The sequence below is a fragment of the archaeon genome (assembly GCA_016432545.1).
Taxonomy (GTDB): Archaea; Thermoproteota; Nitrososphaeria; order Nitrososphaerales; family Gagatemarchaeaceae; genus UBA183.
In genome coordinates, this window is sequence record CP066694.1 from 794,067 (window position 1) to 850,165 (window position 56,099).

The 56,099-nt window shown below is 60.9% G+C and carries 59 protein-coding genes, 6 tRNA genes and 1 pseudogene (2 of these 66 cut by a window edge); 35 read left to right on the plus strand and 31 right to left on the minus strand.

Features of this window, described 5'->3' with window-relative positions; translation table 11 throughout:
- Positions 1-126, plus strand: partial view of a hypothetical protein gene (locus HY247_04350; GenBank protein QQG48011.1) — the end only. Its footprint begins 507 nt before the window's first position; the window shows 126 of its 633 coding nt (coding positions 508-633); the start codon falls outside the window, past its left edge; its stop codon occupies positions 124-126.
- A gap of 320 nt (positions 127-446) precedes the next feature.
- Here HY247_04350 and HY247_04355 read toward each other — a convergent pair whose 3' ends face one another.
- The 3 genes from HY247_04355 to HY247_04365 form a co-directional block, all read right to left on the minus strand.
- A complete protein-coding gene (locus HY247_04355) occupies positions 447-1,274 on the minus strand; it encodes a hypothetical protein (protein QQG48012.1) in 828 nt (275 codons plus the stop codon).
- A 38-nt stretch (positions 1,275-1,312) separates the two neighbouring features.
- A complete protein-coding gene (locus tag HY247_04360) occupies positions 1,313-1,720 on the minus strand; it encodes a hypothetical protein (GenBank protein ID QQG48013.1) in 408 nt (135 codons plus the stop codon).
- Between the two features lie 365 nt (positions 1,721-2,085).
- Positions 2,086-2,177: transfer RNA gene (locus tag HY247_04365), tRNA-Gly, on the minus strand.
- A gap of 157 nt (positions 2,178-2,334) precedes the next feature.
- Between HY247_04365 and HY247_04370 the strand changes: the two genes are divergently transcribed.
- The 4 genes from HY247_04370 (at position 2,335) to HY247_04385 (ending at position 5,238) form a co-directional block, all read left to right on the plus strand.
- On the plus strand, positions 2,335-3,069 hold the full coding sequence (locus HY247_04370) for a 7-cyano-7-deazaguanine synthase (GenBank protein QQG48014.1): 735 nt from the start codon (positions 2,335-2,337) through the stop codon (positions 3,067-3,069).
- A gap of 29 nt (positions 3,070-3,098) precedes the next feature.
- Positions 3,099-3,956 carry a DUF72 domain-containing protein gene (locus HY247_04375; GenBank protein QQG48015.1) on the plus strand — a complete coding sequence of 286 codons (858 nt, stop codon included), beginning with the start codon at positions 3,099-3,101 and terminating at the stop codon, positions 3,954-3,956.
- A complete protein-coding gene (locus HY247_04380; protein QQG48016.1) occupies positions 3,889-4,764 on the plus strand; it encodes an NAD(+)/NADH kinase in 876 nt (291 codons plus the stop codon). Before HY247_04375 ends, HY247_04380 begins: the two co-directional genes overlap by 68 nt.
- Positions 4,765-4,914: 150 nt before the next feature.
- Positions 4,915-5,238, plus strand: a complete 324-nt coding sequence (locus HY247_04385) for a hypothetical protein (protein ID QQG48017.1) — start codon at positions 4,915-4,917, stop codon at positions 5,236-5,238.
- A 61-nt stretch (positions 5,239-5,299) separates the two neighbouring features.
- Here HY247_04385 and HY247_04390 read toward each other — a convergent pair whose 3' ends face one another.
- Positions 5,300-6,406, minus strand: coding sequence for a hypothetical protein (locus HY247_04390; protein QQG48018.1), 1,107 nt, complete (start codon positions 6,404-6,406; stop codon positions 5,300-5,302).
- Positions 6,407-6,541: 135 nt separating this feature from the next.
- Here HY247_04390 and HY247_04395 point away from each other — a divergent pair, with 135 nt between their 5' ends.
- The 5 genes from HY247_04395 (at position 6,542) to HY247_04415 (ending at position 11,383) form a co-directional block, all read left to right on the plus strand.
- On the plus strand, positions 6,542-6,991 hold the full coding sequence (locus tag HY247_04395) for a hypothetical protein (GenBank protein ID QQG48019.1): 450 nt from the start codon (positions 6,542-6,544) through the stop codon (positions 6,989-6,991).
- Positions 6,991-8,826 carry an APC family permease gene (locus HY247_04400; GenBank protein ID QQG48020.1) on the plus strand — a complete coding sequence of 612 codons (1,836 nt, stop codon included), beginning with the start codon at positions 6,991-6,993 and terminating at the stop codon, positions 8,824-8,826. Before HY247_04395 ends, HY247_04400 begins: the two co-directional genes overlap by 1 nt.
- A gap of 291 nt (positions 8,827-9,117) precedes the next feature.
- Positions 9,118-9,597 carry a hypothetical protein gene (locus HY247_04405; GenBank protein QQG48021.1) on the plus strand — a complete coding sequence of 160 codons (480 nt, stop codon included), beginning with the start codon at positions 9,118-9,120 and terminating at the stop codon, positions 9,595-9,597.
- Between the two features lie 543 nt (positions 9,598-10,140).
- Positions 10,141-10,794: a hypothetical protein gene (locus HY247_04410; protein QQG48022.1), complete on the plus strand. Its 654-nt coding sequence runs from the start codon at positions 10,141-10,143 to the stop codon at positions 10,792-10,794.
- 217 nt (positions 10,795-11,011) lie between these two features.
- Complete coding sequence (locus tag HY247_04415; protein ID QQG49557.1) at positions 11,012-11,383, plus strand: DUF1801 domain-containing protein; 372 nt, start codon at positions 11,012-11,014, stop codon at positions 11,381-11,383.
- A gap of 6 nt (positions 11,384-11,389) precedes the next feature.
- Here the strand turns inward: HY247_04415 and HY247_04420 are convergent.
- A tRNA-Ile gene (locus tag HY247_04420) sits at positions 11,390-11,464 on the minus strand.
- A 106-nt stretch (positions 11,465-11,570) separates the two neighbouring features.
- Here HY247_04420 and HY247_04425 point away from each other — a divergent pair.
- Positions 11,571-11,662, plus strand: a tRNA-Ala gene (locus tag HY247_04425).
- Positions 11,663-12,176: 514 nt separating this feature from the next.
- On the opposite strand, the gene HY247_04430 is transcribed toward HY247_04425, so the two are convergent.
- A complete protein-coding gene (locus tag HY247_04430; protein QQG48023.1) occupies positions 12,177-12,686 on the minus strand; it encodes an Lrp/AsnC ligand binding domain-containing protein in 510 nt (169 codons plus the stop codon).
- Positions 12,687-12,858: 172 nt separating this feature from the next.
- On the opposite strand from HY247_04430, the gene HY247_04435 reads away from it, so the two are divergent.
- From HY247_04435 to HY247_04460, 6 genes and pseudogenes are all read left to right on the plus strand, one after another.
- Positions 12,859-13,464: a hypothetical protein gene (locus tag HY247_04435; GenBank protein QQG48024.1), complete on the plus strand. Its 606-nt coding sequence runs from the start codon at positions 12,859-12,861 to the stop codon at positions 13,462-13,464.
- A gap of 257 nt (positions 13,465-13,721) precedes the next feature.
- Positions 13,722-13,952 (plus strand): annotated as a pseudogene (locus HY247_04440) (PDZ domain-containing protein).
- Between the two features lie 208 nt (positions 13,953-14,160).
- Positions 14,161-14,376: a ribbon-helix-helix protein, CopG family gene (locus HY247_04445; protein QQG48025.1), complete on the plus strand. Its 216-nt coding sequence runs from the start codon at positions 14,161-14,163 to the stop codon at positions 14,374-14,376.
- Positions 14,366-14,617 carry a type II toxin-antitoxin system RelE/ParE family toxin gene (locus HY247_04450; GenBank protein ID QQG48026.1) on the plus strand — a complete coding sequence of 84 codons (252 nt, stop codon included), beginning with the start codon at positions 14,366-14,368 and terminating at the stop codon, positions 14,615-14,617. The genes HY247_04445 and HY247_04450 overlap by 11 nt, the downstream gene beginning before the upstream one ends.
- Positions 14,618-14,833: 216 nt before the next feature.
- The gene (locus tag HY247_04455) at positions 14,834-16,240 is read left to right on the plus strand and encodes a hypothetical protein (protein QQG48027.1); all 1,407 of its coding nucleotides are present in this window, start codon (positions 14,834-14,836) and stop codon (positions 16,238-16,240) included.
- Entirely contained in the window at positions 16,237-17,712 is a 1,476-nt protein-coding gene (locus tag HY247_04460) for an adenylosuccinate lyase (GenBank protein ID QQG48028.1), read from the plus strand. The genes HY247_04455 and HY247_04460 overlap by 4 nt, the downstream gene beginning before the upstream one ends.
- Before the next feature lie 7 nt (positions 17,713-17,719).
- On the opposite strand, the gene purM is transcribed toward HY247_04460, so the two are convergent.
- The 10 genes from purM to purS are packed head-to-tail and all read right to left on the minus strand — an operon-like array spanning position 17,720 to position 26,744.
- Positions 17,720-18,760 (minus strand): phosphoribosylformylglycinamidine cyclo-ligase, encoded by a 1,041-nt coding sequence (gene purM, locus HY247_04465; protein ID QQG48029.1) that lies wholly within the window; start codon positions 18,758-18,760, stop codon positions 17,720-17,722.
- 12 nt (positions 18,761-18,772) lie between these two features.
- The gene (locus HY247_04470) at positions 18,773-19,612 is read right to left on the minus strand and encodes a phosphoribosylaminoimidazolesuccinocarboxamide synthase (GenBank protein ID QQG49558.1); all 840 of its coding nucleotides are present in this window, start codon (positions 19,610-19,612) and stop codon (positions 18,773-18,775) included.
- Positions 19,609-20,049, minus strand: coding sequence for a 5-(carboxyamino)imidazole ribonucleotide mutase (purE, locus tag HY247_04475; protein QQG48030.1), 441 nt, complete (start codon positions 20,047-20,049; stop codon positions 19,609-19,611). The genes HY247_04470 and purE overlap by 4 nt, the downstream gene beginning before the upstream one ends.
- On the minus strand, positions 20,046-20,621 hold the full coding sequence (locus HY247_04480; protein QQG48031.1) for a 5-formyltetrahydrofolate cyclo-ligase: 576 nt from the start codon (positions 20,619-20,621) through the stop codon (positions 20,046-20,048). The genes purE and HY247_04480 overlap by 4 nt, the downstream gene beginning before the upstream one ends.
- A complete protein-coding gene (locus tag HY247_04485) occupies positions 20,618-21,499 on the minus strand; it encodes a bifunctional 5,10-methylene-tetrahydrofolate dehydrogenase/5,10-methylene-tetrahydrofolate cyclohydrolase (protein QQG48032.1) in 882 nt (293 codons plus the stop codon). The genes HY247_04480 and HY247_04485 overlap by 4 nt, the downstream gene beginning before the upstream one ends.
- On the minus strand, positions 21,496-22,110 hold the full coding sequence (locus tag HY247_04490; GenBank protein QQG48033.1) for a phosphoribosylglycinamide formyltransferase: 615 nt from the start codon (positions 22,108-22,110) through the stop codon (positions 21,496-21,498). The genes HY247_04485 and HY247_04490 overlap by 4 nt, the downstream gene beginning before the upstream one ends.
- The gene (gene purF / locus HY247_04495) at positions 22,107-23,546 is read right to left on the minus strand and encodes an amidophosphoribosyltransferase (GenBank protein QQG48034.1); all 1,440 of its coding nucleotides are present in this window, start codon (positions 23,544-23,546) and stop codon (positions 22,107-22,109) included. The genes HY247_04490 and purF overlap by 4 nt, the downstream gene beginning before the upstream one ends.
- Positions 23,543-25,732: a phosphoribosylformylglycinamidine synthase subunit PurL gene (gene purL, locus HY247_04500; protein ID QQG48035.1), complete on the minus strand. Its 2,190-nt coding sequence runs from the start codon at positions 25,730-25,732 to the stop codon at positions 23,543-23,545. Before purL ends, purF begins: the two co-directional genes overlap by 4 nt.
- Complete coding sequence (purQ, locus tag HY247_04505; GenBank protein QQG48036.1) at positions 25,729-26,385, minus strand: phosphoribosylformylglycinamidine synthase I; 657 nt, start codon at positions 26,383-26,385, stop codon at positions 25,729-25,731. Before purQ ends, purL begins: the two co-directional genes overlap by 4 nt.
- A 53-nt stretch (positions 26,386-26,438) precedes the next feature.
- The gene (gene purS / locus HY247_04510; protein ID QQG48037.1) at positions 26,439-26,744 is read right to left on the minus strand and encodes a phosphoribosylformylglycinamidine synthase subunit PurS; all 306 of its coding nucleotides are present in this window, start codon (positions 26,742-26,744) and stop codon (positions 26,439-26,441) included.
- Between the two features lie 68 nt (positions 26,745-26,812).
- Here purS and purH point away from each other — a divergent pair, with 68 nt between their 5' ends.
- A complete protein-coding gene (purH, locus tag HY247_04515; GenBank protein QQG48038.1) occupies positions 26,813-28,402 on the plus strand; it encodes a bifunctional phosphoribosylaminoimidazolecarboxamide formyltransferase/IMP cyclohydrolase in 1,590 nt (529 codons plus the stop codon).
- Here the strand turns inward: purH and HY247_04520 are convergent.
- Positions 28,392-29,774, minus strand: coding sequence for a hypothetical protein (locus HY247_04520; GenBank protein ID QQG48039.1), 1,383 nt, complete (start codon positions 29,772-29,774; stop codon positions 28,392-28,394). The two genes, purH and HY247_04520, sit on opposite strands and share 11 nt — an antisense overlap.
- Positions 29,775-29,932: 158 nt before the next feature.
- On the opposite strand from HY247_04520, the gene HY247_04525 reads away from it, so the two are divergent.
- Positions 29,933-30,406: a CBS domain-containing protein gene (locus HY247_04525; GenBank protein ID QQG48040.1), complete on the plus strand. Its 474-nt coding sequence runs from the start codon at positions 29,933-29,935 to the stop codon at positions 30,404-30,406.
- Here HY247_04525 and HY247_04530 read toward each other — a convergent pair whose 3' ends face one another.
- Positions 30,407-30,916, minus strand: coding sequence for an Hsp20/alpha crystallin family protein (locus tag HY247_04530; GenBank protein QQG49559.1), 510 nt, complete (start codon positions 30,914-30,916; stop codon positions 30,407-30,409).
- 178 nt (positions 30,917-31,094) lie between these two features.
- On the opposite strand from HY247_04530, the gene HY247_04535 reads away from it, so the two are divergent.
- Positions 31,095-31,994: a M48 family metalloprotease gene (locus HY247_04535; GenBank protein QQG48041.1), complete on the plus strand. Its 900-nt coding sequence runs from the start codon at positions 31,095-31,097 to the stop codon at positions 31,992-31,994.
- On the opposite strand, the gene HY247_04540 is transcribed toward HY247_04535, so the two are convergent.
- Positions 31,991-32,431, minus strand: coding sequence for a hypothetical protein (locus HY247_04540; protein QQG48042.1), 441 nt, complete (start codon positions 32,429-32,431; stop codon positions 31,991-31,993). The genes HY247_04535 and HY247_04540 overlap by 4 nt on opposite strands.
- Before the next feature lie 42 nt (positions 32,432-32,473).
- Positions 32,474-32,599 (minus strand) — tRNA-Val (locus tag HY247_04545).
- A gap of 122 nt (positions 32,600-32,721) precedes the next feature.
- On the opposite strand from HY247_04545, the gene HY247_04550 reads away from it, so the two are divergent.
- The gene (locus HY247_04550; protein ID QQG48043.1) at positions 32,722-33,999 is read left to right on the plus strand and encodes a hydroxymethylglutaryl-CoA reductase, degradative; all 1,278 of its coding nucleotides are present in this window, start codon (positions 32,722-32,724) and stop codon (positions 33,997-33,999) included.
- A 23-nt stretch (positions 34,000-34,022) separates the two neighbouring features.
- Positions 34,023-34,790 carry a DedA family protein gene (locus HY247_04555; GenBank protein ID QQG48044.1) on the plus strand — a complete coding sequence of 256 codons (768 nt, stop codon included), beginning with the start codon at positions 34,023-34,025 and terminating at the stop codon, positions 34,788-34,790.
- Here HY247_04555 and hutU read toward each other — a convergent pair.
- The gene (hutU, locus tag HY247_04560) at positions 34,787-36,466 is read right to left on the minus strand and encodes a urocanate hydratase (GenBank protein ID QQG49560.1); all 1,680 of its coding nucleotides are present in this window, start codon (positions 36,464-36,466) and stop codon (positions 34,787-34,789) included. The genes HY247_04555 and hutU overlap by 4 nt on opposite strands.
- 47 nt (positions 36,467-36,513) lie before the next feature.
- The gene (locus HY247_04565) at positions 36,514-36,747 is read right to left on the minus strand and encodes a hypothetical protein (GenBank protein QQG48045.1); all 234 of its coding nucleotides are present in this window, start codon (positions 36,745-36,747) and stop codon (positions 36,514-36,516) included.
- Between the two features lie 102 nt (positions 36,748-36,849).
- Between HY247_04565 and HY247_04570 the strand changes: the two genes are divergently transcribed.
- Positions 36,850-38,088, plus strand: a complete 1,239-nt coding sequence (locus HY247_04570; protein ID QQG48046.1) for an imidazolonepropionase — start codon at positions 36,850-36,852, stop codon at positions 38,086-38,088.
- On the opposite strand, the gene HY247_04575 is transcribed toward HY247_04570, so the two are convergent.
- Positions 38,085-39,599, minus strand: a complete 1,515-nt coding sequence (locus HY247_04575) for an aromatic amino acid lyase (protein QQG48047.1) — start codon at positions 39,597-39,599, stop codon at positions 38,085-38,087. The genes HY247_04570 and HY247_04575 overlap by 4 nt on opposite strands.
- A 33-nt stretch (positions 39,600-39,632) precedes the next feature.
- Between HY247_04575 and HY247_04580 the strand changes: the two genes are divergently transcribed.
- Positions 39,633-40,613 (plus strand): agmatinase family protein, encoded by a 981-nt coding sequence (locus HY247_04580; protein ID QQG48048.1) that lies wholly within the window; start codon positions 39,633-39,635, stop codon positions 40,611-40,613.
- Between the two features lie 49 nt (positions 40,614-40,662).
- Positions 40,663-40,761: transfer RNA gene (locus tag HY247_04585), tRNA-Gly, on the plus strand.
- Between the two features lies 1 nt (position 40,762).
- Here the strand turns inward: HY247_04585 and HY247_04590 are convergent.
- Positions 40,763-41,092, minus strand: coding sequence for a tRNA-binding protein (locus HY247_04590; protein ID QQG48049.1), 330 nt, complete (start codon positions 41,090-41,092; stop codon positions 40,763-40,765).
- Positions 41,093-41,159: 67 nt separating this feature from the next.
- On the opposite strand from HY247_04590, the gene HY247_04595 reads away from it, so the two are divergent.
- The 9 genes from HY247_04595 (at position 41,160) to HY247_04635 (ending at position 47,252) form a co-directional block, all read left to right on the plus strand.
- Positions 41,160-41,262, plus strand: a tRNA-OTHER gene (locus tag HY247_04595).
- Between the two features lie 340 nt (positions 41,263-41,602).
- Positions 41,603-42,760, plus strand: coding sequence for a hypothetical protein (locus tag HY247_04600; GenBank protein QQG48050.1), 1,158 nt, complete (start codon positions 41,603-41,605; stop codon positions 42,758-42,760).
- A gap of 60 nt (positions 42,761-42,820) precedes the next feature.
- A complete protein-coding gene (locus HY247_04605) occupies positions 42,821-43,636 on the plus strand; it encodes a hypothetical protein (GenBank protein ID QQG48051.1) in 816 nt (271 codons plus the stop codon).
- Between the two features lie 52 nt (positions 43,637-43,688).
- The gene (gene rplC, locus HY247_04610) at positions 43,689-44,642 is read left to right on the plus strand and encodes a 50S ribosomal protein L3 (protein ID QQG48052.1); all 954 of its coding nucleotides are present in this window, start codon (positions 43,689-43,691) and stop codon (positions 44,640-44,642) included.
- 1 nt (position 44,643) lies between these two features.
- A complete protein-coding gene (locus HY247_04615; GenBank protein ID QQG48053.1) occupies positions 44,644-45,438 on the plus strand; it encodes a 50S ribosomal protein L4 in 795 nt (264 codons plus the stop codon).
- A gap of 20 nt (positions 45,439-45,458) precedes the next feature.
- Positions 45,459-45,701, plus strand: coding sequence for a 50S ribosomal protein L23 (locus HY247_04620; GenBank protein ID QQG49561.1), 243 nt, complete (start codon positions 45,459-45,461; stop codon positions 45,699-45,701).
- A gap of 1 nt (position 45,702) precedes the next feature.
- Complete coding sequence (locus tag HY247_04625) at positions 45,703-46,449, plus strand: 50S ribosomal protein L2 (protein QQG48054.1); 747 nt, start codon at positions 45,703-45,705, stop codon at positions 46,447-46,449.
- Positions 46,450-46,845: a 30S ribosomal protein S19 gene (locus HY247_04630; GenBank protein ID QQG48055.1), complete on the plus strand. Its 396-nt coding sequence runs from the start codon at positions 46,450-46,452 to the stop codon at positions 46,843-46,845.
- Between the two features lie 2 nt (positions 46,846-46,847).
- Positions 46,848-47,252 carry a hypothetical protein gene (locus tag HY247_04635; GenBank protein QQG48056.1) on the plus strand — a complete coding sequence of 135 codons (405 nt, stop codon included), beginning with the start codon at positions 46,848-46,850 and terminating at the stop codon, positions 47,250-47,252.
- Here HY247_04635 and HY247_04640 read toward each other — a convergent pair.
- The 7 genes from HY247_04640 to HY247_04670 form a co-directional block, all read right to left on the minus strand.
- Positions 47,249-48,826, minus strand: a complete 1,578-nt coding sequence (locus HY247_04640; protein ID QQG48057.1) for an aldehyde dehydrogenase family protein — start codon at positions 48,824-48,826, stop codon at positions 47,249-47,251. The two genes, HY247_04635 and HY247_04640, sit on opposite strands and share 4 nt — an antisense overlap.
- Positions 48,827-48,900: 74 nt before the next feature.
- Positions 48,901-49,530: a lipoyl(octanoyl) transferase LipB gene (lipB, locus tag HY247_04645; GenBank protein ID QQG48058.1), complete on the minus strand. Its 630-nt coding sequence runs from the start codon at positions 49,528-49,530 to the stop codon at positions 48,901-48,903.
- The gene (gene lpdA, locus HY247_04650; GenBank protein ID QQG48059.1) at positions 49,527-50,924 is read right to left on the minus strand and encodes a dihydrolipoyl dehydrogenase; all 1,398 of its coding nucleotides are present in this window, start codon (positions 50,922-50,924) and stop codon (positions 49,527-49,529) included. Before lpdA ends, lipB begins: the two co-directional genes overlap by 4 nt.
- 53 nt (positions 50,925-50,977) lie before the next feature.
- Positions 50,978-52,201 carry a 2-oxo acid dehydrogenase subunit E2 gene (locus HY247_04655; GenBank protein QQG48060.1) on the minus strand — a complete coding sequence of 408 codons (1,224 nt, stop codon included), beginning with the start codon at positions 52,199-52,201 and terminating at the stop codon, positions 50,978-50,980.
- A 50-nt stretch (positions 52,202-52,251) separates the two neighbouring features.
- Positions 52,252-54,402 (minus strand): pyruvate dehydrogenase (acetyl-transferring) E1 component subunit alpha, encoded by a 2,151-nt coding sequence (locus HY247_04660; protein ID QQG48061.1) that lies wholly within the window; start codon positions 54,400-54,402, stop codon positions 52,252-52,254.
- An 80-nt stretch (positions 54,403-54,482) separates the two neighbouring features.
- Entirely contained in the window at positions 54,483-55,370 is an 888-nt protein-coding gene (gene lipA / locus HY247_04665) for a lipoyl synthase (protein ID QQG48062.1), read from the minus strand.
- Between the two features lie 3 nt (positions 55,371-55,373).
- Positions 55,374-55,802, minus strand: a complete 429-nt coding sequence (locus HY247_04670) for a helix-turn-helix domain-containing protein (protein ID QQG48063.1) — start codon at positions 55,800-55,802, stop codon at positions 55,374-55,376.
- A 153-nt stretch (positions 55,803-55,955) separates the two neighbouring features.
- Between HY247_04670 and HY247_04675 the strand changes: the two genes are divergently transcribed.
- Positions 55,956-56,099, plus strand: the start of a protein-coding gene (locus HY247_04675; GenBank protein QQG48064.1) for a DEAD/DEAH box helicase. 2,757 nt of this gene lie beyond the right edge of the window; 144 of the gene's 2,901 nt are visible here — the first part of the coding sequence; the start codon lies at positions 55,956-55,958; the stop codon falls past the right edge of the window.

Sequence of the window (56,099 nt, forward strand, 5' to 3'; positions counted from 1 at the left end):
AGATGGAGCCTGGCAGACACTCCGGATGGAGCCCATCCAGGAGTCGAGGGCTACCACAGGATGGCTCGTGCGATCTCCTTGGTGATTGCGGAAGACCTCAAAGAGGCTGCGGGCGCCAAGGACTGAGTGCGGCCGCCGAGACGTGGAGTTTTAGTGTTGCGGGATGTGGATTCGTGGGTCTGGACCTCTTGAGGACTCGAATCCGACCGGCCCATCGCCCGCTTGTTTTCCCAGTTCCGTTTGAATGTCTACTCGTCTCGAATTCGCGCACGACGGGACCCGGACCGACTTTAGGGGCTAGAAATGGCACCGGATGGTTTCGTCGGTTTCGTTCCGGCATGGAGTCGAGCATGTGGCGCCGAAGGCCCCGCGCCTAGTCGCTTCGGGGTTTCGAACCTGAACATGTATCGGTCGGAAAAGATGACAGGGTTAGCCCGATGCTTGGCTTAGCACCTGCCGGACACCTGACAGGCGTATGGCACGGGACTACCGGAACCGGTCCAAAGTGAGGTTCCATCGCCGATGGAAGTGCCAGTGTATTCCCAGCTGGGTGAATCTGTTGATGAGAGCCCGGTGTTCAAGTTCACGCCAAGCATGGCTCTGCCTCCGACTACAGCAGCGGCACTTCCCAGAAATGTGATTATGTCACGGTTACCCTCAATCGAGCTCGCGGCCACGTAGGACCATGTTGTTCCCGAATAGGATTCAAGCGAATTCTGATCGACGTGCCATGAGCTGGAAGTAATGTTCGTCGGTGATTCTACTCCAAATTGAAATCTCTCGACCGTCTTTCCATTAACGGTCGTAGTTCCTACGTAAAAATTAGTGTCACCAGTCGCAGATGAGAGGGGATTGTAGATTGTTGGGGCATTGTTGTCAAATTGGGTATGAGTATTATACACGAAATTCACGAACTTCACTTTGCCAATTGATGAATCATATTTCACCAGTCCCTCGAGGGCAAAGCTGCTTGTTGTCCCAACGTTGGCAATTTCCACGCGCGTCGGATTCTGCATCCAAGGAAATGTCTCGACCAATATTGACACCTGACCAGTCGGATAGAGGTTGTAGCTCTGCTGGTATGTGCAGGGACACTGGCCACTTGATGAAGTCCCTGCCACAGAAGCAATGCTGAGAATCCAGGTCGGGATGACGGATGGATTCGTCCCACTGAAGTCCGTCCCGATGAAGACCTTAGTTGCCGTCGATTGACTCGGAGTAAAGTAACCCGCGGTATAGTCGTTCGCATAGGAAGGGGTTGCGGAGCCCATCAACAGAACTGTCAAGCCTACCAATAGTGCCAGAGATTTATTCAAGAGATTGCGACCGTAATGTCGGTGTCGTAGAGAATGAAAAGGCCCGCACTTGGCGAAACCGATAGTCCGCCGGCGAACAACTTGAAGGTCGTACTCTGCACTCCGCTTGGCACCGTCAGCGATAAGACGGTTGTGAGAGTCTTTCCCGCCCCCAAATTCACCGAAGCCTGAGAATAGGTCTCAGCACCTGTTATATCGAAGGATCCGATTGATTCTTGACCCTGAACGGTATCGAAGGAGACCGTTACAGAGGTCAGGGTGGAGTCGAAGCTAGTCAACTTCAGGGTTATTGGAATCTTCAGTGTTTGCCCAACGCTGGCGTGCAGCACACCTCTTGTCGAGGAACTGATATTTAGCAATCCGGTGACTCCGTTTTCCTTTGCTAGGGATGGGTTTGAGAGCAATGCAGAAGCAGGAAAAGCCTGGATATAGTGAGTCGAGATTGAAGTCTGAGCAAAGTCGACCTGTCCGACAATTGATGGAGTCGCATGCGCCGATTGATATTCGATACTTACGCCTCCCAGAAACAGGAAAAACACACTGAACAGGAGATAATGCCGCTTCTTGGGCGAGCCTCTGCGGACAAGCTTCAATCAGACCAGCCATCGAACAGACCGTTATCAAGCAATTAAGGTTTTCTTGGAATGTCACGTCTTCGACCTATTCCCTTTGTGCACTACCCTGCGAGTTCGAATGATCTCGCCAACTTCTGTCCCACTTCTGAGTGTTCCGGGAAATATGAATGCATCCATTTCTGGCGCTGATAATGTGGTGCGGCCGCCGGGATTCGGACCCGGGCAAGAGGCCTACCCGGCCTGTGCCATTGGGAAGCCACTATCCTAACCACTAGATCACGGCCGCGCTTCTCGCATCGGATTCAAACTGCCCGTATAAATCAGATTAAGCCCCGATCGGCCTGAGAGGCTTCAATTCGGGAAGAATCTGAGATGCATCCAAACAGTATAAACAATGGCGGTTGAGTTTCGCGAGAGTTGAGTGAAGAACTCGTGGAGCCGATTTGCCCAGCCTGAAGGGACTCGGTCGAAAGGCCCGCCGAAGGACGTCCGGTACGAGAAAGGCGATAGTCCTCCTCTCGGGCGGCATCGACTCCGCGACGTGCCTCTACCTCCTGAGGAGAGAACATGACGTGCGTGCCATCACTTTCGAGTACAGAGGTATCGTAGCTTCAGAGCTCGCCTCGGCAAGGGCCATAGCGGCGCACGCAGGCGTCAGAGAGCACAGAGTTGTTCGACTCCCCGACCTGCGCGAGGCCGCGGACATTGGCGCCGAGAAGTTCCCCGGCAGGCCGCCCAGCTACATACCGGCCAGAAACGCGGTCTTCTACGGCCTGGCGGCTTCCTTCGCAGAGGAGGTCGGCGCTGTCGTAGTGGCCGGAGGACATCACAAGGAGGACGCCGTGAGGTTCCCAGACGCGAGCCCTGCTTTCTTCTCTGCGCTCGAGCGGGCGCTGCTCGTGGGCACCCCTGCTCTGAGACGGAGGGGGATGAGGATAGTGTTACCGCTCAGGACTCTTTCAAAGTCCCAAGTCTTGCGCAGAGCGTCCAGAGAGGGTGTGCCCCTCCAGCTCACCTGGAGTTGTCATAGGGACGGAAGGCTCCACTGTTGGAAGTGCGAGGGATGCCTTTGGAGGGTGAGGTCCTTCAGGGAGGCGGGAGTCAGCGACCCGCTTCTCGGGTTACAAGGAAACATGCAGGGTCCAGAGTCCCGCCCGAAGCACCGAGCATCACCTTAAATCGAGAACCAGACCGCGGCGCCCTGCCAATGGGAGACCTTCTGATCGGGACGTCGGGATGGTCGTACAAGGAGTGGAACGGCGTCTTCTACCCAAGCTCGAGCACCAACAAGCTCAGCTACTATGCGACTGTCTTCGGGACCGTTGAAATCGACTCCACTTTCTACGCCTACCCTTCGAAGGGCCTGGTCTTCGGTTGGGCGAGATACACCCCTGACGACTTCGTCTTCAGCGCCAAGCTCCCCAGGCTCCTGACCCATGAGAAGCGGCTCGACGCCTCGAAGGGAGTAGAGGCCGACCTCATCAGGTTCCTGAGCCTGATGAAGCCCCTGATAGCCGGGGGAAAGATGGGGCCGATACTGATCCAACTGCCACCGAGCTTCACCTATTCCCAGGACTACGACGCGCTTAAGGCCTTCCTCGGAGTCCTCCCCGAGGACGTCAGGTTCGCGGTCGAGTTCAGGCACCCCTCATGGCTCAAGGAGGAGGTGTGGTCCCTCCTGAAGAGCAAGAATGTGGCCAATGTGATTGTCGACGAGCCCCTCCTCCCGCCTGACCCAGTGGTCACCGCCGATTTCTCGTTCATCAGATGGCATGGGAGGGGGTCGAGGCCCTGGTACAACTACAGGTATAGCGACGCCCAGCTCTCTGACTGGGTCCCGAGGGTCAACGAGGTCGCTTCGAGGGTCAAGAAGACGTTTGGTTACTTCAACAACCACTTCCACGGCTTCGCGGTCGAGAACTCAGTCAAAATGATGGGCAAGCTGGGCGTTTCGAACCCGAGGCAGGAGGAGGCAGGGAAGAAGGCGACTTTGTTTCTTGAAGGAGGGGGAGGGAAGGACGGAGAGGGGAGCATGCTCGAGTTCATCGGCGGGAAGGGTGGCTGATTCGAAGGTCAAGCTGCTCATGGGGGATGGGAAGCCGAAGGTCAACCCATCGGAGTTGAAAGAGACGATCGAGAAGGCGGGTATGAGCGTAGGGGACAGGAAGGCAGACTTCGGGTTAGTTGTGGGGGGAGACGGGAGGTTCGGGAGGTACGGGAGGACGGAGTCGATCCCGCTCCTCTTCGTCGGCGTGCGTTCAAGGAGGGCGACGGGTTCCAAGGCGTTCATGGCTGCTGCGTACTACGACGACCTCCCGGCAGTCCTCCAGGAGATGGGCAAGGGGAACTACGCCGTGGCGGAGCACAAGAGGCTCGAGGTCTTGAAGAACGGGAGGCAGCTTGGCGAGGTCTTCACCGACGTGTACCTGGAGAGAGGAGCGGAGAGCACCTGCCTGAGGTACCGCGTGACGATCGAGGGACAGGAGGGCGCCTTCGAGGACGAGGCGATAGGGGACGGAGCCGTGGTTACAACCGCTGCGGGAGCAACCGGCTACTACTCGTACCCGGACAGGATCAGCGGTGGGACAATGGACCCGACTGCCCACTCCGCGGTGGGGGAGGACCAGATTGGCATCTGCCACGTGACACCCACGTTCACCAGGAGAGCGGGCACGGAACTCCATCCCCTAAGGTACACGCTTCCGTGGGGGACCAGGGTGGAGCTGACCCTGTTCAGGAAGGCCGACGCACGCCTCTACGGCACGACTGACGACAGGGGAGGGGTCAAGGTTACGATGAAGGACAGGATCACGGTCCTGCCCGGAAAGAGGGTCACGAGGCTCGTTTCAGTTCCGCACTCAGGCGTGGAATAGAAGCCCGGAAGGCGCCTATGGGGGCCCGATAGGCCCGCTTCGGTCAAAGATAGATTTTCCAGACTAGGGCTGGGCGAATTGCAATAATTCGTTCAAACCTGAGGTATTATTCCCAGCGCGGAAAGCGAAGGCCCAACGGGGGTGAAAAGAGTGAACCAAGAAGACGGATACCAGATATCACGTGCCCTCCTTCTGATAGGAGGCATAGTGGCCATCGCCTTCGGAGCGACCGCACTTGGCGTCAACCTGACGGGCGCCAGGACATATGCAGACCTGCTCGCCTTCCCAGGGCCGCTGCTGACTATGATAGTCGGCATCATCGCCCTAGTCACATCTAGCAAGGTCAAGGACGAGTCCCTCAACGTGGTCATGGCGGTCCTAGGCTTCATCGCAGGAGGAGTTGGTGGAGTCTTGGTCGCGGTCGCTGGCGTCTGGGCCATCATCTCTAGACACACCCTGAAGGGTGCCGCGTAGCGGGCGATAGCCCGCCGCAGCCCGAAGGGTAACCCCACGGGCTTTTTCTTAGAACTGCCGGTCACTGGGGAGTTTGGACTCCGAGGGCCTGGGCCACGGAGGGTGAGCGCTCCCCAAGGATCCGCAGCCGCTCGCGGACGACCTCGTGACTGAGCCTGCCCGCCGCGCGCGGAGCGCTAGCAATCTCCTTGAGGACGGTGCGGTACGCGGGCCCGAGGACCTTGAGGACAGACTCGAGGACCTTGTAGCAGTCGAGCTCCTCGAAGTCGGCGTCCCCATTGAAAGAAAGTTTGAGAAGGGCGACCTTCTTCTTGGAGAGCTCGGAGAGCTCCCGTGAGAGGTCCGAGGCAGCCCTCTTCAGGCCGTTGAGGTCCGCGTGCGCGCTTAGGGTCGGGTCGTTCATCACGTTGACGGCATGGACCTGGTCGCAGTACTCGAGTCCCACGAAGCCGGCGTCTTCTGAGACAGAGGTGGTCATCTTGATCCTGGCACCGTTGTCTGCCTTCTGGAAGTGGGCCCTGACCTTCTCTCCGGAGGTCTCCGCGTCCGTGAGGACGTACTGGTCGAGCCTCTCGAATCCCAGAACCCTGCTCTTCTTGAGGAGGGCTTTTGAGAACCTGACAGGGACCTTGAGGTCGTAGCCGAGCTGGGAGAGCATCAACTCTTGGTGGAAGAGCTTGGAGTTCTGCGCCGCGAGCCGAAAGTCGTACTTGATTCCTCCCTCGCATTCGTATCTGGAGTGAGCTTGGTAGATTCCGTCCCCGAGCTTGACTGACACGACCTGTTCGATGACCGGGATGGGGTCCGTCGCGAGGTAGGCTTCCATGCTCTTGAGCGCCTTGTCCCGCTCGCCCGCCGCCGCAGCCTGCCGCTCCGCGACTTCTTCCTTTGCCTTCCGCTTGAGCTTCTGCTTTGCTTGAGCGACTGCCGCCGATAGGAAGCTCTCCAACTGTTTCGTGAGCTCCTCCACCGCCTCGTCAGAGTCCTCCCTCATGCCGGAGGTCAGGTTGAGAATCTCCTCGGTCCTTGAATCCAGCTTGCTGAGCTCGGTTTCAAGCGTCCCTTCCAGGTCAGCGGCTTCCTTCTCGAGCTCCTTCGCGTGCTCGCTGTGCTTCACGGCGTCGAAGAGGTTTGTAACTGTCTGCCTCAGCGAGTCCGCTGGGTCCATTCGTTGGTCGAAATTCCCGTCGTTCCTCCTATAACCGTTTGCTCCCTTCGGGGAAGGCTGATGAATGGAGAAATAGTCTCCCTGACTTGAGACGGAATAGGATTGAGTCAGGATAGGGGAGAGGAAGATGAGGCGATGGAAAGGCTTCTACTGGACGTAAAGGCAGTTACTTTGCTTTCGGGCTCGGACGAGGAGCTCAGGGCCAGGGTCAAGGCAGGACTGGTCGTGAACAGCGACGAAACCGTTCAAAGGTTCGTAGGCGCGCTACAGGAGAAGAGAAGGCCCGACGTGGTGCGGCTGATGGCGATGGCGCTTGGCGAGCTGGTGCTGGCATCGGTACTCGTGGTCGCGGGGACCGTCACGCTGGCGCCCACGGTGCTGGGCGTCAAGACCCCGGCCGGCCTCGTTGAGTACTTTGCCGAGCAGGTCTATGGGGCGATCGGCACTTCCCCGTTAGCGGAATACGTGTCGGTGATAGAGTTCGTGGTCGGGGCCGTACTCGTGCTAGGGGCCTTCTACACCCTCAGTCAGGCTGCGCTCAACATGAGGGAGGCCGGGCTCTCGGTAACGCCAGGCGAGGGTTAGTGCCCCAGCTCCTTCCGAGGGTCAGGACCGCAGCCCTTGGGTTCAAGGTAGTCGGCTTCGCGGTGGGCCTGGCCCTGGTCTCTCTGGGGGTCGGGATCGCATTCGATGAGTTCACCTATCTTTCGAGCACGCCTCTGGTAGGAGTGGGGGACGTCGTCGTCCTCCTCGCGACAGGCTCGATGATCTTTGCGGGAGGGGCGCTGGTCGCACAGCTGCCCGAGTCGCTCACTGCGAGGTTCAAGAGGATACCCGGGTTGGCGAGAAGGAGGCCAGTCTACGGGTTTGGGACGATGGTAGCGGTGGGCGTGGGCGCGACCCTAGGGTCGCCCCTCTTCATCCTCATCCCTCTCAATGTCGAGCAGTACGAGGTGGTTTCGATAGCCTCGCTCGGTCTTGCCACGCTCCTGTCGCTCGGGATGGCTAAGGTCTACTCGGACATGTACAAGGAGTCAAGGGCGCAAGGGCAGGAAGGGGTCGGAGGTCCTTCCTTCGCGAAGCTGGCGTGGGGGCGAAGGAGCGTCAGGTACTTCGTTTCAAGGGTCTCGATGTGGGTAGCTAACACCGCGCTGGCGGCGTACACGAAGATAGTCTTCCTCGTCTTCGACTTTGCTTTCCTCCCTAGGATCCTTTCGGCTTATGGCCTCGGGGGGGAGACGACCAACATAGTAGTCTACGGGCTCGCGGCCGCCTTCGTCCTCTGGACTCTCGTCAACGTGCTCTTCGAAAGGCGGTATCTCAAGGCCCTCGGCAACATACAGGTTGTGCTCACGGGGGGGCTCGTCGTCATGCTGGCGCTCCACTCACTTTCGCTCGGGGGGGCGGGTGGCTGGGACCTGACGGGGCTCTTCCAGCCGATAGCAGGCGGAGGGTGGCCGTGGGCCCTCATAGTCAACACGGGATACCTCTACCTGCTCTTCTTCGGGTTCCAGGAGATCCAGGCCTTGGAGAGGGACGCACTTGAGAGGTCCAAGATTCCGATAATCTCCAACCTGAGGAAGGGATTCACCATGGAGAGGACCAGGTACCTGGGCGTCGCGATGGTGGCTAGCGTGCTCATCGCGGCGTCGTTGAACATATTGTATGGGCTGGCGGTCTTCTCAGCCCATCCTGACCAGGGAGGGCTGGTCGGCTCCCAGATCCCGGCGATCTATTTGGCGCAGACCTTCCTCGGGACCGGCCAAGAACTCCTCGTCGCGGCCGCATTTCTGATCGCCGCGGTCACCACCTTCGTGCCCGCCTTCCTTGCCGCCGCCAGGCACCTCAGCGCCCTCGGAGAGGACGGGTACATGCCGGAGTCCCTGGCAAGCGCCTCCTGGCTTTTCACCCTGGTCGCGATCTTTCTTCTCGCGATAGGAAGTCAGAATTTCCTGGTCAACATAACCGACTTCATGGTTCTGTTGAGCCTCGGAGTGGTCACGCTCTCAGCCGTGGCCCTGAAAGGGAGGCCGCAGGGAAGGAGGATCGGCAAGTCGAAGCTGGCCCTGGTCATCAGCGGGTCCTGCTTCTTGTTCGGGGGCGCGGTATACTTCATCGACCCCACGGTGGTGGTCTTCGGGAGCGTAGCCGTGATCTTCGCATACCTGGTCTTCGACATCATCGAGCTCGGCAACCTCGGGTTGCAGCTGTTCGCATCCGTCTTCGGGCTCGTCTGCGCAGCGGCCCTGACCTCCTTCAAGCACACCGTGCTCCTGAAGGGCATCGTCCAGGCTGCGACGTTCGGAGTCGTCTCGGAGTCCGACGCGCTGATAGTCGGCGGCCTGCTCCTAGGAGCGGTCCTGTTGACCGGCAACCTTGTGCTGGACGTCAAGGTGCTGAGGAGGACCGTTAGAGGTTGAAAACTAGTCTAGTTGGTTCTGGGACTTTCCGATGGGGGCCTCGTTGCTTGAAGACGATTCAGGAAGCTCAAATGGTCGCATAATGCGACGCCGGAAGGCGAACCACGGGAGACTTTCTGGCCCCCATCACCGTCTCATGGGCGGGGCTTGCCTATTAGGATAGTTACCATCGAGGACATCCGGCTTATTTGGATTGTTACCATTCTTCTTTGAGATGAACAGAAACCGCTTTTCCCAGGCTAATCCTTAGTCTCCTGGGACGGAATTAACCGAACCTAGGACCTTCTCCTGATGATGACGATCAGGATCAAGACTATCGCTGCAGCTAGGGCTGGAAGGAGCACAAAGGCCTCCAGGTTCGAAATGCCTGATGTTTGGTTCTGCAGACTCTGTAACCCCGAGCTGATTTCATTGGCCTGGGCTGATGTTGCAAGGGAACCAACCGTCCCGCTGATTCCTCCAATGTCGCTTTGGATAATCGACTTCAGGTCGGCGATCGAGGCAGAGGTGGCCAGCGAGCCTAAGGTCCCCCTGATTGCAGTCAAGGATCCTGAGATGGTCGTGAAATTGCTCGCAAGGCTTGAGGATAGATTTCGTACTTGTCCACGTATGCTTGCAAAGTCACTTGACAGGACACCCATAGTGTTCGTGAAGTTCCCCGCCATGTTGGTGGAGAGCGAAGTCAATCTGGAACTTAGCAACACGACCTGGGAGTTGATAGCGGTGAGCTGGGAGGAAACCGCGGCCAGGGCGCTGGCAGAGGCAAGTTGATTGTTGACGGTGAACGAAGTCTGTCCCCATGTGGAGTTCGGGCCCACTGTAGCCTTCACGGTGATACTGTAGAGGCCGTTTGGCGCATTCAAAGGCAGATTGTATGTCCATCTGACAAGCTCTGCCGCCGTCACTGTAGGAGAGGCCGAAAGGGCAATGGCCGTCCCGTTAGGATAATAGATGCGCGACCCGGAAAAGGTAGCTTTGTTTCCAACGGCCGTTCCGTTGGTGTACTGGACGGTTGAGGAGATTTGGACTGTCTGGCCGGCGTAAACCGGAGAGGAAGCCTCCACCGATATCACCAGCTGCCGAGACTTTGACGCAAAGGCGGGGAAGGCGAGAGGGCTGAGCGCCACTACGGTCACCATTACAAGACCTGCGGAAACCGTCAACCTCCGGTCCATTCGCAATCGGCACGGGGCCTCCCGATTAGATAAGCCTTCATGGCCTCGCATTCGACTCCGGCCGGACAGAACGCTGCATTCAGTGCTCATGGATTGAGGGTTCTCAACCCTTAAGCTTGGCAGCTAGTGATTCAGGCGCGTGAAAACGACAGAGGAGAAGAAAGGAATCTACTTGGCTAGCGCAGTCATCGCCTTCTCATTCCTGGTCACAGGACCCAACCTCCTAGTCTCCAAGCAGAGCCCGGGGATTGGGGTGACCGACACCTCAACTGGCGTCAACTTCAGCGTCATTCAGATCTCGAAGGTCATCTCACTGTCGGGCGCAGGCGGCGCTCCGACCTTCCCAGACTTCTGGTTCTACCTGTCGAATCCATCGAAGAACGTGACTCGGACATCGGTCTCCTGCATAGACCTCTTCGGAGTCTCGAGGACGTGCGTCGAACCATTGCACCAAGTCTATGTCAACGAGCTGGACATCCAGATCGCAGCACCGAACGGTACCACATTCACGAGCGACAGCTTCACGCCTCCGACTGGAGCCACTTCGCCCGGAAGTTTCCCCACACCAGGGGCGCTTGATGGCACCCCGACGACCCTCTTCGGATACAGATGGGACTTCAGGGGTTGGGGTCAGGCCAGCGTTGCTCCAGCTGAGAACGCACTCGTGTTCTTTGTCGGATACGGCGTCGGCGCTCCCACGGGCACATACACGGTCACAGCGACCATGCACTACACGATAGCCGGTACTCCCCATTCGGTCTCCCTTACTTTCACCTTCAAGGTCGTAGCCTAGTCGAGGCTCCCCTGTCAAGGTTGCCGGACCAGCGTAAGCCCTGCCGCCGAGCGAGGGGGGTTCCTTCTATCGTAAGCTCCGGGAATGAAAGGTAATTAGGCTCTGAGACGAATAGGACTTCGTGAAACCTGCACAGAAGGGCGCTCAGAGTTCCGCCAAGAGTACCGCCTCGGCAGGCAAGAAGTTCAAGGGATTCACCGATGAGGAGCGCGCCGCGATGAAGGATCGCATCCAAGAGTTGAAGTCGGGGGACAAGGAAGATGGGGAGAGCGTCGTGCTCGCGAAGATCGCCGGGATGCGGGAGCCCGACCGCACGACGGGCAAACGGCTCCACGCAATCATCAAGGCCAGTGCGCCCGGCCTTGCGCCGAAGCTCTGGTACGGGATGCCTGCTTACGCCAAGGACGGCAAGGTCGTCTGTTTCTTCCAAGCGGCGCAGAAGTTCAACTCGAGGTATGCGACGTTGGGCTTCAGCGACAAGGCGAATCTCGATGAAGGTGCTATCTGGCCGACCACCTTCGCGCTGAAGGGGTTGGGTGCCGCGGAAGATGCAAGAATCGCTGCGCTCGTGAAGAAAGCCGTGAGCTAAATTGGATGGGCCGAAAGGGATTCGAACCCTTGGCCTCCCGATTATCAGTCGGGTGCTCTAGCCAAGCTGAGCTACCGGCCCACGGTCTCGCCACGCCTCGGGTTTGCCTATAATTCCTTTCCAGACGAGAAGAGGATAAGAACAGACGAGAAGAGGATAAGAACAGACGAGGAGCCCCTTCTATTGTGGGCCGGTAGTTCAGCGGTACGAACGCCCGCCTTGCACGCGGGAGAATCCGCAAGGGTCCCAAGGTCGGGGGTTCAATTCCCCCCCGGTCCATTTATGGATAGCTCAGAATAGACTCAGTTTGGCTGACAGAGTTTGTTTCGAGCCCTATTCTCACGGCTAGTACGGTATGCGGTCGCAGGAAACTCAAGTTCGCCACTGTACTAATCCGCATCCTTGACCTCATCAAGATGCCGCAATCACGGATACCGTGTTTGAGCCAGTGTTGTCGGCATAAACGTCTCCGTTGGAAGGGTCGAAGCCACCAGGGGTGGTGCCAACATGCACGATGTCATGTCCCCTCCAGATGAAGTCGAGATAGAATGACGGTGAGTTTGAACCCAACAATTTGCTCACAAACCATCGATAGAATGTCTCTGCCGAAATTTGAACCCGCGTGGGTGGCTTCAAATCCGACCCGCGTCATAAAATTACTTGATTCGTCAGCGAGCAGCAGCTTTGAGCTGTCAGACCCCCGCCAGTCGACCTCCTCCTTTTGTTTAACGGCTATCATGATAAAGATAGGTCGGAAGGTCCCGTTCGAATACTAAGCAGAAAAAGGCGGAGCCTACGCCCAGATGGGCCTGTAGGCTAACAGAGTCTCGGATGACTTCACCCCTTGCACTTCGGCAATCTTCGAGACTGAGGAGAGAACTTCGTCTTGGTTCTTCCCGTATACAGTCGCTAGGATGTCGAATTCGCCTGGTACAACGGATGCATTGCGTACTTGTGGGTGCTGTTCTAGAGACTGGAGGACCTTCTGCGCGTTCTCGTTGACTTGCAACAGGACCAGTGCGAGAGCGTCAGTTGCCTGAACGTTCTTGCCGTTTGCAAAGCCTTCGAAAGGCGTGTAGGTTCTTGTTGATGTGACCCCGGTAATGGATCGGATCTTGTTGACCAGTTCGTAGACCTGCTTTTGGTCTGCGGCCTTCAGCTCAATCGCTAGATCGAACCTGCCGGTCACTGGTGAGAAGTAGGTGATTCCCTGAGTGTGCTTTAGCTGCTCAGTCACTTGGCTGAGCATCCTCGGCTGAACAGATGCGATTATGGTTGTTGGATTCATGTTGGTAGTTATCATTCTATTTCAATTTGCAATGTTTATGACACTATATAGGTGTATCTAATTTCAATGTTATACTTATTACATACTGGCTGGCGCCTTGTGATGGCATAGGTTGACAGCGTCATCCAAAAGAAACGGAAAAACGGTTAGCGAGGCTGTATCTACGGTCATCTGGCGGAACTACGTGGTGCTCTCGTCGCTGAAGCTGAAGATAGTCAACTACCATGCGCTCGCATCCAAGATCTCGTCTGAAGTGGAGGAACTGACCGGGAGGAAGGCCAAGATGGCGACCATCGTGGTCGCGATCAAGAGATTCTCGGACGGCTTGGAAGAGAAGAGACTCGAAGAGATGTCAGCCAGTCTGAAGGACTCCAAGCTCGAGCTCGCCGGAGGGATGGTTGACGTGTCGGTCGAGGGGAAAGCTACCCAACAGCATCAGATTCTGCAGGATTTCCTGAAGTTGAAGGACCGGTTCAGCGGCACTCCGTACGTCTTCCAGCTTCCCAACTCGGTTAAGATAATCGCCGAGGAGGAAGACGCGAAACTTCTCGAGGAAGTGTTGTGGGGAAACTACGAGACGTCTGTTATCAGGGACGTAGCAAAGGTCACGATCAGGTCGTCTCCCTCGGCGAAGAAAGTGCCCGGAATCTCGTCGTTCATCACTGAGCTACTCTTCCGGAACGGTGTGAGCATCCTCGACGCGTTCTTGACCAACGAAGACATCGTATTGGTCATGCCGGAAGAGCTGGGGCCCAAAACCTATCAAGTATTGAGCGAAGAGATTTCGAAATAGCGAGGCCCCTATGACGCAGTCGCTCAACAAGCTGTTGAACTCCAGGCGGGAGTCTCATGCCCAGACACTACTTAGCCGAGCTAGATGCGGCACTGTGCCTTGAGGCTCAAATCCGACCCGCGTGCCTCTTGAAGTGGAATTAGAGCCCCACATCGGAGGTCGTACCTCCCGTTTCACCCAATATGTGTGGAGTTGGCAGCCTCGGCCGAGCCCTATCCCTTGTATTCCGCGCACCGCGTTCGTGACTACGAACTAGAGGCGTTCTTGCCCAGTCCCCACCATGCTCGAACAGCGCGGCTAGTCGCGCTGGCCTACATTCTAATGACGTCCTGCTGGTGGTTGATGACCGAGAAGTTCCTGACGAAAGTTGGGACTCGATCAGTACTATTCAGGATGCAGTGGGGAAGCACAAATCTGGCGAGACCATTCGGTTCCAGGTGCGTCGGGTCTCGGGCGAGACCGAAGAAATCGTTGTTGGGAGACCGTAGTCGAAGACATCTGCCTGACCGTCGGAGAGTTCCTGCCGTTATGGGAAGCCTCAGACTAGGGAGAATTTCCGACCAATTATTTGGTCGGTAGTCCCGGCGACCGCATACTTGGTCGCCAAGCAATGCTCCACGTGGGCAACGCGCATCATGAGTCGAGTTGTCCTACCGAATATGCGCTTAAATACGTGTCAGCGTTGTACGACAAGTGATGAGCGAAGCTGTATCGGTTAGGTTGCCCGAGGACATAGCGAAGCGGTTGGATGACCTAGCGAGGTCGCTAGACCGCCCCAAGACGTACATCGTCACAAAAGCACTAAAGGAGTACCTCGAGGAGTATGAAGACTATCTCGTCGCACTCCACAGGCTGAACGACAAGGACGACAAGGTCGTCTCGCAGAAAGACCTGGTCAAGCTTGCCCGGTAGGATCCTTTACAAGTCGTCCGTAAGCCGCGACCTCAAGAAGATCAGCCCGAAGGACGGGACTAGGATCCTAAATCAGATCGGGACGACCTTGAGTGAGAGCCCAAGGGGCGGCGAGGCGCTACATGGAGAGTTCCAGGGACTATTCAAACTCAGAGTGGGGGACTACAGGGTCGTATATGCGATATTTGGTCCTGACATTCTCGTACTCAGAATCAGACACAGAGGCAAAGCGTATGACTAGAAATTCTGTGTTCCGAACCCGCTTCGGAGACTCTCTTCAAAGCGGATTCGCCAGGTTCCAAGCATCTTCGAGTTTGGACCGTATCTCAGCATGGTTTTCCCATCGGATCCCCCCCGGTCCACCTTGCCACTCACCTTTCGATGCTTTGAATGCGTAAGAGTCTCCGAACGCCGAAGGGCTTTATCCTCGGCCCTCGAGCGGGGATTTGAACAATAGATGAGAAGAAGGACATCGGGGGGAAGGTCGGAGGGCCATCCAGGGAGCGCCTCCCCGTGGTCGTACTACGTTGCAGTCGATGAGGTCTACCACTCCAAGTGGGCTTCCAAGCAGCTAGCAAGGCTGGAGGTCGTAAGGGAAGCGGTCAGACACCTCTGGCCTAGAGGCTATCCGGTCAAACTGATTCAGGTCGCGGGGACTAGTGGGAAGGGCTCGACATGCCAGTTCCTCCAGAGGGGGCTGTCTGCCTATACGAAGGCCGGCTGTTATGTCAAGCCTCACGTCTTCGATTACTCGGAGAGGTTCGTGGTGGAGGACGGGCTCGCAAGCCACGAGGAGATCGCCGATGTCTGGGCCAGGGACATCAGGCCGTACTGCGTCCAGAGCGCGCTCAGGGGTGAAGTATGGGTGCTGGACCACTTTGAGGCGAGCCTCCTGGTCGCTCTGAGAATCTTCGAGAGGCACAAGCTCAGGTGGGCTGTGATCGAGACCGGCCTCGGCGGTAGGTACGACCCGGTGACCGCCCTCAAGGTAGAGGCGACGGTGCTCACGAACGTGGGCCAGGACCACGAGGAAGTCCTAGGGCAAGAGCTTTGGCAGAGGGCGCTGGAGAAGGGCGGAATCTGCAGGCCCGGGGTTCCCCTCTTTACTGCCGACTCGAATCAGATTACCAAGCGAGTCTTGTCGGGCCTCTGCAGGGACGTGGGCTCTCCGCTTCACATCCTCTCCGCAGGTGATGTCAGAACGATCCGCGACGCCTGGCTCAAGGCTGACAAGTCAGCCCTGTCTGGGGCGCTGCTCGAGTCCCGCTATCAAGCGACCAACGCGGCTCTGGCTGCCAAGGTGATACTCCAGCTCATTCCTTCGGCGAAGATCAAGACAGTCGTCTCAAAGTTCCTCGACGCCCGCTTTGTCGGAAGGTTCTGGGCCGTCGAAAAGGACGTCTTCGCCGACGTCGCTCACAACCCGAGCAAGACGAAAGCCCTTTCAGAGGACCTGGGGGCGAGGTTCGGAGATGCGAAGTTGGTGCTGGTCGTCGGAATCACCGGAGCGAGGGACCCGGTGGCGGTGATCGGGCCTCTTGTCGCGCACGCCCGCGCCGTCGTCGTCACTAGCGCAGGGTTCAAGGGCCAGGACCCGGAGAGGGTCTTCTCGTCCTTGAAGGAGTCTTATCCGGGGCTTCCCATGCAACTGGCGTCGGACCCTGGGACGGCCCTCTCGGTCGCAAGGAACCTGACCTCGAAGGGCGAGAAGATCCTGTTCACTGGGTCGACTTACATGATCGACCAGGCGCTCAACAAGGACGACAAGCTGAAGCTCTTGAATGGAAGCGTCGGCTGGAGGGAGCATCGGCAGCGGCAGGTCGTAGGGACTCTCAGCTTCTCCCTCCCGGAGAGCCAGAGATGAGTTCGAAGCGGGACAAGGACGCCCAAGAGAGGTTCGGGTATGACTCCTACCTCTCGCCGTTCACGTGGCGATACGCCAGCAAGGAGATGAGAGCGCTTTTTTCCGAGGAGGAGAAGAGGGCGACCTGGAGGAAGGTCTGGCTCTCGCTCGCGCAAGCTCAGGGCGCACTGGGGCTCCTCTCCAAAAGGGAAGTGAAGGACATCCGCTCGAAGAGCGGCAGGGCTCACCTCGACATCGCGAAGGCGCACAATCTGGAGGGGAAGATCAGGCACGACCTCATGGCAGAGCTGAGGACCTTTGCGGACCAGGCCAAGGTGGGGGGAGGTAAGCTCCACCTGGGGGCCACCTCGATGGACATCGAGGACAATGCGGACATTCTGATCTATCGGAAGGCAGTCGCGATCCTCCGCTCGAGGATCCTCGAAGTTCTTGCACACCTCAGGACAAGGGTCGTCGAGAACAAGGAGGTGGTCTGCATGGCCTGGACGCACCTTCAGCCAGCGGAGCCCACGACGCTTGGCTACAGGTTCGCCAACTACGCCCAGGACCTCGTGCTGGACCTGAAGCTCCTGGACGCGGTCCGGGACACCTTCCTCGGGGGCAAGGGCATCAAGGGAGCGGTGGGGACGTCGGCTAGCTTCAAGGCCCTCCTCGGGACGGATGCGAAGGTAAGGGGCCAGGAAGCGGCTGTCATGAAGATTCTCGGGATCGAGGCCTTCGAAGTGACCGGGCAGACCTACCCAAGGAAGGTGGACTTCGTCCTTCTCTCTTGCCTTGCGTCTGTCGCCCAGAGCTGCCACAAGTTCGGTCTCGACCTGAGGGTGATGCAGTCGCCGGCCTTCGGCGAGTGGGCCGAACCCTTCGGGGAGAGGCAGGTCGGGTCGAGCGCGATGCCGTTCAAGAGGAATCCGATAACGGCCGAACGCATGTGTTCTCTGGCCAGGCTGGTCGGCGCGATGCCCCCGGTGGCTTTCTCCAACGCCGCCTCCAGCATTCTGGAGAGGACCCTGGACGACTCAGCAGCCAGGCGGATTGCAGTCCCCGAGTCTTTCTTGGCTGTGGAGGAGTGCCTCATTCTGTACGGGAGACTTGCCGGAGGCCTGCGCGTCTTCCCCGAGATGATCAAGAAGAACGTGGCAAGGTACGGGCCCTTTGCCGGGACTGAGCCCTTGATGATGGAGCTTTCCAAGAAGGGAGGTGACAGGCAGAAGCTTCATGAGATGATCAGAGTGAAGTCCCAATTGGCATGGGAGGAAGTGATGATGGGCAGAGCCAACCCAATCGAGCGGTTGCTCGCCAAAGAGAAGTCGGTCTCGACGCGGATCACGGGAAGAGAGTTGAGCAGGCTCATGGACCCGAAGAGGCACGTCGGAGACGCGGCAAGTCGCTGCGATTCGTTCGTCAGAAGTACTCTGGACCCGATTCTTGCGAAGGCAAGACGCAGGTCAGGGTCGGAGAAACGCGGATTCTAACGCCCTGCTAACTGACCCTAAGGCCGTTGACGGAGACACCAGACGCGCTTCTCACTCTACCGATTTCATGGACGGCTAGGCCGCCCCTTCGAAGCCTTCTTGCCGCGCGCTGCTCTTCGCCAGGCGGGAGTACAAGGCACATGCCCACTCCCATGTTGAATGTCGAATACATCTCCTTGGCGGAAACTCTCCCTAGCTTCTGCAAGAGTCCGAAGATTGGGGGCGGTGGAGGCATCCTGAGGTCGAATCCTAGCCGCCCGTTCCCTACGAGCCTCCCAAGCTTCGTGAATGCGCCCCCAGTCACGTGGGCGATTCCGTGGATGTCTCCTCCCTTTGCGGCCGCGAGGACTGGTTTGACGTAGATTCTGGTCGGTTCGAGCAGGGCCTCCCCGACGGAGGTCCCGAGCCCCTCGGGAGAGCTCCCCAAGGGGACCTTGCCCAAGATCCTTCGCGCGAGAGTGAAGCCGTTGGAGTGCAGGCCCGAGCTCTCGAGGCCGAGCACGAGGTCTCCCTTCGAGATCCTGGAGCCGTCGACCAGGTCCCGCTTGTCTACCAGGCCCGCTCCCATGGACACCAGGTCGAACCCGTTGCCCCCGTAGCCCTTGATTACGTCCCCCAGTACGGCTGTCTCGCCGCCCACGATTGGGGCCGATGAGAGGCGCGCTCCTTCGACGAGCCCACGGGTGAGGTCCGCCACGAGCGGTTCATTCTCTCGCTCGAGGGCGATGTAGTCCAATAGTGCAACGGGCTCTGCCCCGAGGCATACGAGGTCGTTGACTGTCATGGCGACGCAGTCTATTCCGACAGTGTCGAACTTCCGCAGGCGCTGAGCGACCAGGACCTTGGACCCCACGCCGTCGGTGTGGAGCGCGAGGGCCGAGTCCCCGCCAAGGTCGACGAGCCCAGCGTAGTGGCCGATCGGGATGAGGGGGGCTCCTCTTCCCGACCTGAACCGGAAGGTGGAACCGAGGGTTCCTGCGAGGGTCGCTTGGATCTTTTTGACGGTATTGATGTCGACGCCCGCCTTCGCGTAGGAGGAGCGGGTCACTCGAGGCCCTGCCTAGAGGCGCTTCCCTGAGAGACCTTCGTAGACGGCGGTGTATCGCCTGCTCGTCTCCTCCACGAGCCAGCCTGGAAGGGCCGGCGGAGCAGGGACCTTTTCCCCAGCCTTCCTCGCTTGGTCGAGCCTAGCCTTGTATCCCTCGGAGATGAGCCAGTCCCTGATGGGCTGCTTGTCGTAGCTCTCCTGTGACTTCCCCGGAGCGTAGGCCTCTGAGGGCCACATCCTGAACTCGTCCGGGCCGATGGAGTCCCCCAGGACCACTCCTCCCCTCTCGCCTCTTCCGAACTCGAGCTTGATGTCTGCGAGGATGAAACCCGCGGGCCCGGCGCTCGCGGAGATCTTGTCGTAGATTTCGAAGGAAGCCCGCTTCAGCTCGTCGAGTTCTTCCTGACTCGCCCTGCCCTCTCTTACTATGGCGGGCTCGGTGATCGGTTCGTCCTTGACGTCGGACTTCGTCGTGGGGTCGAAGTAAGGGCTCGGCAGTTTCGAGGCGAGCACTGAGGGGACCTGAAGCGTCACCTGTCCGTTGGAGGCCCTCTCCATCAGACTCCCGTAGAGGTAGCCCCTTACGACGCACTCGACCATTATCATGTCCATCCTCCTTACGACCATCATGTCCGGGCCCTCAAGGCGGACCATGTGATTGGGGACGCCCAGAGTCTCGAAGAAGTGCGCCCCAAGGCGGCAGAGCACGTCGCCCTTCCTCGGGATCGCAGTGGGCAGGACCACGTCGAAGGCGGAGACCCTGTCGGTGAAGTGGAAGAGGAGTAGGTCGCGGTCCAGCTCGTAGATGTCCTTGACCTTGCCCGACCGCACGAACGTGCCAGGGGGGGTCATCGCCATGAATCTCTCAGCTTCGCGATCTTTTCACCGACGCGGTTGTCCTCGAGTGCGACGATCTCGGCCGCGAGTATGCCGGCGTTCCTCCCGTTGTCCACCCCCACGCAGGCGACTGGTACCCCGGGCGGCATCTGTACAATCGAAAGGAGTGAGTCTAGGCCGTTGAGTTTCACAGCGACAGGGACCCCGATCACGGGCCTGGTGGTCATGGACGCGACGACTCCTGGCAGGTGAGCGGAGAGGCCTGCGACCGCGATGAAGACTCGGGCCTTAGATGAACCTACGAACTTCTTCAGCTTTTCGGGGTTCCGGTGGGCAGAGATGAAGTGCACCTCGTGAGCGACTCCGAGCTCTGTGAGCGCCTTGGATGCTTCGTCAGTTATAGCCTGGTCGCTCTTGCTCCCAGCAATCACAGCCACTGTAGTTTCCGTCATCTCGACCTACTCCTGGGCCGGACGACCCTTTTCTCGGTGACTATGATGTCGAGCGGCTCGTCGGTTGGGCCCTGAGGTACGTTGGAGAACCTCTGAGACTCGAGCGCCAAACCTGCGGCGAGGGCCCTCCCACGGTTCTTCAAAGCCTTGTCAAAGTAACCCCGTCCGTAGCCGACCCGATGGCCGTTCTCGTCCCAGGCGACCACAGGCACGAGGACGAGGTCCGCCTTGCGGAGGGGAACGACCCTCGCATCGGCGCGGGGCTCGAGGACGCCGAATGCGCCCGGGGCGAGCAGGGACAAGTCTGTAACTTCGTGGAAGGTTATCTCGCGAGAGTCGATTAGGACCTTCGGAAGCAGCACAGTCTTACCCGCACCGAGCGCGGCCTGGATCACTCCAGTCGTCTGTACTTCGTCGCTCTTCGCCGCGTATGCCGCAAGAGTGGAAGCCGTCGCGAACTCCGGAAGAGTGGAAAGGACTTCAGTGATCTGGATGCTGAGGCTCTCGATCGTGGAGGAAGGAAGCGAGCGCCTGGAGCGCAGAGCCGTCTGCCTTAGCTCGGACTTGCTCATCCTCGGGCCACCGATGGCAGCAAGAGACCGGCCTGCCGGGAAGCCGCGATCAGAGTGTTCTGAATCAACATGATTACAGTCATCGGGCCAACCCCTCCAGGGACCGGGGTGATGTAGGAGGCCTTCTTCGACACGGACTCGAAGTCTGCGTCCCCGACGAGCTTGTCTCCGACGCGATTCATGGCGACATCAACAACCACGGCCCCCTCTCGGACCATGTCTGCGGTCAAGGTGAACCGCGGTCGGCGGCCCACGGCTGTTATCAGGATGTCGGCGCGACTGGCGACGGCCGCAAGGTCTGGGGATTTTGAGTGGCACATCGTGACTGTCGCATCTTCGCTCAGGAGGAGGTGGTAGAGAGGTTTCCCGACGAGCGCGCTGCGGTTGATTATCACGGCGGTGGAGGATGGGATCTTGACCTTGTAGTGATGGAGCAACTCCATTACTCCGCGCGGGGTGCACGGGACTAGGTCTGCCTCGCCGTAGAAGAGACGCCCGGTATTCGTTGAAGTGAGGCCGTCGACGTCCTTCTCGGGGCTGATCGCTTCGACGACCCGCCTCTGGTCTAGGTGGTCGGGGAGGGGGAGCTGGAGCAGGATTCCGTGGACCGAGCGGTCCTCATTGAGCTGCCGAATCAGCGAGACGACCTGGGCCTCGCTCGAGCTGGCGGGGAGAGAGTGGCTCGTCGAGGTGATGCCCGTCCTCTTCGCGGCGCGATGCTTGCTGCCCAGGTAGACCTTGGAAGCGGGGTCGTCTCCGACCAGGACCGTGGCGAGTGTCGGATTGGTCCCCAGGCCCTTCATCTTCGAGACCTGGGATGCGAGGCTGGTCTCGATGCTGGCTGCGAGCGCCCTGCCGTCCATGATCGTCGCGGTCATGGGGTGATGAGGACCCTCCTTCCTACGATCCTCAGGCGCCCCTCCACGAAGAGCCGGACCGCCTCTGGGTAGAGCTTGTGTTCCTCCCTCAGGATCCGGGCTGCGAGAGTCTGCGCGCTGTCTCCTTCCGCGACGCGGACTGCGCGTTGGACGACTACTGGCCCTGCGTCGACTTCGGGAACTACGAAGTGGACGGTGCACCCGGCGACCTTCACTCCGTACTCCAACGCCTGGCGCTGCGCGTCGATGCCTGGGAAGGCGGGCAGGAGGGACGGGTGGATGTTCATGATCCGTCCCCTGAAAGTATCCACGAAGCTCTTCGGAAGGATCTTCATGAAGCCGGCAAGGAGTACTAGCCCTTCCCGCGGAGTGACTCCGTGGGCCTTCAGGACTTCCACCATTGCCTGACCCATTGATTCAGAGGAATCAGAAGGGCCCAGTGCCACTCCTGCAACCCCGTGCTTCTTGGCGACCTGCAGGGCCTTGGCCTCGGGATTGTTGCTTACTACGACCGAGACTCTGGCGCCCTTGATCGAGCCCCTCTTGATTTCGCCTAGGATGGACTCGAGGTTGGAGCCGCGCCCGGAGACGAGGACCCCGATGTTGATCAAGGCTTGGTCTCGACCTTGGCCGTCTCGCCGATCGGGGTCGCAGCCGTCAACTTCGAGTAGTCCCCGTTGATGCAGGCGAAACAGAGACTGTCCTGAGGAAGGCCTATCGCTTCGCTTAGGCCCTCGATGTCGTTGAAGAAGAATTCGTCAGCACCGATCGCTTCGGCGACCTTGGAGGCGGTCGTCTGTATGGAGTCGCCCTCCTCGGCGACCCTGTGCACGAGGAGTTCCTCCTTGCTGGGGAAGTCGATCCCCATGAAGCAAGGGTGCCTGATGGGAGGGAAGGTCACCGCCATCTTGACCGACTTGGCACCCGCCTTTCTCAGCGACTTCACGATCACGCTGGAGCTGGTGCCCCGGACGATGCTGTCGTCGACGACTACGACGTCCCTGCCCTGAATCACCTCGCGGATGGGTATGATCCTCTTAACGACGTCCTCTCTGCCCTCCTGCCCAGGCTGGATGAAGCTCCTGATGCTCCCCTTCCTGCTGTACCTGTCCTTCATCAGGCCCTCGTCCATCGGGACTCCTGCCTCGACTGAGAACCCGAGGGCGGACGGCCTGGCAGAGTCGGGGACCGGGATGACGACCTCCCCCTTTGCTCCGGACCTCTTCGCCAGGACCCTTCCCACCTTCTTCCTGGCCTCGTAGACCGAGACGCCGTTGATCCGCGACGACGGGTGAGCGAAGTAGGTGTACTCGAAGGAACAGTAGGCGGTGGGTACTTTCGCGGCGAACCTGAAGGACTCGAGGCCCTTAGCGCCGAACTTCACCATCTCGCCCGGCTCGACGTCGCGGACGAAGTCTGCCCCGACCGCAGACAGCGCGCAGCTCTCGGAGGCGGCGATGTACGTCTTGGTCGCCTCGTGCCATCCAAGGCAAAGAGGTCGGTATCCTCTCGGGTCGCGGATGGCGTAGACGTCTCCTCCGGAGTCGACTATGATGAAGCAGTATGCCCCGACTAGCTCGGTGGAGAGCTTCTGCACAGCTCTGAACATGTCGCCCTGCTGCTTCAGGTGGTGGAGGAGCCTGTAGCCGGCGACCCTGGTGTCGGAGTCGCACGACTGGCCGAACTCTTCCTGGACTGGCCCGGTCAGCTGCTCGAAGCCCACTAGGGTCCCGTTGTGGGCGATGGCGAAGGAGGATTCGATCTGGAGGGGCTGGGCGTTCTCTAGGACGGAGCGGCCCTTTGTGGAGTATCTTACGTGCCCTATGGCCGAGCCCGCCCTGTGGTTCGCGAGCTGTCCGGCGTCCAGATGCCAGTTGGCCACGAGGCCCATCTTCTTGAAGACGGGCCTGCCGGGCGTCGCAAGGCCCCAGGACTCCTGCCCCCTGTGCTGGAGAGCCTCGAGGCCGTGGATCGTCTTCCTGACTACGTCTTGCCCGGTCGCGGAGCGCGCCGCGACGAGGCCGCACTTCTCCTTCGCGTCGGTCATTCCATCAGCTCCGAGAGCCCTGTCTCCCATAGGCGACTGAGCCTGGCCACGTCGAGGGCCGCAACCCTTCGGCCGCCTGCAAGTATCGAGACTTCCTTGCCTCCTGTGACTCCGATACGCGCGTGGGGTATGCCTGACTTTGATAGGGCCGACTCGGCCTTCTTCGGGGAGGCGGTGGACAGGAGGAACCTTCCGTGGGACTCCGAGAAGAGCGCCTCTGTACGGGAGAGCGACTCGCCAGGGACGAGAGACAGGTCTATCGAGACCCCGAGGCCCCTTCCGATGCACATCTCAGTGGCCGCCGCGGCCAAGCCCCCCTTTGAGAGGTCGTGCACCGCTGTCGTCGCGCGACTGCGGATCAGCCCCAGCATTGCGGCGTACGTCCTCGAGTCCTGCTCAGGGTCCGGCCTGGGTACTCTTCCTCCAACGAAGCCGAGGACGGTCTCGTAGTACTCCGAGCCTCCGAGCTCGGGCCGCGTCTCCCCTACGAGGAAGACGGCCTCTTCGGGGCGCGTGAAGGAGGCCTGTGCCTTCGTGGTCGAGGGAGGGGCCAGGCCCACCACCATTGCGATCGGGGAGGGCTTGATCGGGATCCCGGTCGCGTCGTCCTCGTTGTAGAAGCTGACCTTGCCGCCCACCACTGGTATGGAGGTCCGCCTGCAGTAGTCGGCCATGCCTTCGACCGATTCACGGAATGACCAGTAGACCCCGGGGTCAGACGGATCTCCGAATTGGAGGTGGTCCACCATCGCTATCGGCTCGGCGCCCACCGCGACCACGTTCCTGCTCGCTTCTGCCACGCAACCCGCCCCGCCCGACCTGGGGTCGAGGGCGCTATGCTTGCTGTTGCCATCGGCCTTGATCGCGAGGAAGGAGCCGTTGGGGAGCCGCATGAGGGCCGCATCGGCGCCACCAGGCTTGAGGACTGTGCTTGTGCCGACCTCGTGGTCGTACTGTTCGTAGACCCAGCGCCTGCTCGAGATGTTCGGCGAGCCCATCAGAGATGCGAGGGCGGAGGCGACGCCAGGCTCCTTGGGTCTCGGAGCAGGGGTCACCCGCGAGGGCTTGACCGCAACCCTCGGTATCAGAGGCGAGTTGGCGACGAAGTCAGCGGGGAGGTCGACTATCTTCTTCCCGTTCCAGCGCACGCTGAGCCTCCCGTCGGCCGTCACCTTGCCGATCACTGAATAAGGAACTTCGTACTTCTCCAGAGTCTTCAGGACCGGGGCTGAGCGCTTCGGGTCGAGTATCAGGAGCATCCTCTCCTGAGACTCGGAGGTCATCACTTCGGTCGGCCCCATGTCCGGCTCCCTCACTTGGACCCGGGCGAGCTCGACGTCCACCCCGCTGCCGCCCTTGGAGGCTATCTCAGAGAGCCCGGTCGAGAGGCCGCCTCCCCCCAGGTCCTTCATTCCTCGGATGAGGCCCGTCTGGGCCGCTTCGAGCAGGGAATCGATCAGAAGTTTCTTCATGAAGGGGTCAGGGACCTGTACGGAGGACCTGTCAGAGCTAGGGGTGTCTCCGAGGTTCTTGGAGGCGAAGGAGGCGCCGCCTACTCCGTCTCTGCCGGTGGAGCCGCCTGCAAGGACTACCACGTCTCCGGGAGTGCGGGCTTCGGCCAGTATCAGGGAACCCTTCCTGGCCACCCCCACGCAGGCGACGTCGACGAGGCAGTTTCGCTCAAAGGTCTCATCGAACTCGATGTCACCGGCTACGGTGGGAATCCCGATGCAGTTGCCGTAGTCAGCGATCCCCCTGACGACGTTGCGAAGCAGCCAGACGGAGTGGGTGCTCCTCCTTGGGTCGCCGAACCTCAGGATGTCGACCAGCGCAAGCGGGCGCGAGGCGACGGAGAGGATGTCCCTCACGACGCCCCCGATCCCTGTGGAGGCCCCGCCGTAGGGGTCGATGGCCGAGGGGTGGTTGTGGCTTTCGATGTGAAGGGTCACGGTGTATCCGCCGCCGACGTCCACGACTCCCGCATCATAGCCCGGGCCTAGGAGGACCCGGCGCCCGGTCGTCGGGAAGAGCTTGAGGAGGGACTTCGAGGACTTGTACGAGCTGTGCTCGGACCACTCCGCGTCGATGACGGCCCACTCGGTCTCGTTGGGTTCTCGCCCCAGGGTCCTCCTCACTGTGGCCGTTTCGTCTTCGGTCAGGCCCAGGACGACCTTCGAGGCGATCAACTTGCGGCCTCCAGGAGGGAGGCGAAGATCGAAGCGCCGTCCGCCGAGTCGTATGGGCTGAGGACCCGGTCCGATGCCCTCTCCGGGTGAGGCATCAGGCCGACTACGTTGCCCTCGCGGTTCGTGATCCCAGCGATGTTCTTTGATGTGCCGGTGGGGTTGGAGCCTTTGGTCGCCCTGCCCTCCTGGTCGCAATACCTGAAGACGACCCCCGCTTCAGACCCAAGGCGGGCGAGTTCCCCGGGCTGTGCGGTGTACCTTCCCTCGTTGTGCGCGATGGGCATCCGGAGCACCTGGCCCTTCTTCATCCCTCGAGTGAAGGGAGTCCGCTCGTTCTCGACCTTGACGGTGACCCACCTGCAGACGAACCTGAGCGTCGAGTTCCTGAGGAGGGCGCCGGGGAGGAGGCCTGCTTCTATGAGAATCTGAAACCCGTTGCAGATGCCCAGCACCGGGACCCCCTTCTCGGCGAGGCGCTCGATGCGGCCCAAGGCGGGGCTCCTCGCGGCGATCGCTCCCCCTCTGAGGTAGTCGCCGAAGGAGAAGCCGCCGGGGAGGACTACAGCGTCATACTTCGATACTTCGGAGTCTTCGTGCCACACGAGGTCCGGCCTGAGCCCCCGGACCCGCCTGATCGCTGCGACCGCGTCCATGTCGCAGTTGCTGCCCGGGAACCTTACGACGGCGACCCGGAGTGCGGAGGACGTCAGGCTTCCACCGAGAGAGAGTGCGCCGCAGGGTTGTAGATCCTAAGCTCGTCGCAGATTCTTTCGACCATCTCTTTCGCGGAAGAAGAGTCGGCCGCCTCGACATCGAACCGGAGGAACTTTCCGCTCCTGATTCCCTTTACCTGTTTGAACCCGGACTTGGACACCAGGTCCCTGAGGATGGTCTCGCCCTCTGGGTCGCTGGCTCCCTCCCGGTTTGAGATTACGACCTTCACGGAGAAGCTGCGCGTCTTTGGCACAAAAATCGTTGCCCCTTTGATGTCTATATAAGATTGGATTACCATGTTTGTGCTAAACCCCATTGATGCTGAAAAGCCGCGTTAATTAGCGGTCCGAGGGGTCGAGGCCGCGAATGCAGGGCGACGGAGTCCTAAAGGTAAGCACTGCGATAGTCAGCGTGTCGGACAAGACGGGCCTCGTCGAACTCGCGAAGGGCCTCGTGACCTTCGGCGTGGAGATCCTGTCGACAGGTGGCACCTACTCCGAGCTGCTGAAGGGCGGGGTCAAGGCTAGGAGCCTGCAGGACGACATGCGTCTTCCGAGCGCGATTTCAGGGAGGGTAAAGACGCTGCACGCCCCCTTGCAGGCCGCAATCCTAGCGCGGGGGACCCAAGAGCACCTCGCGGAGCTGAAGGCCATGGGAGTCAAGCCCGTCGACATGGTCGTTTGCAACTTCTATCCGTTTGGGGTGGCGCTGAAGGAAGGAAGGGGAGACCTGGTGGAGAGCATCGACATCGGAGGGCCCACGATGGTAAGGGGCGCGGCGAAGAACTTCGAGAGGGTCGTCGTGGTCCCTTCCTACGAACTTTACGACGAGGTCCTGAGTGAAATGAAAGAGACCTCCGGCGGGACGACGTTTGAGTTCAGGAAGAAGATGGCTGTGGAAGCCTTTTCGATCACCTCGGCCTACGACGCCTCGATCTTCAACGGACTCAGGGGGCCGGGGCTCCCTCAGCGCCTTCTCCTTTCCGCCTCGAAGCTTCGGGATGCGAAGTACGGCGAGAACCCCGACCAGAAGGCCGTCATCTACTCGATCGACGGCTGGAGGACGATGGGAGAGTGGCGCCAGTTGGCGGGGGACGAGATGTCGTTCAACAACTTCCTGGACGTCGGGGGCGCGTACAGGGTCGTGGACGGGCTCAAGGGCGTCTCCGCCGTAGCAACGGTGAAGCATGGCCAGATCAGCGGCTTTGCCTTTGCGGATTCGGTCTCGAGGGCCTACGCTCTTGCGCATGCATGCGACCCCGAGGCGGACTTTGGAGGGACCGTGGTCGCTGGCACGCGGGTGGACGAAGAGGCCGCCAAGCTGATCGGGAGGAACGAGGGGGTCGCGGACTCGTCGGTCTACACCGAGATCGTCATCGCCCCGGGCTTCACCGATGGAGCCCTCAAGATCCTCGAAGGCAAGCAGAAGAAGAGGATCAGGGTCATCGAGGCCTCGCTCAGGCCCGACTTTCCGTACGATGTGAAGGTCCTCGAGGGCGCAGTGCTCGTCCAGGACGACGTGGACTACTGGAAGAGGCTCGACCCGTCGCTCGTCACCGTGCCGACGAAGAGAAAGCCGAGGGCCGAGGAGATGGCCAAGCTGCTAGAGGCCTGGGAGGTCGTGAGGAAGGTCATGTCCAACGGGATCGTAATCGCGGATGGGAAGTTCGAGGGCGGGAGGCTTTCGAGCTTCTGGACGCTAGGAGTGGGCAGCTTCAGGAAGCGGAACGGAGCGGTCAGGATTGCGCTGGAGAACGCGGGGGACAGGGCGATGGGAGCTGTCTGCGCGTCGGACGGCTTCTTCCCGTTCAGGGACAGCGTGGAGATGCTCTCCAGGGCGGGCGTGACCGCAGTGATCCAGCCGGGAGGGTCCGTCAAGGACGCAGAATCGATCGAGGCCGCCGACGAGGCGGGGATGGCCATGGCTGTGACCCACGTGAGGGCCTTCAAGCACTAGTGCGAAGCGAGCGAAGGCGGGCGGCGCAGGCGCGGAGGTCCCGGAAGCTGGCGATGTCCTTCCTCCACCTGAGCGGGCCGGTGAGGGCGCGGGCTCCCCTTAGGGACCTCGTGCGGGCCGACTCGAGGGAGTCTCCCAAGCCGACGACCGCGACCGCGCGGGAAGACCCCATCAGGGTCCGTCCTGAATCGACGCGGACGTCCATTGGGAATATCTTGAGCTTGTCGGGGCTCGCAGCGCCCATGGCCACCGCGGCAGAGAGGTCAATCGGGCTACCGTTCGTAGGAACGCCTGGCCCTGTCCCGTATCCTTCCGGGACCGCGCAGGTCACTACCGAGGCCTTCCTCGAGAAGCGGATCGACCTTAGCGAGCCGTCGAGGATGCGGTGGCAGACGTCTACGAAGTCGTCAGCGATGGTCGACAGTATGCTGATGACCTCGGTGTTGCCTCCCCTGCTGTTTCGCTCCAGTACCTTGAATCCCCTCCGGGTGTGCATGATCGCGTCGTACAGAACGATGCCCCTCAGGCCGGGCTCTGAGCCGCGCCCCCTCCACTTCCTGAAGGAGGCTTCCTCGGCCGAGACGAGGCGCTCCCACTCGGTCAGCGAGATGAAGGGGAGGCGCTGTGAGGGCGCTCTGTAGCTGCCCATTCCGCCGGTCAGCTTGCCCTTGTTCCCGTCCAGGGCCCTCTTGTAGTCGCGGGTCAGCGGGGCGGCCACGAAGTGCTTCCCGTCGCTGAACGCATGGAAGCTCGACTCTTCGCCCTCGACCCTCTTCTCCACCACGACGCGCCCTCTGGAGAGGGCGTCGAGGAAGAACGCCGAGGTCTCCTGGTCGGAGCGGAAGTCCTTCCCCCAGACGCCCACGCCGGCTCCCCTCGCGGGAGCGTCCGGCTTTACGACGACCTCCCTGAACTCCGAGGCGGTCTCGCGGAAGTCTCGGAGAGCCTCCGACTGAGAGTGGTATCGTGCGGCGTCGAAGACCTTGTAGTCGGGGTTGGCTCCCTTGAAGATTCTATCGAAGAGGGACCTCTGCTCGGCCTTGCTCCTCTCCACTGCGAACTTCTTCGAGACGCAGAGCATGGGGATCCCAACCTTCTCGAGGGAGTCACGACCCCCCGCGGTCACGAAGTCCTCGGTGTCGGTCAGGCCGAAGGCAATTCTTTCCTTGTACCTGCTCGCAAAGAGAGCGACGTCGGTCAGGTTCAGGTCGGGCACGACCCTGTGCGCCTTGGCTGCGGAGAGGTTGAACGGGTTCTGCTGCTTCTCGACCACGTAGAACTCTGGGACGTACTTCTGGGACCTCCGGAGGGCGTCGACCATAACGGGGGAGCTGAGGCTCTTCGAGACGATCAGGACGCCTACTTTGTCCACGTTCGCCGGACACACCTGGCAGGTATAAACTGGTTTCAGCACGGCCGCCCCTCTTTGGTTCATCCCGGCGCATGGCCCCTTACTACAGAGGGCGGTCTCTGACGTCGGGCAGGCGACCTTCAGACGACATATTAGGCAAGTAGGGTTTCGGGCACCAGATGGAACAGGGACCAGGCCAGGAGCAGACGGTTGAACCGATCATGAGCAAGGCGGTGATGGCCGTGGACGTCAACACCAGCGTCCAGGACTGTTCGAAGGCCATGGCCAAGAGGGGGGTCAGTTGTGCAGTGGTCACCCAGGGAGGGACTGCGATCGGCATCGTCACGGAGAGGGACCTCGTCGCGAAGGTGCTGGCGGACGCCGTGGACCCCGGGAAGGTCTTCGTGAAGGACATCATGTCGACCCCCCTGATCACCGTGCCCGCGGAGGCGACAGTGGGGGAAGCTGCGGCCCGGATGGCGGAGTACAGGGTCAGGAGGTTGATCGTCGTTGGAAAGAGCGGTGGGATGGTCGGGATAATCACCACGGGAGACATCGCACGCTCGCTGGCGGAGAAGCACGGCTACAGAGAACCGAAGTTCAACGCCCTCGCGAGGTACAAGGATGGGGTCGAGGAAGGCCCGTACAGATGATCAGCCGACCCGGAGCTTGACGCCGCCGTCGGCGCGGGATTTGAGAGGGATGGTTACCTCGAGTACTCCGTTGTTGTAGGTGGACTTCGCCCCCTTGGGGTCCACGGTCCCGGGAAGGTCCAGCTCCTTGTAGTATCGGTGCTCCTCCCTTTCGACTGAAATGACCAGGGACCTCTCGTTGACCGTGAGGTCGATGTCCTCCTTGCTCACGCCAGGGAGCTCTGCGATGACCCTGACCTCCTTGTCCGAACTGACCACGTCCACGAGGGGCTCGCGCTTGTCCTGGATCTCCTTCCACGGAGTCCCCCCTCCCTTTCTCACGTTTCCGAATTCCCTCACCACTGGCTTTCCGTCCGGGCCGATGGTGACCGAGTAGCCGTAGACGATGGGGCCGATCTCTTTCTTGGTGGAGCCGTCTGGTGACTTCGACTCGCGCACGAGGCCTTTTGGCAGATAGCGCTCGAGGTCCTTGAACTGCTCAGAGAAAGCCCTCTCCATCTGCTTCATCATCTCGTCGATGTCCGGCAGGCTCCAGGGCCCGACGGGATGCCCCCTGCGTTTCTTGTCAGCGTCTTCTGAGTCGTCTTCCAAGGTCGTTCGTAGAGGCGCGGGGGTGGGATTTATTTTTTCGGTCGCAGTCTGGAACAAGGTTTTTACATCGGGCGAAGGGCCGAATTTCTGCACGGTCATGACTGCTTCAATCTACTTCAGGATGACGCTACTGTTCACAGTCCTCACTGGGCTGCTCCTCGGGTTGGGATACCTGGTCGGCCTCTATTTTGGGAGCCCGCTGCTCTTTACCGGCGGAGCACTCGTACTCGCTGCCCTCTTCAACTTCATCTCCTACTTCTACGCGGACTCTCTGACCATCAGGGCGACGCGGGCGAAGATCATCACGGAGGAGCAGAGCCCTGTCCTGTTCAGGGCGGTCAGGAACGTCGCGCAGAAGGCTGGGATACCCATGCCTAGGGTGGGGGTAGTGGACTCCCCGCAGCCCAACGCGTTCGCGACGGGGAGGGGCCCAAACAAGGCGGTCGTCTGCGCCACCACAAGCATCCTCCAGACCCTGACGCCTGAAGAGCTGGAGGCTGTGATCGGGCACGAAATTGGCCACGTCGTCCACAGGGACGTGCTGATGTCGAGCATCGCCGCCACGATGGCGGGCGCCATTTCCTACATTGGGAACATTGTGCTGTACTCCCTCTGGTTCGGAGGCGGAAACAGCAGGGACAGGGGACCTTCTCCTCTTCTGCTGGCAGCGGCCGTCCTGGTGCCCCTGGGAGCGGTGTTCGTTCAGTTGGGGATAAGCAGGGGGGACGAGACGACCGCAGACGAGTATGGGGCGAAGCTGACTAGGAACCCTGGCGGGCTCATCAGCGCGCTTCAGAAGATCACCTCGAGGGCTCGGACGAGTCCAATAGCCAACAGGAAGGGACGGGGGCCGTCGCCGGCGACTTCGTCGCTCTGGATCGTCAACCCGTTCAGGGGAAGCTCCCTGGTCGAGCTCTTCTCCACCCATCCATCTCTGGAGCACAGGGTGGAAAGGCTGAAGCGAGTTGCGCGCGAAATGAACCTGTACGTGCCCTAGCCGAGGAGAACTCTTGCCAGCGCCAGGATGGCGCCGACCTCCAGGACTTCGTCCTTCTCAGCGGGCTGGGCGCTTGTCTTGGCCGGCGGGTTCTGAGTAGGCTGTCCCTGCAGAGACAGAGACGGGAAGATCGGCCCCGGAAAGAGGGCCGGGGTGTACGTCGGGTTCGATTTCGATGCGGATGACGCTGAAACGGCCGCGAGCAGAGCAGCGGCCGGGTCGGGTTCAGTCGATGTCTGCGACGTAGGAGGGGTTGCCCTCTGTACCGTGCGGGGGCCGACCCGCGTCCCGACCGGGGGGAGCTTCGAGGTGAACCTGCGCGAAGGGATGAGGGAGACAACGGCGAGGAAGACCCCGAAGAAGGCGACGAAGATCGACTTCGAGCCTATTCCTGCGAGGACGACGAGTATCGAGAAGAAGAGAAGGCCTCGATTCATTGAGACGGTTCTGCCTCCAGATCGTAATAAGGATTGAGAGAGTGGTGGGCCGGGGCGGATTTGAACCGCCGACCTTGGCGCGACAAGGCGATTCGCCGTATCCTGCCAGCTGGTGTCAGAGCTTGACGGGGTTACCCTGACGTCCAAACCATGCTAGACGACCGGCCCGATTCGGCGAACCGCCCTACGGCCCGCTTTTATCCTTACACGGGCTCAGGGACGGCTGATTGCCCACTCTCCTGCCGGTCGCTTCGATTAAATAACTAGCGGACTCGACGAGGTCCACTGGCATGAAGGAATCGTCCGAAGTTCCTGGGTTCTACAAGCTCTCCATGGAGGAGAGGCTCGAGGTAGTGAAGAGGCTCGCTGGGTTGACGGACGAGGAGGCGCAGTCGATCGCCAACACCGGAGGGCTTCCTGCGGACGTCGCCAACCGCATGATCGAGAACGTCGTCGGCGGGATTACGATCCCGATGGGGATAGCGACCAACTTCAAGGTGAACGGGAGGGACTACATCGTCCCGATGGCCCTCGAGGAGCCGTCGGTGGTGGCGGCCGCCAGCAACGCGGCGAAGATGGCGAGGGTCAAGGGAGGGTTCGAGGTCACGAACACGGGCCCGGTCATGATCGGCCAGATCCAGGTGGTGTCAGTCGAAGACCCTGAGGGCGCGAAGTCGAAGCTACTCGGGAAGAAGGCGGAGATACTCAAGAAAGCGAACGACCAGGACCCGATGCTCGTCTCGCTTGGGGGAGGGGCCAAGGACCTGAACGTGAAGGTCCTTTCGACACTCAAGGGGCCGATGGTCGTCGCGGAGCTGATAGTCAACACAGGGGACGCGATGGGGGCCAACGCAGTCAACACCATGGCCGAGGCGGTCGCCCCCATGGTCGAGGAGATAACCGGGGGCCGGGTCTTCCTCAGAATAATTTCGAACCTGGCGGACAGGCGGCTCGTCAGGGCCAAGGCCGTCTTTGAGAAGGAAGCGATCGGAGGCGAGGCGGTGGTGGACGGTGTGGTCTACGCATACGCCTTCGCGGACGCGGACCCGTACAGGTGCGCGACCCACAACAAGGGCATTATGAACGGGGTCGTCGCGGTCGCGATCGCGTGCGGGCAGGACATCAGGGCTCTAGAAGCGGGGGCGCACAGCTTCGCTTCAAGGACCGGCAAGTACAAGCCGCTGACCGTTTGGGAGAAGGACTCGAACGGAGACCTTGTGGGGCGCCTCGAGATGCCGATGGCCGTGGGACTGGTCGGAGGAGCCGCACGGACTCATCCTGCGGCAAGGGCAGCGATCAAGGTGCTGGGAGTGAAGACTGCGACGGAGCTGGCAGAAGTGATGGCGGCCGTGGGCCTCGCCCAGAACTTCGCGGCCCTGAGGGCGCTGGCCAGCGAGGGGATCCAGAGGGGACACATGAGGCTGCACGCAAGGAACATCGCAGTCTCGGCGGGCGCAAGCGGGGAGATGATCGAGGCGGTCGCTGCGAAGATGATCGACGAGAAGAAGATTAGGTTCGACAGGGCAAAGGAGCTCGTCGAAGAGATGTCAGGGAAGACTCGGGCCTAATCGGCGCGGCAGGAGAACACCCTTTGGACCCTGGGAGCGGCGAGGGTGGGCCGAATGAGAAGACAGGTCGTGCCGACCCCATCGTTCCGAGGAACAAGTATCTGTTGGCGATCGCCATCGTCGCCTGCGCGCTAGGGGCCCTCCAACTCGCGCATCTTCTGCAGGTCCCGTTCGGAGCACTGGGCTCGGAGGGAGGCTCCGTGATACCTACCGCGGCGCTCCTGGACTTCATGAGGACCTACGGATACCTGGGGCTCTTCGTTCTGATGACGCTGGAGAGCGCGTCGCTTCCGATACCGAGCGAGGTGATCCTTCCATTTGCGGGAGTCCTCGCATATCTGGGTGCGATCGGCTTCTGGGAGGGAGTCGTCGTCGCGACCCTGGGGGCCCTGGTTGGGGCGCTGGTCGACTATTATCTGGCAAAGGCCCTGGGGAGGAGGTTCGTCCTGGCGATGCTGAAGTCTTTCGGGATGGGGAAGAGCGGACTCGACAGGGCGGAAGGGTGGTTCGAGAGGTCCGGGAGGTGGACCGTCCTTGCGGCCAGGTTCGTCCCGGGGCTGAGGTCGGTGATCTCCCTTCCGGCGGGCCTGTTCAGGATGGGGCTCCTCGAGTTCGTCGTCCTCACCGCGGTGGGTTGCGTCGTTTGGAATGCCGCTCTGATCTACGCCGGAGTACTAGCGGCCACGGGGATCACGTCGCCCGAGGGGTGGGTGGCTGGAGGAGTCCTTCTCGTAGGGGCAGCGTACGTGGCGTACTACGTCGCCGGGGCAAGGCGCCCTCGCATCTGCTAGTCTGGGCTCATCGGGATCTTGACGCCCTTGGCCTTCGCGGTCCTGATCGCCTCCTCGTAGCCTGCGTCTGCATGGCGCGCGACGCCGGTCCCGGGGTCGTTGGTAAGGGCCAGCTCGAGCCTCTTCTCTGCCTCCGGAGTCCCGTCTGCGAGGACGGCAAGGCCTGCGTGAATCGAATATCCGATGCCGACCCCGCCTCCGTGATGGACCGAGACCCAGGAGGCTCCAGAGACGGCGTTCAGGAGCGCGTTGAGGATCGGCCAGTCGGCGATCGCGTCGGACCCGTCCTTCATCCCTTCGGTCTCGCGGTAAGGAGACGCCACGGAGCCGGAGTCGAGGTGGTCGCGGCCGATGACCACGGGTGCTGAGATCGTCCCGTCCCTCACCATCGCGTTTATCGTCTTCCCAAACCTCGCCCTCTCTCCGTATCCGAGCCAGCAGACGCGGGCCGGGAGTCCCTGGAACTTGACCTTCTCGTGCGCCATGCGGATCCACCGGGTGAGGGATGGGTTGTCGGAAAAGTCTCTCAGGATAGCTTCGTCGGTTGCGTAGATGTCCTCCGGATCTCCCGAGAGCGCGACCCATCGGAAGGGCCCCCGCCCTTCGCAGAAGAGGGGTCGGATGTACTCAGGGACGAAGCCGGGGACCGAGAACGCGTCCGCCACCCCCGCGTCCTTCGCCATCTTCCTGATGTTGTTCCCATACTCGAAGGCCACTGAGCCCTTGCTCTGGAAGGAGAGGATCGCCCTCATGTGGGAGGCGATCGAGCTCATCGACCTCTCGAGGTAGGACTTCGGGTCGGACGCCCGGAGCGCGGAGGCTTCGGAGGGGTCCAGGCCGAGGGGGATGTATCCTGAGAGGGGGTCGTGCGCCGCTGTCTGGTCCGTGATCACGTCGGGGACAAATCCCGAGCGCAGGAGGGAGGGAAGGACCTCCGCGGAGTTCCCCAGGAGGGCGACAGAGAGAGGCCTCCCCACCTTCGCCGCCGTGCGCGCAAGCTCGAGCGCCTCCTCGGGGTCCTCCGTCTTGAGGTCGCAGTATGACTTGTCCAGACGTCGTTGGATCGCCCTGGCGTCCGCCTCGACGACCAGAGCGACGCCGTCGTTCATCGTCACCGCAAGGGGTTGGGCGCCCCCCATCTCTCCGAGGCCGGAGGTGAGGACGATTCTGCCTTTCAGAGAGCCGCCGAAGTGCCTCGAGGCCAGGGCGGCGAGCGTTTCGTAGGTGCCTTGGAGTATGCCCTGGGTCCCGATGTACATCCAGCTCCCCGCGGTCATCTGACCGTACATCGTAAGGCCGCGTTCCTCAAGCTCGCGGAAGTAGGCCCAGTCGGCCCACTTTGGGACTATCATGGCGTTGGAGATCAGCACTCGCGGGGCGCTTGGGGTCGTCCTGAAGACGCCCACCGGCTTGCCGGACTGGACGAGGAGAGTCTCGTCGTTCTCGAGGGACTTCAGGGTCTTCACGATTGCGTCGTACGCCGGCCAGCTCCTGGCTGCGCGCCCAGTTCCGCCGTAGACGATGAGTCGCTCAGGGTCCTTTGCGACCTCGGAGTCCAGGTTGTTCATCAGCATCCTTAGGGCCGCCTCCTGGTGCCAGCTCTTGCAGGAGATCTCTGGTCCGCGCGGGGCCCTGACCTGGTGCCTTTGCACGTGAGTTAGAGGCTCACTCTCGATTTAAGAGTTCACGAGAATCGTCTCTTTCTGTACATCTCGAGGCAGTCCTATGGACCGGACTGGCGCTGTTCCGTCGGCCTCGAAGGCAGTGCGAGGCCGTAGACGAACATCCCAATCCCGACGGTGGTGATGCCGGCGGCGACGACGATCAGGGCCAACAGTGCGGCGAAGTTGCCGGATTCTCCGAAAATCACGCCCACTGCGAGGACGGCGATTCCAAAGAAGAAGGTCCCGAAAGCTATCAGCGCGGCCCCCAGCCCGATGATGAGCGGCCTTTGCACCAGGCGCCCGCAGTCTGCGGGCCGGATTAAGGGTTGCGCAGTGGGAACCGTGAAGCGCTGGAAGGCTTACGAGTGGGCCCTCATCGGGGAGGCGCGGAGAGAATGGGGCGACTGATGCTGATCAATGCGGGCGAGTTGGCGACCTGTTCCCCAGACACGAGGGGGAAAAGTTCGGCCATCGGGGTCGTTGAGGATGGGGCGATGATGGCGGAGGACGGCAAGGTGACCTGGGTCGGGACAACGAGAGAGCTGAGGAGGAAGTCCTTCGGGAGGGCCGAGGTAACCGTAGACGCTGAAGGGAGCCTGGTGACTCCAGGCTTCGTGGACCCCCACACTCATCTTCTCTTTGCGGGAAGCAGGGAGGACGAGCTGGAGAGGAAGCTAAAGGGAGAGTCCTACACTGAGATTCTGAAGTCGGGAGGAGGCATCGCAAGGACCGTGAGGGAGACGAGAGGCGCGACCTCTGAAGCCATCGAAAGAGAGTCTTTGGGCAGGCTCGGTCAGCTGGTCAGGAACGGAGTGACAACGGCCGAGGTGAAGACCGGGTATGGCCAGTCCCTGGAGGAGGAGTTGCGACACTTGGAGATCCTGAGGAACATGAAACGGAAGGTCGAGGTCGAGCTGGTGACGACTTTCTTGGGGCTCCACAGCACGCCTCCAGAGTTTGCCCGGCCGAGCGAGTTCGTGAAGCACGTGATCAAGAGCGTACTGCCCGCCGTTGCCCGCCTTCGAGAGAGGCCGAGGTTCTCGGACTGCTTCTGCGAGGAAGGGGTGTTCTCGAGCGCAGAGTGCAGACGATACCTAGAGGCATCGGCAGACTTGGGGTTCGCCCTCAAGATTCATGCGGACGAGTTCAAGGAGTCGGGGGGTGCCCGACTGGCGGCAGAGGTCGGGTGCATGTCCGCGGACCATCTCGGCAGGAGCAGTGATGGAGGGATCGAGGAGATGGGTCGAAGGGGCGTCGTGGCTGTGCTGCTCCCCTGGACGTCGCTCTGTTCAGGCATTCCATACGCGGACGCAAGGAAGACCATGGACGCAGGGTGTAGGGTTGCCTTGGGCACGGACCTCAGCCCGAACTCATGGATAGAGTCGCCGCAGCTCGTCATGGGGCTTGCTTGTAACGCACTGAGGATGACCCCCGAGGAGGCGATTCTTGGCTTCACGCGCTTCGCCGCTGATGCACTGGGGAGGGAGGACATCGGGCGACTGGCTCCGGGTGCGAGCGCAGACTTCCTGGTCCACGACTTTGGGGGGTACAGGGCCCTGCCATACGAGCTTGGAGGTCGGCACGTCAGAAGGGTCTTCAAGAAAGGAATCGAGATAGGCAGAGGGGCGGTTTAGGGGACTCTTCCGGAGATTGTCGCGCGTGCGAGGGCCTCGATTTCATCTCCTTGGGAGCGGTCTCCGCGGAGCAGGGGAGAGGAGAGCCTCACTGTCTTGCAGAGCTCCACTGAGTGCTTCGAGATCCCTGTCTCGTCGGTCCCGAGTATGTTGGAGGCACAGATCAGTTCGATGGCGAGCATCAGCGAGACGTTCTCCGCGACGGAGAGCGCCTTCATGCCGGCGTTGACCCCGTGGCTCGCGTGGTCCTCGATCCCCCCCGAGACGCTGGCAGGGTAGGACGACTGGGGGTAGACCAGCTTTGCATTCTCCGCGGCTAACGAGGTCGCAGTGTACTGAAGGATCATGAGCCCGGACTCAAGGCCAGGCTTCGCTGCCATGTACTTCGTCTCGGGAGGAGTCCTGGAGAGGAGGACGCCGGTCCGGGCGAGGGAGATCACGCCGAGGTACGAGACTGCGAGCGAAAGGAAGTCGAGGACCATGGCGACGGGCTGCGCATGGAAGTTACCTCCGTGCATGAATGAACCGTCTTCAAGGAGGACTGGGTTGTCGGAGACGGAGTTCATTTCACCGACGACCACCTTCTCGGAGAAGGTCAGCGCGTCCTTGAGGGAGCCGTGGACCTGGGGGACGCAGCGTATCGAGTAAGGGTCCTGCGGGACGGGCTCCTCCCTAAGGCGCTGGCTGTCCTTCAGAAGGTTCCTGAGCCGCCTGGCGACGTAGGCCTGCCCAGCGTGTGCCTTCAGCTCGGTCAGCCTCTCGTCGAAAGACTGCGAGCAGGCCCCGGTCACCTCCGCAGTAAGGGAGGCGGCCGAGTTGCCAGCCTCCAACAGTGCGCTGCCCCGATGCACTGAGAGACACCCGAGGGCAGCGGTGAAGGCCGTGCCGTTGATCATTGCGAGGCCCTCCTTCGCGTGAAGGACCACCTGCTTGAGCTTCGAGGCCGCGAGGGCCCGGCGAGACTCCATCAGCTCTTCCCGGCGATAGGCCTTCCCTTCCCCGATCATGGTCAGGGCGAGGTGCGCAGAGGGGACGAGATCGCCACTGGCCCCTAGAGACCCGAATTGTGGGACGTACGGAGTCACTGCTTTGTTGAGCATCTCTGCAAGGAGTTCGGCGAGGGCTGGCCGTACCGCGCTATTCCCGTTAAGCAGGCTGTTGAGCCGTATGAGCATAGCAGCGCGCACGACTTCTATCGGCATCGGTGCCCCCACACCGGCCGCGTGACTGCGGACCAGGTTGAGCTGGAGCTCCTTCAGGTTGCCCAGGCGGACTGCCTTGTCAGCCAGCGACCCGAAGCCCGTGTTGACCCCGTAGACGACTTCTCCGCGGCCAAGCTTGCGCTCCAGTAGGGCACGGAACTTTTGCATCCTCTTCAGGCTCGCCGAGCTGACCTTGACCGGAGCCCCCTTTTCTGCGACCTTGACGGCGGATGCGAGGGTCAGGGACCTGCCGTCGAGGGCTAGGGCCATTGGGACACCCCTGAGGCCTGCGATTAATAGTGTTGACATACGTTTATCTCGACTTGAGAGGCGTCGGGAACGTTGAGGCGCAAGGCGGTCTATCCACCAAAGCGCTACGACGACCCGATGGACCTGAGGCTCACGAGTATCATCAGAAGCTCTTCTCGGGCCATGCCCAGGGCAGTGAACATCCTGGGCGTCCCATATGACGGGGCGGTCCTGGGCAGGAGGGGAGCGTCAGGCGGCCCGGAGGGACTCCGCCAAGCGCTGGCCGGGTTTTCGAACTACAGCGTCGAACTGGAGGTTGGGCTCGAGGGCGCCAGGATCTTCGACATGGGTGACATGTTAGTCGGAGGCGGGGATGTGGAAAGGGTGCATGGAAGGATTCAGAGGGAGGTCCTGCAAGTTCTCAAGAAGGACTCATTGTTGGTCATCTTTGGCGGAGACAACAGCGTCTCCCTCCCCGCGCTGCGGGCCGCGTCAAGGAAGTTCGGGAAGATAGGCCTAGTCGTGGTGGATTCTCACCTTGACCTGAGGGGGAAGATAGGCGGGAGGCCGACGAGCGGCTCGTCTTATGGACTCGCGATTGAGACGGTAGGCGGCCTGGACGGGAGAAGGGTGGCGGAGGTCGGGATTCACGGGTTCCTAAATTCCAGGAAGTATGTCGAGAAGGCAGAAGGATTAGGGGTCAGTATCCTGACCGCAGATAAGGTGAGGAGGTCGGGAGCAAAGCGGGCAGCGGGGCTGGCGTACGAAATAGCCTCTGAGGGTGCCGACGCGGTCTATCTCAGCGTGGATTTGGACGCGGTGGACACGGGCTTCGTGACCGGAGTCAGCGCACCAAGCTCAGGTGGCATCAGCGCTGCGGAACTAGTGGAGTTCGTGTCGGAGATTGGGACTAGGGAGAAGGTCAGGTGCGCCGATTTCGTGGAGCTCGCGCCATCTCTGGATCCGACAGGGCGCTCGCAAATCGTGGGCGCGACAGCTTTCGTGGGGCTCGTTGCAGGGTTCCTAGTACTAGGAGTAGGTGGGGAGCCGACGGGACGTAGACGCAAAGCATAGTCCAAGACTGTCAAGATTCATATCCACCCTGAGAAAGCCACGGTTGGGTGCGGTGGTCGTCTAGCCTGGTCCAGGACAGTAGCCTGCCACGCTACTAACTCGGGTAGTCGCGAAGAGCGACTCGAGAATTCAAATCCCGGCCACCGCACTTATCCAACCTTGGAGCCGACCGGAATCGCTTTCTCCGGGGTGAGCAGAGACAGGTTCACATCGTCAAATGCCGCCAGGAGCATGCACTCCGAAGCGACGCCTGCGACGTTCTTGGGCTGGAGGTTCACTACTGCGATGACGAGCTTGCCCGTCAAGTCCTCCTTTGAATAGTGGGACTTGATTCCCGCGACGCACTTCTTCTGCTGGCCTTCGCCAAGGTCGACAGTGAGCTTGTACATCGGCTTGCGGGCTGCAGGGATGTCGTCGACTGACAGGATTCTTCCGACTCTTAGTTCGATCTTCGCAAAGTCGTCGATTGAGACAGACATCGGAGTCCCGGGGACGAGTTGCGCAAATAAGGCTTAAAGAGACAACCTTCGAATCGCGAGTTCGAGGGGGCCGGTCGTCTAGTCTGGTAGGACACGGCCGCGTGCGTCCAATCCCTTGGCAAAGAAATCCAGACTGGGAGAGGTCGGGGGTTCGAATCCCCCCCGGTCCACTTATCGAGCCATTCCTTAAGAGAAGACCGATTCAAGGTAAGGCGTGTCAGGGAAGAGCTGCCAGGCATATTTCGACCCGACAACGCTGCTCTCCATAATCGTGTTCGCGGTGGAGGCATATGTGCTATTTTGGTTCTATTCGGCTGTCAAGAGAGTGGAAAAATCACTCGAACAAATGAAAGCAAGGATGGAATCGCTGACGAAGAACGAAGGGGCCTAAGCCCAGTCCAGAGTAAACGCCTCGAGTCTTTCTGATCTGAGGGCCCTACCATGCAAGTAAAGGAGGCTCCGGTCGATGTTCCCTTTCAGTGCCCGTTTGTGTCCACAAACGCATAAAAGATGCCCGACATCCTGGCCATGCCGTTGCGGCTAGGCTCCCGCAGGGCCGAGACCTCGATTCTGGCGATTGGTGTTCTCCTCGTCCTTCTGCTTCCCGGCGCGGTTTCTGCGCTGACCCTCCCGGACCCGCCGGCTCCCAACACGACGGTGAACGGGCCAATCGCCAACCCAAAGTCTTCCTTTACCGGCGGCGTGCTGATTAAGCTTGACCAGCAGGTCATAACGACCACAGCTCTCAACGAGCCCGTCGCCACCTTCGAATGCGTCGATGCGACGAAGACTGTGGCGAAGACGGTAAAGTCTGAGACGGGCATGAGCCTTCAGGGACCTCTGTCTGACGCGCAGACACAGGGAATAATCGACGCCTTCAACAGTGTCCGTCCTCCCAAGGAAGTCAAGCTGACCACGGTAGTCACTGGCACCGCGACGACCGTAGACACCTGGACACTCACTGGAATCAACTTCCAAGAGACGACCTATGACGTCTACGTGATTACTCAGGCTTCACCTGCGATAGAGCGGCTGGTCGGATACATTGTCATCTCAGTACCGGTCAGCCTTACGACGAAGGATGACCAGACGCCCTGCCCGACTCCTGCGCCTCAGCCGATGATCATCCTGGGCCAGGACTTCCACCTGGACCCTCCTCCGTCCAACCCGGTTCAGAGCTTCTTTGACATCTTCATAGACATCACCAGACTCCCCGACGACGGCATCGGTCCCTACTTCCAGTACGGACACGTCAACGTGTATGGCGGAGGAGGGATCGCCGGGACTACAAACGTAAGGCCCGGAGAGACCGTCCAGATGAAGCTCCCGCCGGGGAGCTACGACGTGAAGGCTGACGTTGGCGTCTTCGGGTACCACTTCCAGGTCGACGGGGGGAGCTTCAATTCTGCGAACCCGGTCATCCTCAGCGTGACTCTCAGTATCGAGGCCTACATCTACACCATCATCATTGTCATCTTCCTGATAATTCTGATCGCGATCCTCCTGATCCTGAAGCGTTTCTGGCCCTGGGGCCGGGGCACTCCGGAGGAACCGGTCGGAGCTACCGATGGAGGCACTCAGCCAGGCCCAGTCGGGGGCCAAGACTCGCCCGCTCCCAGGGGGGAGCAACCCACAGACGAGGGCGAGATGTCGATGATTCTAAGTTAGCGGGACCGCTCATCTTCGGGGCAGAAGCCTGAATTAGGCAGAGAGGAGGTCTGTGCTCTCTTGACGATTCACGGCAAGAGGCTGGCCGTCGCGATTCCAGACACGGTCCTGGAGGAAAAGGGAACGGAACGCGACAAGACGGCGAAGCTGGGACTTGTCGCGAGGGCCTGCTCGATCTATGGCGTAGACCTGATAGAGATTTTCGCTGACAAGAGGGGAAGAGGAGAGGGTATCCTGATGTCGAAGGTCCTGACCTACCTGGAAACTCCTCAGTATCTCCGGAAGCGCCTCTTCCCCCTGGACGAAGCGCTGAGGTACGCCGGAGTCCTGCCGCCCCTCAGGATCCCTTCGCACCGGCCCAGGGTCGCGGTCGAAGACCTGAAGGTTGGTGAGGTCAGGGAGGGAGTGACGAACACGGACGGCTCAGTGGAGATAGGCTTGGACAAAGCACCCCTCCTTCCCGGCTCGAAAGGGAGCGAGAGGAGGGTTACAGTAAGGATTACCTCGAAGAGCCCACTCTCCGCTGAGGAGGTGAAGAGGGAAGAGATCTCCGAATACTGGGGGTACGAGGTCAGGACGACGTCCGCAGAGAAGGTCCTCGAGGACCCCCGGTTCGACCTGACCATAGCGACGTCCAGGAAGGGGACGCAGCTGGGCGCGGGGGTGAAGTTCTTGCGGGAGAGGTTGGGAGGCTCATCAGGAATCAAGTTGGTCTTCGGGTCCCCCGCCCGCGGGCTCTTCGAATCGATGGGCCAAGACACACTCCGGAGAGCGAGCATAGTCCTGAATCTCTTCCCTGAGCAGAGCGTAGGAACCATCCGGACGGAGGAAGCGATCTTCGCCGGCCTGGGACTTCTCAACGACCTCATGGCCTGAGAAAGCTTAAGTGCGAACCTGAAAACGGCGATTCGGAAAGGTCTAGCGTGAATTGGGCCATAGGAAACATAGTGCACCGCGCAGAGGCAGTCTTGCATACCGGCCGAGAGGCCGTGCCAAGAGCCTAGTCCCAAGAATCAGGAACTGGCCCAGCGTTAAGAGCGACAAGCCGACGATGCTCGGGTTCCCTGGTTACAAGGCGGGCACGATTCACGTCATCACGGTAGACGACAGGGCGAAGACGCCAAACTTCGGGAAGCCCCGTTTCAACCTCTCGAGCGTCATCGCGATGCCGGAGGCAGAGGTCGTTGGGATCAGGATCTATACTCACGAGAACGGACAGGACAAGTGCGTCGGGGAGGCAAAGACAGGCTCGGGCGTCAAACTAGAGGCGCTTCCGATTCAGAGGGCGACGAAGGTCGCAGCGCTCGTCTCTTCGGTCCCGCGCGAGGCGGGTCTGTCGCAGAAGGTGCCTATCGTGACTGAGGTGGGCGTCTCCGGGGCGGACACAAAGTCGCAGGCGGAGTACGTTTACGCCCTCTTGGGGAAGAAGGTCAAGTTCGGGGACCTGTTCAAGGCGGGGATGTATGTGGACGTACTTGGGATTACGAAGGGGAAGGGGTTCGAGGGGCCGGTAACGAGGTTCGGGATCAAGAGGAAGCAGCACAAGTCCAGGAAGAGCGTCAGAGCGGTCGGAGTCATCGGGCCGTGGCACCCTGCGGCCGTGACCTACACGACTGCGAGGGCGGGCCAGATGGGATTCCACCAGAGGACGGAGACCGGGAAGAGGATACTGATCACCGGCAATGCGAAGGAGAGTCCGATCACCCCGTCAGGAGGCTTCCTTCACTTTGGCAACGTCAACGGGGAGTACGCTGTCCTAAGGGGATCAGTTCCTGGCCCGGCCAGGAGGTACGTGATGGTAAGGATGAGGAACAGAGGCTTCAGCAAGACTCAGGCTCCGCCTCAGGTCGTCGAGGTCAGCACTGTGGAGAGGAAGAGATAGGATGAAGACCGAAGTCGTCGGGCTCGACGGGAAGTCTTCGGGGAAGGTCGACGTCCCCGGGATCTTCGGCACCCAGCTCAGGCCGGACCTCGTGAAGAGGGTCTTCTGGCTGGTCGGCTCGCACGGCTTTCAGCCAAAGGGCAGGGACCCTATGGCGGGCGAGAGGACCTCTGCCGAGACTCACAGCCCCCCGACAGGGACCGGAAGGGCGAGGATTCCGAAGGTCAAGGGGGAGAGATACTCGAGAAGCGGACTGGCAGCAGGGGTCGCGAGCGTCGTGGGGGGACGGCTCCCGCACCCGCCGCGGTCAGAGAAGGTGATCAAGTTGGGAGTCAACAGGAAAGAAAGGCGCCTGGCGACCGACTCGGCGATAGCGTACACTGCCAGCCTTGAGGCGGTCAAGGCGAGGGGCCACAGGGTCAAGAAATTGACTCTCCCGCTGGTCGTTAGCGACGAGATCGAGACGCTGGAGAAGGCAGGGGAGTTGGCTACATTCCTCGGGAAGGTGGACCTCAAAGCGGAGCTGGAGAGGATCGACGAGGGCGTCAAGAGGAATTCTGGGAAGAGGAAGCTCAGGGGGAGAGTCTACAGAATGGGTGTGGGGCCGCTGATTGTAGTAACCAACGACAGGGGCGTGGGGAGGGCGGCCGGGTCGATCCCGGGCGTGGATGTGGCAAGGGTCGAAGACCTCAGCGTCCTACACCTTGCTCCAGGAGGAGTCCCTGGAAGGCTGACCCTCTGGACCGAGTCCTCGCTGAGCGCACTTGCCGCCAGGTCGAAGGAGGGGGCGGCTTGAGGCTCGAGGACGCGCAGAAGATACTCATCAGGCCGTACGTCACGGAAAGGACCTTCGAGCAGATCGAGAGGGAGAACAAGCTCTGCTTCCTCGTGAGCGACAAGGCCTCGAAGACCCAGATCGCGAGCGCGATGCAGGCGCTGTACGAGGTAAGGGTAACCGCGGTGAACACTTCAAGGACAGTCAAGGGCAAGAAGGCGTTCATCAGGCTCTCGCCCGAGACCAGGGCCGCGGACCTCGCCACGAGGCTGGGGCTGGTGTAGGATGGGCAAGAGAATCCTTCAGCGAAGGCGCGGAAAGGCAGGAATACAGTTCAGGAGTCCCAGCAAGGGGAAGATAGCGCCGGTAAGATACCCAAGAATCGGAGTCGAGTCGGAGGGCGCGGGCCGAATAACGTCGATCCTTGACGAGAGGGGACGCAGTGCCCCGATCGCACAGGTGAGGATGCCCGACAACAGGTACGTCTACCTTCCGGCGGTGGCGGGAATGTCCGTAGGGATGGAGGTCCCAGTCGGAGGGGAAGCGAACCCAAATCAGGGGAGCATCATGGCGCTTGCAAGGGTCCCCGAGGGGACCAGGGTCTGCAACATCGAGCTCAGGCCAGGCGACGGCGGGAAGCTGGTCAGGGCTTCGGGAGGGTCGGCCGTGGTCTTCTCGAAGGCGGGCGGGAGGGCGATGATCAAGCTGCCTTCAGGCAAGAACATCCTGGTGGACGAAAGGTGCAGGGTTACCATCGGCGAGGTCGCGGGCGGCGGGAGGCGCGAGAAGCCGTTCCTCACGGCAGGCGCGAGGCACCACGCGATGAGGGCCTCGGGCAGGGTCTACCCACGCATGAGAGGGATTGCGATGGCGGTCGTGTACCACCCCTTCGGCGGTGGGAGGCACCAGCACCCTGGGAAGTCGACCAGCACCTCGAGGAATGCTCCGCCTGGAAGGAAGGTAGGGTTAATAGCGCCAAGGAAGACAGGAAGAAAGAGATTGGCGAGGTCCAGCGCCGAGGTGAGCGGTTAGTTGCCGAAGGAGTTCCGCTTCAGGGGCAAGTCGCTCGACGAGCTCAACGCGATGTCCACGGAGTCTCTTATTGGCCTGCTCTCTTCGAGGGCGAGGAGGTCCTTGAACAGGGGGGTCTCCGAGGACAAGAGGAAGCTCCTCGAGGACGCTAGGAAGATCAAGGAAGGGAAGTCTGAGGGTCAGATCAAGACGCACGCGAGGGACATGATAGTCCTTCCGGCGATGGTCGGACTCACGATAGGAGTCCACAACGGGAAGGAGTTCGTCTCTCTTGAGGTCAAGCCCGAGATGATAGGGAGGTTCCTCGGAGAGTATGTGATCACCAACAAGAAGGTCGTCCACGGGACCCCGGGCATCGGCTCAAGCCGGTCGAGCCTCTACGTGCCGCTGAAGTAAGGTTGTTCGACCCGGTTTCATTCGTCAGGATTCTCGCCTTCGCGGTCGTCTATGCCGGGGTCGAGTACAGGTACGTCAATAGGTCTGAGGCCGAGTGGACCAAGAAGGTCAAGGAATTTCCGGAGAAGCCGGTCTTCTGGGTCATCGCGCCGTACCACCTCTACCTGCTCCTGCCGCTCTTCGTCATAGTCTCGTTCACGTCCTCCATCACCGCCTGGGCGGGCAACACCTTCCTCCTCGCTGTCTTCGAAGACATCGCGTACTTCGGGTGGAGGGGCAGGTCTGTGATCGAGGGGGAGTGGACCACGACCCTGTTCGGGAGCTTCAGGATCGGGCGGTGGATAGTCCCAATATGGTGGCCCCTGGACGCGATGATAGCCGCCGGCCTGTACTTCGCGCCGTTCTAGGACACCACGGTCTGTGACTGGTCGCGCATGAAGTTCAGGAGGTAGTACGGGCTGCCTATGCCCCGGCCCGTGGCCCCGCTGGCCTTCCAGCCTGTGAAGGACTGCGCGCCCGGCCAGGCGCCGGTCGTAGAGCCGCCGCTGCGGTTGGCGTACGTCACGCCGAACCTGATCCCGTCGAAGAACTTCTGCCGTTCCTTCTTGTCTTCACTGAAGATCCCGGCGGTGAGGCCGTAGGGGGTCGCGTTTGCCTTTCTGATGGCCTCGTCGACGTTCCTGACGCCGTCCACCACGACGAGGGGAAGGAAGAGCTCGTCCTTGAAGAGCCTGTGTTCCTCGGGAAGGCCAGTGATTACTGTGGGCGAAACGTAGTATCCTTTGCCCAGGCCAGGGCCCGAAACCACCTTGCCCCCGGTCAGGACCTTGCCGCCGGACCTCCTTGCCTCTGCGACGGAAGCCTCGAATTTGGTGACAGCGGCCGCGTTGATGATAGGGCCCATGAAGACCTCCTTCCGCCTCGGGTCCCCGACGGCGACCTTGGCTATCCGGTCCTTGAGTGCCTGGAGGAATTCGTCTCTTATCCCGTCCTGGACGTAGACCCTCGAAGTGGCGCTGCACTTCTGACCCCCGTAGCCGTAGGCTGCGCGGACCGTCCCCTCGACTGCCTTGGGGACGTCTGCCCTGTTGGATACGATGGTCGGGTTCTTGCTCCCCATTTCGAGAAGGATTGGCTTCGGATAGGGTTGCTCGGTCAGGAAGCGCCTGTAGAGCCTCATGCCGACGTCCCTCGAGCCAGTGAAGGCGATGCCCGCCACGTCCGGGTTGGCGACGAACTCATCCTCGAAGTTGCCGCCGGGCCCGGTCACGAAGTTGACCGCCCCGTCAGGGACTCCGGCGTCGGAGAGCGCGCTGTAGAGCATGAACCCGGTGAGGGGGGCCTCGCTCGTGGGCTTGAGTATGACCGAGTTCCCTGTGATCAGAGCCCCGAGGGCCATCCCGCTCGCGAGCATGAAGGGGAAGTTGAACGGGGAGATGACCGGCCAGACGCCATGGGGCTTGCCGAAGACCGTGTTGTGCTCTCCAGGTCCTGCCTTGCCCATCGCCGAAGTGTAGCCCTTCTCCTTGCGCATGATCTTGGCATAGAAGCTGACTGCGTCGACCGCCTCCCAGCACTCGGCGAGAGCCTCGAGCCTGTTCTTCCCCACCTCGTAGGTGATCCCGACGGCGATTTCGAACTTCCGCTGGTCGACCAAGCCTGCGAACTTCTCCATCACCCGCACGCGGTCCTCCCAGGTGAAGGCACGCCAGTCCTCGAAGCCTGCCTTGGCCGCCTCGATGGCTGCCTTTGCGTGCTCCCTAGTTCCCGTCTGGAACTTCCCTACCACGATGGAGGTGTCGATGGGGCTTCGGTGCTCGAACTCCCCCGCCGGGGACCAGACCTTCTCGCCGCCGATTACCATCGGGTGCTTCTTTCCGAGTTTGGAACCGAACGCCTTGAGAGCTGCTTCGAACTTCGGATGAAGGGTCTCGTCCGCGAAGAGCGTCGTGTATGTCACCTTGGGACCCTGCTTCGGCAATCTGAGGCCGAGCGACCGTTTGCGATACTTAACGTTTCCAGACTGAAAGGCGATTCTTTCGGTCTGGCCGGATGTTAGGCGCTCTTCTCGAGCAGGGCGTTCTTGGCGAGGTGGGCCGAGTACTGAATTGCCACGGCGGCCTTCACCTCTCCCATGTCCACACTGGAGCCAAGGAGTTTCTCCATCGAGATCATCGTGCCCGGGTCAAGCCCGCAGGGCCTGATGAGGTCGAAGTACCCCATGTCGGTGTTGACATTGAGGGCGAAGCCATGGTAGGCGACCCAGTTCGTGACCGCGACGCCGATGGAGGCCAGCTTCTTCCCTTCGACCCAGACCCCTGGATGCCCTTCGAGGGTCGTCGCGTCAATCCCGAAGCCTGCGACGGCGGAAATGAGAGACTCCTGGATCCTTCTGACGTGCGCCCGGACGTCGTGGTCCCTGAGTAGGACAATGGGGTATCCGACGAGCTGCCCGGGCCCGTGGTATGTTGCGTCCCCGCCCCTCTCCACTGTGAAGACAGGGACGTCCTGCGGCTTGAAGTTGGCCGGGGTGGTCTTTCGGCCCAAGGTGATGACGTGTGGGTGCTCGAGAAGAAGCAGCGTGTCTCCGTCGTCTCCGCGGGCCCGGTCCTCAGCAAGCTTCCGCTGAAAGTCCAACGCTGCTCCGTACTCCATCGTCCCCAGGTCGCGGACTTCGAGGCTCATGACTTCAGCTGGTGAATCGGCCTTCCGGCCGCGGACTCGGCTGCCTCCATGATCGCCTCGGGAAGGGTCGGGTGGGGATGCACGGTCAGCGCGATGTCTTCGACAGTGGCGCCCATTTCTATCGCCAGGGCGACCTCGCTGATGAGGTTGGAGGCCTCCGGCCCGACTATCTGGACCCCCAGGACGAGCCCGTCCTCCGCCTTTGCGACGACCTTCACGAAACCCTCAGGCTCCCCGGTCGAGAGGGCCCTGCCGAGTGCGGCGAATTGGAATCGGCTCTTCTTCACCGAGTAGCCCGCTTCGATGGCCTTAGCCTCGGTCAGGCCTACACTCGCGACCTCAGGGTCGCAGAAGACTGCGTCAGGAATCACCGTCCAGTCCGCTGCGGTGGGCAGGCCAGCTGCAGATTCGGCGGCGACGATCCCTTCTTTCGAGGCCTTGTGCGCGAGGAGAGGAGGACCGCGCACGTCGCCGATTGCGAAGATGCCGGGTACGTTGGTCCTCATGTGCTCGTCCGTGGTGATGAACCCCCTCTGGTCGGTCTTGACACCGATTGCCTGAAGGTTCAGCTTCTCTGTCCTCGGCTTCCGGCCCACGCTCACTAGGATTCTGTCGGCCTCTACAGAGACCCTGCCCTCGGGCGTCTCCACTTCGGCCTTCGCGACCCCTCCTGACTTTGAGACTGACAGGACCTTTGACTTCAGGTGGACCTTCCCGCCCCTGCCTTCGAGCTTCTTGTGGACGAGCCTGACGACTTCGGGATCGGCTCCGGGCATGAGCTGGTCCATCAACTCCACGACCGTCACCTTGCTCCCGAGCCTCTGGTACATCGAAGCAAACTCGAGTCCTATCGCTCCGCCGCCGACGATCAGGAGCTTGCCGGGAGCGTCCATGAGTTCCAGCGCTTCTTTTGAGCCTATGACCAGCGACCCGTCGAACTCGAGGCCGGGTAGTTGGACCGTTCTCGTCCCGGTCGCTATGACTATGTTCTTAGTCGTTATCTCCTCAGTGCCCTGGGCCGTAGTCACGGAGACCTTCCCTGCCGCCGTGATCTCTGCCTCTCCCTTCAGGACGGTCGCGTGGTTGCCCTTGAGCAGGCCTTCGACTCCGGAAACGAGCTTCGAGACGACCTCGCCCTTCCACTTCTGCATCTGGGCGTAGTTTACCGAGACCCCGGTTGCGACGAGCCCGTACTTCTCTGCCTCCTTCACCTTGTCGAAGAGCTTCGAGACTGTGATGAGCGACTTTGAAGGGATGCAGCCGTAGTTGAGACACTCTCCCCCGACCTTGTCGGCCTCCACGAGTATAGTCCTGAGCCCAAGTTGTGCGGCGCGGATTGCGCAGACGTAGCCCCCGGGACCTCCTCCGATGACCGTGACGTCAGCCTCTAGCAATTCAGTTCCTTCTGGTCGGCCGCTCAAACCGGCTTAAAGATTGCTCGGACTTGTCAGAGCACTTCGGACAGGAGCTTCTTGGTGTCCTGGATGGTCTCTATGATGCGGCTGGTGAAGCGGGCGGCGTAGGCCCCGTCTAGTACCCTGTGGTCGAAGCTGAGAGAGAGGTAGGTAGTGTCCCTGACTTCGATCCGCCCTTCGCGGACCACGGGTCGCTTGCTGATCTTGTGAAGCCCCAGAATCGCGACCTCCGGGAGGTTGATTATCGGGGTGGCGAAGAGCCCACCGATCGCCCCCACGTTCGTGATCGTGAAGGTCGACCCGTGCACGTCGTCGAGGGCCAGCTGCCCCTTGCGGGCCTTGTCGGCCAGCTTCTCGATCTCGCCGGCCAGCTCGAAGATGTCCTTCTTGTCCGCTTCCTTCACGACCGGGACTACAAGCCCCTGTTCCGTGTCTGTCGCGATTCCGATGTTGTAGTATTTCTTCAGCACGATGTTCCCGCTCGCCTCGTCGAGCGAGGAGTTGAGGTAGGGGAAGTCCTTCAGTGCTGGCACCAGGGCCTTGATAATGAACGGGAGGTACGTCAGACGGACCCCGCGCTTCTCCGCGCTCCCTTTGAGGGCCTCCCGGAGCAGGACCAGCTCCGTCATGTCCGCTTCGTCGACGTGAGTGACCTGCGCCGTGGTCCTCTGGGACTTTACCATGCGCTCGGCTATCGTCTTTCTGATCCCCTTCAGCGGGACGAGCTCCTCGTTCTTCCCAGCTCTTGGGGCTGACGGCTGCAGGATGGTGGTCGTCGCGGCAGCCTTTGAACCCGAAGATGCGCGACGGACGTCTTCATCAGTCACCCGGTTCTGAGGACCTGAGCCTCTGACCGCAGCGATGTCGACTCCGAGCTCGCGGGCGAGGCGCCTTGTCGCAGGGGTAGCCATGACTCCGGTCGGACCCTGCCCCGACTCAGCCTGAGGCGTGGAGGTCTGGGGTGTCGAGGCTGGCGTTGGGCGCGAAACTTGGCCCGCGGGCTGTGAAGCGGGGGTAGCGCTTCCATCGTCGATCACGATTATCGTCTCGCCGACTTTGGCGATGTCTCCTTCCTTGACGAGGATCTTGGTGACCTTTCCGGTCCTTGGGGATGGGATCTGCACGTTGACCTTGTCGGTCATGACCTCGACAAGGGGCTGGTCTTCCTTGATCGTCTCCCCCTCCTTGACCATCCACTTCAGGATCTCCCCCTCGGAGACGCCTTCGCCGATGTCGGGAAGTTTTAGCTCGTACATCTGAATTTCTGAAGCTTCGGCGCTCGCTTGTCCTTTTAGTCTTTTTCGCGCTAGTAGCGCGCCAGCTCCGCTGCGGCCTTCACTATCCGGTCCTTGTTGGGGATGTAGTAGTCTTCGAGCTTCGAGAGGGGGACGACGGTGTCGAAGCCGGCGACGCGCCGGATCGGGGCCTTCAGGTAGTCGAGCCCCTTGTCCGCGACTGTGGCTGCGATCTCGGCGCCGAGCCCGAGAGATAGCGGCGCTTCGTGGACTATGACGAGCCTGCCGGTCTTCTGGACCGAGGCAAGGACGGCAGGGAAGTCGAGGGGCGACACCGTCCTCAGGTCGAGCACCTCGGCCGATATCGACTTCTCGGACTGGAGCGCGTCGGCGGCCTGCAGGGTGGGGACCATCATCGCTCCGTAGGAGACGATGGTGACGTCGGAGCCCTCGCGGACCACCTTGGCCTTGCCAAGCGGGATGGAGTACGGTTCCTCCGGCACGTCCATCTTGGGGGAGTCGTAGAGCCTCTTCGGCTCCATGAAGATGACCGGATCTTCGTCTCTAAGGGCCGAAGCGAGGAGGCCCTTGGCATCGTAGGCGTTCGAAGGGATGACCACCTTGAGCCCCGGAGTGTGAGAGTAGTAAGCTTCGGGCGAGTCCGAATGGTGCTCGGGGGCGCGAATCCCTGCGCCGTAGGGGAAACGCACGACGCCTCTCGGGGCATACCTCCCTCTCGTCCTGTTCCTCATCCGCGCGATGTGCCCGAAGATCTGGTCGAAGGCCGGGACTGAGAATCCGTCGAACTGGAACTCTGCGACGGGGATCATCCCCCCAACAGAGAGCCCGACGAAGAGCCCTGCTATTCCGAGCTCTGCGAGCGGCGTATCGAAGACCCGGTCAGCCCCGAACTCGTCCTGGAGCCCCCTGGTGACCTGGAAGACCCCGCCGTTCTTGCCGACGTCCTCTCCGAAGACAACGACCCGGCTGTCCCCCTGAAGGCCCTCTCTGAGGGCCATGTTGACCGCGTTGCGGATGTTGACTCCCGGACGCCCACCACGCATGGTCGGTTCGGGCGGCGCCGCGGGCTCCTTGCTCTCGACTCCGAACGCCTCTCTCTTCTGTTCAGCGAGCCTGGGGGTCAGCTTGGAGTACATGTAGTCGAAGATTACCGACGGGTCGGGGGTAGTAATCGCCCTGTAGGCGGCGACCGCCTCGTCCATCTTCTTCTGAGCGGCCTGGGCAAGGGCGGCCTTCTTAGCGTCGTCCAAGATCCCCCTCGACCTCAGGTACGCCTCGAAGCGCGTTATCGGGCTCCGCTTCTCCCACTCGGCGACCTCCTCGGGGGCCTTCAGCTTGTTTGACACCAACTCGGCGGTGGTGTGGGGGCCGAGCCTGTAGGTGGAATACTCTATCAGCGTCGGGCCACCGCCCCGCCTCGCCTTCTCGACCGCGTACTTTGTTGCTTCATACGAGGCGACGACGTCGTTCCCGTCCACCAGGATGCCTTCGAACCCGTAGGCGACGGCCTTTTGCGCTATGGTCTTGGCGGCCGTCTGCTGGTTCCTCTTGACCGAGATGGCCCACTGATTGTTCTCGACCCCGAAGACGACCGGGAGGTCGTAGACTCCTGCGAAGTTCAGGGCCTCGTGGAAGTCGCCCTTTGAGGTTCCGCCGTCCCCGGTAGAAACGAATGTCACAGACCTATCGCCCTGGAGCCTCCTCGCCATCGCGAGGCCGACGGCGTGGGGAAGCTGGGTGGCAACGGGCACTGCGAGCGGCAGCATGTTCAGTTCTTCGGGGATCTCCATCCCCCTCTCGTCCCCACCCCAGTACTGCAGGAGCTTGGCCGGGGGCATCCCGAAGCCGAGCATCCCTGCGGCGTCTCTGTACATGGGAACGTACCAGTCGCCCTTCACGAGCGCGTTGACGAAGCCCACCTGCCCGCCTTCCTGGCCCTTCCCGGGGGCGTATGTCCCAATCTCTCTGAGGGTGGAGAGGTTGCTGGCCTTCTCGTCGAAGAGCCTGCCGAAGATCAGCTGCTCATAGAAGCGCGTGAGGTCGTCAGCACTGATGTTAGGCTCCTTGCCCCGCAGGGTCCCGTCAGGGGAGAGGCGCTGGTAGAGGACCTCCTCTGCCTTTGCGAACTTGAAGTCTGCCTCGCTGAAAATCCTCGGGACCGCGTCTGCGCCTGAGGACTTCATGAAGTCCGATTCGGTCAAGCATCGAAATCGACTGTGGCGGTCATATAAGACTGACTGTGCTCGGAGGTGAAATATGTCGATTGTCGTAATGCCTGGTCTTAGTCAGTACCTTTGTCGCTCTCCATCGCAGCCCTGATGAAGAACTCGCCTGCCTTGTAGCTGCTCCGAACGAGCGGGCCTGACGCTACGTATCGGAATCCGAGGCCCTCGCCGATTCTCTGGTACTCCTCGAAGGTGGAAGGCGGGACGTACTCCTCGACCTTCAGATGGCGCCCAGAGGGCCGAAGGTACTGTCCCACCGTCAGGAAGTCGACCCCGGCGCGCCTCAGGTGGATCATGGCCTGCGTCATCTCCTCCCTGGTTTCTCCGAGTCCGACCATGATGGAAGACTTCGTGTAGGTCCTGGGGCTCAGCTTCTTTACGTTCCTCAGGACGGATAGGGACTGCCAGTACTGGGCCCTGGGGTCCCTCACAGAAGGGGTCAGCGACATGGTGGTCTCGATGTTGTGGGCGATTACGTCCGGACCTGCGGAGACGACTTCTTTCAGCGAGTCAAGGTCGCCCTGGAAGTCGGGGACCAGGACCTCGACCAGGAGGTCGGGGATCTTCTCTTTCACCATTCGTATGGTCCTGGCGAAGTGCCCGGCGCCCCCGTCGGGAAGGTCGTCTCTGTCCACCGAGGTCAGCACCACGTAGGTCAGCCCCATCTTGGACAGTGCGAAGGCCACGTTTTCAGGTTCGAGCTGGTCGAGCGCACCGGCCGGCTTCCCGGGCGTCACCATGCAGAAGCGGCAGGCCCTGGAACAAACGTCCCCCATCAGCATCAAGGTCGCCGTACCGCCTCCCCAGCACTCCTGCACGTTGGGGCAGTGCGCCTCCTCGCAGACGGTGTGCAGGTTCAGGTCCCTGAATAGGCCCTTGAGTTCAAGGTAGTTTTCGCCGCCCGGAGGCCGGACGGTTAGCCACTGGGGCTTCTCGACTTGCATCTGTCAGCGGCCGACTAGTATCTTCAGGTTACCAAAATCCTTTCCGGAGAGCGCGCCGTCGCACGCATAGCAGCCTTCGACCCGGAACCCGGGCTCGAGCTCGCTGTGCAGTGTGCACATCATATGGTTGAACCTGATGTAGTCGAGGACGTTGGTCATGGAACGGAGCGTTTCCCGCTCGTCCGAGTCCTCTGAGGAGAGCTCGCGCGCGATGTTGTCGGCTGCCTTGGAGACCGTCGTGTCACCCTCCAGATTGACCATCATGCCCCTCGTCTTCCGAGCGTAGTTGCTGATGGACGCCTGGGTGACACCGAGGCGCTTCGCGACTTCCTGCTGGGTCATGTGGTAGTCTTCCCTCAGTCGCTTTGCGACCATGGCCCTGAGGGCGGGCAGGGCCGACTTCGAGACTATCTCATACGGGCTTATCATCAATTATTACTTATGTTATACTCAGTTATTTAAGCGTAGTCGGGCTTTCCAGATTGCACTTTCAGAATTACTAGATGAGAGTGCGACTCCAGACCGCAAGGTTATTGGAGAAGACTGGGCGCAGAGGCATTTCTCCTCCGGAGTCGTTGAATTTCATTGAGTGCAATCCCTGAACGAGACCGAACGGCAGCAAGGCAGGATGTATTCCAGCTCTTCTCGCCTCCGCTAGTCCAGGCCCTGAAGGAGCGCGGGTTCGGAGCCCCGACCGAACCTCAAGAACAGTTGGTCCCGATTGTGCAG

Bases quoted from the DNA above. Each gene is read 5' to 3' on its own strand.
- HY247_04535 (QQG48041.1), top strand. From the start codon at position 31,095: ATGACTGCTTCAATCTACTTCAGGATGACGCTACTGTTCACAGTCCTC.
- HY247_04445 (QQG48025.1), top strand. From the start codon at position 14,161: ATGAGCGAAGCTGTATCGGTTAGGTTGCCCGAGGACATAGCGAAGCGG.
- purF (QQG48034.1), bottom strand. From the start codon at position 23,546: ATGACCGACGCGAAGGAGAAGTGCGGCCTCGTCGCGGCGCGCTCCGCG.
- lipA (QQG48062.1), bottom strand. From the start codon at position 55,370: ATGCAAGTCGAGAAGCCCCAGTGGCTAACCGTCCGGCCTCCGGGCGGC.
- HY247_04655 (QQG48060.1), bottom strand. From the start codon at position 52,201: ATGTACGAGCTAAAACTTCCCGACATCGGCGAAGGCGTCTCCGAGGGG.
- HY247_04485 (QQG48032.1), bottom strand. From the start codon at position 21,499: ATGACCGCGACGATCATGGACGGCAGGGCGCTCGCAGCCAGCATCGAG.
- HY247_04525 (QQG48040.1), top strand. From the start codon at position 29,933: ATGGAACAGGGACCAGGCCAGGAGCAGACGGTTGAACCGATCATGAGC.
- HY247_04375 (QQG48015.1), top strand. From the start codon at position 3,099: ATGGGAGACCTTCTGATCGGGACGTCGGGATGGTCGTACAAGGAGTGG.
- lipB (QQG48058.1), bottom strand. From the start codon at position 49,530: ATGAGCCTCGAAGTCCGCGACCTGGGGACGATGGAGTACGGAGCAGCG.
- HY247_04395 (QQG48019.1), top strand. From the start codon at position 6,542: ATGGAAAGGCTTCTACTGGACGTAAAGGCAGTTACTTTGCTTTCGGGC.
- purS (QQG48037.1), bottom strand. From the start codon at position 26,744: ATGGTAATCCAATCTTATATAGACATCAAAGGGGCAACGATTTTTGTG.
- HY247_04570 (QQG48046.1), top strand. From the start codon at position 36,850: ATGGGGCGACTGATGCTGATCAATGCGGGCGAGTTGGCGACCTGTTCC.
- HY247_04405 (QQG48021.1), top strand. From the start codon at position 9,118: ATGATGACGATCAGGATCAAGACTATCGCTGCAGCTAGGGCTGGAAGG.
- HY247_04460 (QQG48028.1), top strand. From the start codon at position 16,237: ATGAGTTCGAAGCGGGACAAGGACGCCCAAGAGAGGTTCGGGTATGAC.
- purQ (QQG48036.1), bottom strand. From the start codon at position 26,385: ATGGACGCGGTCGCAGCGATCAGGCGGGTCCGGGGGCTCAGGCCGGAC.
- HY247_04455 (QQG48027.1), top strand. From the start codon at position 14,834: ATGAGAAGAAGGACATCGGGGGGAAGGTCGGAGGGCCATCCAGGGAGC.
- purH (QQG48038.1), top strand. From the start codon at position 26,813: ATGCAGGGCGACGGAGTCCTAAAGGTAAGCACTGCGATAGTCAGCGTG.
- purE (QQG48030.1), bottom strand. From the start codon at position 20,049: ATGACGGAAACTACAGTGGCTGTGATTGCTGGGAGCAAGAGCGACCAG.
- HY247_04550 (QQG48043.1), top strand. From the start codon at position 32,722: ATGAAGGAATCGTCCGAAGTTCCTGGGTTCTACAAGCTCTCCATGGAG.
- HY247_04480 (QQG48031.1), bottom strand. From the start codon at position 20,621: ATGAGCAAGTCCGAGCTAAGGCAGACGGCTCTGCGCTCCAGGCGCTCG.
- HY247_04575 (QQG48047.1), bottom strand. From the start codon at position 39,599: ATGTCAACACTATTAATCGCAGGCCTCAGGGGTGTCCCAATGGCCCTA.
- HY247_04430 (QQG48023.1), bottom strand. From the start codon at position 12,686: ATGATAACTACCAACATGAATCCAACAACCATAATCGCATCTGTTCAG.
- HY247_04600 (QQG48050.1), top strand. From the start codon at position 41,603: ATGCCCGACATCCTGGCCATGCCGTTGCGGCTAGGCTCCCGCAGGGCC.
- HY247_04625 (QQG48054.1), top strand. From the start codon at position 45,703: ATGGGCAAGAGAATCCTTCAGCGAAGGCGCGGAAAGGCAGGAATACAG.
- HY247_04540 (QQG48042.1), bottom strand. From the start codon at position 32,431: ATGAATCGAGGCCTTCTCTTCTTCTCGATACTCGTCGTCCTCGCAGGA.
- HY247_04615 (QQG48053.1), top strand. From the start codon at position 44,644: ATGAAGACCGAAGTCGTCGGGCTCGACGGGAAGTCTTCGGGGAAGGTC.
- HY247_04390 (QQG48018.1), bottom strand. From the start codon at position 6,406: ATGGACCCAGCGGACTCGCTGAGGCAGACAGTTACAAACCTCTTCGAC.
- HY247_04470 (QQG49558.1), bottom strand. From the start codon at position 19,612: ATGACCCCCCCTGGCACGTTCGTGCGGTCGGGCAAGGTCAAGGACATC.
- HY247_04415 (QQG49557.1), top strand. From the start codon at position 11,012: ATGAAGGATCGCATCCAAGAGTTGAAGTCGGGGGACAAGGAAGATGGG.
- HY247_04590 (QQG48049.1), bottom strand. From the start codon at position 41,092: ATGTCTGTCTCAATCGACGACTTTGCGAAGATCGAACTAAGAGTCGGA.
- HY247_04530 (QQG49559.1), bottom strand. From the start codon at position 30,916: ATGATGAAGCAGATGGAGAGGGCTTTCTCTGAGCAGTTCAAGGACCTC.